Here is a 57153-nt window from a genome sequence, read left to right as displayed (position 1 = left end):
GGGCTACGAAGGTACGCAATACACTACTCCAACTACTACCTATAAATACGTAAGGACCAGTGACGGTGGCATCTGTCTCGACCGTCCAATTGAGTCTTTTATTCCGAGCAATATTACCGGGCACATTTACCTTCCAATGACGGCAGTCTATTGCACTGATGGATCTGCATTCGACTGGAAAACCTGGTCTACGGTTACACGCTATCTGGCAATCGCCAAAGCTGGTAACAGTGGCTTTAGCTGGAAAGTAGTGACAGTATCCACACCGTATCTTGGCAACGGCCAACAAGGTACGCCCGTCGTATCTACCCCCGCAACCGGCAACGGCACGATCACCTACGGTGATCAATACGCGACGGCCGCCCGCATCGAAGGCGATCTGGGCCGTTTGAACAGCTATCTGCCCAATGCGAAGACCGTGCTGAGCTATCAAATTGGCAGCGACCAAAAGTCGCTGACATTCGCCGGTTCGATCAGCACCAATTACCAGTTCGACACTAACAACACGACCGACCCGCGCTTGCTGGCGCTTAATGGAAAAGCGATCAACCTGGCCATTTCGGAAGCCAGCCTGAAGCTTGATTCGGTGCCTGCGCTCGATAATAGCGAAACCTTCGCCCCCACCGAGGTGAAGCTCAAGGCCAGCCTCGACCTGGCCGGCGTCAAGTTCAGCGGTGACCTGCTGATCGACGAGCGCAAGGCCGACAAGCAAAAGGGCTACGACCTCAGCCACGCCAGGTTTATCGGCGACTTCGTCGTTGACGGCAACAAGGTGTTCTCGGGCACGCTGGAAGGCCGCGTCGACCAGAGTCAGTACGACCCGGGCGTCGTCACCAGCGCAGAAAACTACGAGAAGCGCAGCGTCTCGTTCGACGGCCTGCTATACAACGCAACTCGGCCGCTCAAGCTGTCGCTGACCGCGCAGGACACTGGCTACCTGAGCCAGGCCTTCACGCTGGGCTACAGCTACACCAGCGCAGCAGGCAAGACGCTGTTGATCGCGGGCAGCGGCACGCGCGACACCAATGGTGCCGTTGGCCTGACGCTGACGAGTCCGGCGGGCATCCGCTTCGAACTGGCTCAGGCGCTGGGCGATGCTCGTATCGGAGTGATAAGGAACAGCTCGGGCACCGTAATCGGCACCATCTACAAGAGCAAGGTCGTCTTCTCCGACGGCTCGTCCGTCTCACTGCTGTAAGGCAATCCAAGCACCTGCCGGCCCTGAGCCGGCAGGTTTTTTTATGCCTGGCCGTATAACACCAAGATGAAAAAAATACTCCTACCTATCCTGCTCCCCCTGCCCGCGCTGGCGTCCCCGCTCGCGCTGGTCAACCCAGCCGCCGTCCCGCAGGCACTGACCCTCTCCAGCAGCGTGGCCGCCTATGCCGCCAACGACGCGCTGCCGCTCAAACAACTGGACGGTGACTGGACCACGCTACCGAATACCCGTAACGGCGTCGCCAAGGCAGTCGGCACCGCGCGCGCCGAACTTGCCCTCGCCCACCACGGCTGGCAAGTCTCTACCTTCTACCGTGCCGAAGCGTGGGCCAGCGCCAGCAAGGACGCGCTGGATCTGGTGTACCAGGACAAGAACAACCTCAAGCCCACCCCGGGGCGGCGCTACGACGCCGACTACCTGCTGGACAGCTTCAGCGCGCGTGGCATCGGGCTTGCCCACAGCTTCGAGCTACCTGCCAGTGGCGCGTGGCGCTGGCAGGCCGGCGTCGGCGCCAGCCTGCTGGATGGGCTGGCCATGCGCGAAGACAACGTCGCCGGCAGTGCACTTGCCCTGACCGAGCAGCAGTACCAGTTGCAAGCCATGCGCACCCTGCGTTACACCGGGCTGGATACTGACAGCGGCTTCAACCCCTTCCTGGGCGACGCCTCGCCATCCGCCCGCGGCTACGCGCTCGATCTGGCGCTGGCCTGGCAATGGCAAGACGCCTGGCAAGGTCGCCTGTTGATCAACGATGCACTGGGAGAACTGCGCTGGCGCGACCTGCCGACCAGCACACTGCAAGCGAACAGCGATGTTGCGCTAGACACCAACGGCAACCGTGAACCGCTGGCCAGCGGACAAGATAGCCGCGCCAACTACACGCAAAAACTGCACAGCAAGATCGAATTGGCTGCCAGCTACCGGCAGCAAGCGTGGGAGGCCGAAGCGTCACTAACCCGTTACCGCGACGTCACCCTGCCGCAACTGCGGGTCAGCTATCACGGCTTCACCGACTGGCAGTTCGGACTCGCTTACGAGAGCCGCTTCAAAACCGCCTGCGCAGAAATCCGCCACCGTTACTTCCGGCTTGGCGTGCAAAGTGACGGCCGTTCGCCGTCGAACAGTCGAGCGATGGGCCTCAAAGCGGGAGTGTACTTGCCTTTGTAAGTCCACAGTTGGCAGAGGCACTCACGGCCAGAGCGCACTCTGCCGAGCCCGTCAAAAAACTGCAACCAAATGGTCACCCGCCGTTCATCGGGTCGTCACGGCATGACATGAGAATCCACAGGTCATCCCCCGACCTCACGGAGTCTCCCCCGATGCAACCGTCCTCTCCCGACCGCCGCCGCCTGCTGCAACTGCTCGCCAGCGGCCCCCTGCTTCCCCTGTCCGTCGGCGCCGGCAGCAGCGCGCTGCTTGCCGGCTGCCTGGGCGGTGGCGGTGGCAGCAGCAATGCCACGCAGCCAACATCACCTGCGGCACCCAGCCTGAGCCGAGTCAGCTTCTCATCCATGCCCGCTCCGACGCTGGCCGAGCCCGCTAAGATGGCGAGCCCCCACGTCGCCAGCGCGATGACCGTCCAGTTTAGCGACGGCAGCCAGCTGGTCCACCAACTCGCCTACCAGCCCTTCTTCGTCACCGGCGACCAGATCCCGGACGGTCAGGGCGGCCAACTGCTCGCCGGTGGTTACTACGACATCAACAACCAGCCCATCCTCGACAATACGGTCACGGGACAAACCCGTCAGTTCTTTTCCGATTCACCTGACGGCACCTCGCTGTTGGCTGTACCCGGTGCCAGGGTCCCGGGCGTGAAAGGCACGCCGGTGTTCGCGGTGGTGCAGTTCGAGTACACCACATGGGCGCAGGACGGCAAGACCGACATGTACGGCAAGCTGCCCTCGCCGATCGCCGTGCTGACGCTGGACCAGGATCCGAAGACCGGCAAGCTCACGCTGATGAAGTACCACAACGTCGACACCCGCGCCGTGCAGGGACTGTGGATCACCTGTGGCGCCAGCCTGTCTCCGTGGGGCACCCATTTGTCGAGCGAGGAGTACGAACCGGACGCGTTCGGCGCAGCTTCCAGCAGCCAGTTCAAGGCGTTCTCCAAGAACCTGTACGGCGACGAAACCCGGGCCAAGCCCTACCACTACGGCCACCTGCCGGAGGTGACGGTCAACCCGGACGGCACTGGCAGCATCAAGAAGCACTATTGCATGGGGCGCATCTCGCACGAGCTGGTACAAGTGATGCCGGATCAACGCACCGCGCTGATGGGCGACGATGCGACCAACGGCGGCCTGTTCTGCTTTGTCGCCGACAAGGAAAAAGACCTGTCCGCCGGTACCCTTTATGTCGCGAAGATCGAAGGCACCGGCCTGAGCACGCTGGACCCGCAGGCGCCGGCCTTCAAGCTCGCCTGGATCCGTCTGGGCCGAGCGAACAGTGCCGAGATCAAGACGCTGGCCGACACCCTGCAGGCAACCGACATCTTCGAGCGCGCCACTACCGACCCGAGCGACACCACCTTCCGCAAGGTATTCGTCGGCGGCAAGGCCGAGTGGCTGAAGCTGAAGCCGGGCATGGAAAAGGCTGCGGCCTTCCTGGAGACCCACCGCTACGCGGCCTACGTCTGCGGCAGCCTGGGCTTCACCAAGATGGAAGGCACCACCGTCAATGTCCGGGACAAGCTGGCGTATTCGGCGCTGCAGAATTGCCAAGATTCGATGGTGGTCGGCAGCAGCAAGGGCTACCAGGCGGGCATCGGCATCAACCTGCCGGCCCAACTCAAGGCGGGCGCGATCCTGCAACACCAGCTCTCCGGCAACCTCAGGGATAGCGACGGTGCATCCATCAACAGCGAATGGATGCCTTCGAACAGCAAGGTGCTGCTCTGCGGAGAAGACTTGTCGGCAGCCGACGCGCTGGGCAACACCGCCAACCCCGACAAGGTCGCCAACCCGGACAACCTCAAGTTCTCCGAGAAAATGCGTACGCTATTTATCGGTGAGGACAGCGGCCAGCATGTGAACAACTTCCTGTGGGCGTACGACGTCGACAACAAGACGCTCGCGCGCATCCTTTCGGTACCGGCGGGGGGCGAATCGACCGGGCTGCACGCAGTCGACGAGCTGAACGGCTGGACCTATATCATGAGCAATTTCCAGCACGCCGGCGATTGGGGATCCATCCACAACACGGTGAAGGGCACGCTCGACCCATTGATCAACCAGAACTACAAAAACAAGTTCGGTGCAGCAGTCGGCTACCTGACCACAGCCGATACCCAACTGCGTTTGGCCAGATAAGGGCGCCTGCCAGCAAAAACGCCACGGCAAGCCGTGGCGTTTTTCATTGTGCCCGCACAACGCTCAGAACAGGTGTTCCGGCATCTCCAGCACGCTGCCGGCGCCGTCCACCACGGCGGTGGCAAGACCGGACACTTGCGGCAGGTAGTGCTCGCCGTAGAAGCGGCAGGTTGCGAGCTTGGCGGTGTAGAAGTCGGTGTCGGCACCGTCTTCACCCTGCTTTTCCTTGGCGATCAGCGCGGCGCGGCCCATCTGCCAGCCGCCGAGCACGATGCCCATCAGCTTGAGGAAGGGCACCGAACCGGCGGCCGCCAGTTGCGGCTGCTCCTTGAAGGTTTCTAGGATGAAGTCGACACAGCGGCCGGCGTCGGCCACGGCAGCTTCCAGGTTGGCCGCGAACGAGGCGAAGCCGGCGGCGGCGAGCTTGCCGGCGGTCAATTTGGCCTCTTCCAAGAGAGCGCGCGCGGTGGCACCGCCCTCGGAGAAGGTCTTGCGGCCGATCAAATCGAGGCCGTGGATGCCGGTGGTGCCTTCGTAGATCGCAGTGATGCGCGCGTCGCGGTAGTACTGGGCGACGCCGGTCTCCTCGATGAAGCCCATGCCGCCGTGCACCTGCACCGCGAGGCTGGTCAGGATGTTGGCTTCTTCGGTGTTCCAGCCCTTGACGATCGGGATCAGGAAGTTGACCAGCGCCTGGTTGCTGGCGGCTTCCGACGCCACCGGGTGGCGGCTCGCACGGTCGAGCGCGGCGGCGGCGACACAGGCGAGCGCGCGCTGCGCCTCGACGCCGGCGCGGATGGTCATCAGCATGCGGCGCACGTCCGGGTGCTGGATGATGGCGACGCCGGATGCGTCAGGCGAGCCGACGGCGCGGCTTTGCACGCGGTCGCGCGCGTACTCGACCGCCTTCTGGTAGGCGCGCTCGGACACGGCCATGCCCTCGACGCCGACGCCCAAACGCGCGTGGTTCATCATGGTGAACATGTAGGCGAGACCCTTGTTGGCTTCGCCGACCAGATAACCGATGGCGCCGCCTTCGTCGCCGAAGCTCATCACCGCGGTCGGGCTGCCGTGGATGCCCAGCTTGTGCTCGAGCGACACGCAGCGCACGTCGTTGCGCGCGCCGAGGCTGCCGTCTTCGTTCACCAGGAACTTCGGCACGATGAACAGCGAGATCCCCTTCACGCCGGCCGGCGCGTCCGGCAGGCGCGCCAGCACCAGGTGGACGATGTTGTCCGCCATGTCGTGCTCGCCCCAGGTGATGAAGATCTTCTGGCCGCTGACCTTGTAGCTGCCGTCGCCGACCGGCACCGCCTTCGAGCGCACCTGCGCGAGGTCGGAGCCCGCCTGCGGCTCGGTCAGGTTCATGGTGCCGGTCCACTCGCCGCTCGACATCTTGGGCAGGTAGACGGCCTTCAGTTCTTCACTGGCGTGGTGGTTGATCGCCTCGACCGCGCCCAGCGTCAACAGCGGCGCCAGCGAGAACGAGAGGTTGGCCGAGCACCACATCTCTTCGGCGGCGAGCGCGACCAGCGCCGGCATGCCCTGCCCGCCGAAATCGGCCGGCGCGCGCAGGCCGGGCCAGCCGGCTTCGACGTACTGCAGCCACGCGTCCTTGAAACCCGGCGCCGAGCTCACGCTGAAATCGCTGTGCCACTTGGCGCCTTGGTCGCCCTGCTTGTTGATCGGCGCGAGCACGCCTTCGGCGAACTTGGCGGCTTCCTCTAGGATGGCGTCGACCAGGTCGACCGAGCAGTCCTCGTAACCCGGCAGCGAGCAGATCGCCGGCAGTTCAGCCAGTTCGTTCAGCGCGAAACGGATTTCCTTGACCGGAGCGTTGTAGATCATGATTTCTCCTTGCAGTCTCGATATGTACAAAAACCGGCCGCGTCCTCGCCCGGCGCCGCATGCGCGGCGCTGTCTCCCGGGCGAACCGTCGGCCGGTTCGTTCTTGTTTGCGGGCCGGCGTCTGTGGCCGGCCTCGTTTTGTGGTGACGCTTACTTCGACAGTTCGGCGATCAGTTCCGGCACGACGGTGAACAGGTCACCGACGATGCCGTAGTCGGCCACCTGGAAGATCGGCGCTTCTTCGTCCTTGTTGATCGCGACGATCACCTTGGAGTCCTTCATACCCGCCAGGTGCTGGATCGCGCCGGAGATGCCGACCGCGACGTAGAGCTGCGGCGCGACGACCTTGCCGGTCTGGCCGACCTGATAGTCGTTCGGCGCGTAGCCGGCGTCGACCGCCGCGCGCGACGCGCCGACGGCGGCGCCGAGCTTGTCGGCCAGAGGCTCGATCACGGACTTGAACTGCGCGTCAGAACCCAGCGCACGGCCACCGGAGACGACGATCTTGGCCGCGCCCAGTTCCGGACGGTCGGACTTGGTCAGCTCGGCGCCGACAAAGGCCGACACGCCGGCGTCCGCGCCCGCGGCGATGTTTTCCAGCGCGGCCGAACCGCCATTAGCCGCCGCTTCGAACGCGGTGGTACGCACGGTGATCACCTTGATCGGGTCGGCCGACTGAACGGTGGCCAGCACGTTGCCCGCGTAGATCGGGCGCACGAAGGTGTCGGCCGACTCGATGGCGGAGATCTCGGAGATCTGCGCGACGTCGAGCAAGGCGGCGACGCGCGGCAGCAGGTTCTTGCCGAACGAGGACGCCGGCGCGAGCACGTGGCTGTAACCCTTGGCGAGGTCAACCGCCAGCGGGGCGACGTTCTCGGCGAGGCCGTGCGCGTATTGCGGCGCGTCGGCGATGAGCACCTTGGCGACGCCGGCGACGGCGCGGGCGGCCTCGGCGGCGGCGGCGCAGCCGCTGCCGGCGACCAGCACATGGATGTCGCCGCCGAGCTTGGCCGCGGCGGTCACGGTGTTCAGGGTGCCTGTCTTCAGGCTCTGGTTGTCGTGTTCAGCGATAACGAGGATGGCCATGGCTTACAGCACCTTTGCTTCCGTTTTGAGTTTGGCGACGAGTTCGGCGGCGTTGGCGACCTTGATGCCGGCGCTGCGCTTGGCCGGCTCGGCGACTTTCAGCGTGGTCAGGCGCGGGGTGACGTCGACGCCCAGGTCAGCCGGCGTGGTCTTGTCCAGCGGCTTCTTCTTGGCGGCCATGATGTTCGGCAGCTTGACGTAGCGCGGCTCGTTCAGGCGCAGGTCGGTGGTGACCACCGCCGGCAGCGCGAGCTTGACGGTCTCGAGGCCGCCGTCGATTTCGCGGGTGACATTCACGGTCTCGGCGGCGAGGTCGACCTTGGACGCGAAGGTGCCCTGACTCCAGCCCAGCAAGGCGGCTGCCATCTGGCCGGTCTGGTTGGCGTCGTCGTCGATCGCCTGCTTGCCGAGGATCATCAGCTGCGGCGCTTCCTTGGCGGCGATTTCCTTGAGCAGCTTGGCGACGGCCAGGGGCTGCAGCTCGGCTTCGGTCTCGACCAGGATGGCGCGGTCGGCGCCCATCGCCAGCGCGGTGCGCAGGGTCTCTTCGCACTGCTTGACGCCCATCGACACCACCACGATCTCGCTCGCCTTGCCGGCTTCCTTCAGGCGGACCGCCTCTTCCACAGCGATCTCGTCGAACGGGTTCATCGACATCTTGGCGTTGGCGATGTCGACACCGGTACCGTCGGCCTTGGCCCGGACCTTCACGTTGTAATCCACAACGCGTTTCACAGCGACTAGAACTTTCATATTCCTCCAGCTCTAAAGAGCCCGAAACAGATTGATCAAACCCTGGTGAAGAGGCATGTTGCCGCCTGCGCAGGGGCGGGCCGGCGTCGACGATCGTTCAAACGATCGTTTGACCGATTATGACGTCGCAAAAATGCAAATGTCCAGACCCGCGTGCACGGACGCTCCCCTGACACACGTCAGCTGCGTGTACAATGCACCGCAACATTTCAACTGCATAATACGGGAGCAAGCGCATGACCGTCTACTTTGAAGACATCAAGATCGGCGACTCTGCCGAGTACGCCAAGACCATCACCGAAGCCGACATCCTGATGTTCGCGGCCGTCTCCGGCGACGATAACCCCGTGCACATCAATCAGGAATACGCTGAACAGACGATGTTCGGCGGCCGCATCGCGCACGGCATGCTCAGCGCCAGCCTGATCTCCTGCGTGCTCGGCACCCGCTTGCCGGGCCCCGGCACCATTTACCTGTCGCAGTCGACCCGCTTCAAGGCGCCGGTCAAGATCGGCGAGACGGTGACCGCGCGCGCGACCGTCACCGAGCTCGACCCGGCCAAGCGCCGCGTCAAGCTGCTCACCGAATGCTTCGTCAGCGGCAAGCTGATCCTCGAGGGCGAGTCGCTGGTGATCGCACCGGCCAAGCCCGAGTAAGCCTCACCGGGCGCTGGCGGCGTGACGCGCCAGCGCCCACGCCACATGCTCGCGCACCAGTGCCGACGCGTCTTCCCTGCGCGACGCAAGCGCGGACAATACCGCCGGCGTCGTCGGCGCGTTCCCCAAGCCAACCGCCAGGTTGCGCAGCCAGCGCTGGTAGCCGATCCGCCAGATCGGGCTGCCGGCGGTGCGTTCGCGAAAGTCCGCCTCGCTCCACGCAAAAAGCTCGGCGAGGCTCGCCGCGTCGAGCCCATGCCGCACCGCAAAATCCCCCTCGCCAGACAGCCTGGCAAAGCGGTTCCACGGGCACGAGAGCTGGCAGTCGTCGCACCCGTACACGCGGTTGCCCAGGAGCGGCCGCAACGGCTCGGGGATGGCGCCATCCAGTTCGATGGTCAGGTAGGAGATGCACAGGCGGGCGTCGACCCGGTACGGCGCGACGATGGCGCCGGTCGGGCACGCGTCGATGCAGCGGGTGCAGCGGCCGCAGTGCCCGTCCTCGGCCGCGTCTTCCGGCAGCGGCAGGTCGGTGACGATCTCGCCGAGGAAAAACAGCGAGCCCGCGTCGCGGTTGAGCAGCAAGGTGTGCTTGCCGCGCCAGCCCAGGCCCGCCTGCGCGGCGAACGATACCTCGGCCAGCGGCGCGCTGTCGGTGAACACCCGGTAGCCGTAGGCGCCGACTTCCCCTTCGATCCGGCTGGCGAGCGCCTGCAGACGCTTGCGCAGCACCTTGTGGTAGTCGCGACCGAGCGCATAACGCGACACATACGCAGCCTCGCCGTCGTCGAGTACCGCGTGCGCGTCGCGCGCGTCGGGCCAGTAGTCCATCCTGAGCGAAACCACCGACAAGGCACCGGGCACCAGGCCCGCCGGGTCAAGCCTGAGCGTGCCGTGCCGCGCCATGTAGTCCATCTGCCCGTGGCAGCCATCGGCAAGCCAGGCCTCAAGCGCCGCCCTCGCCTCATCTGGCAGGCTCGCGCGGCTGATGCGCGCGCCGGCAAAGCCCGCCTCAAGCGCCCACGCTTTGATTTGGCGGGCCAATTCTGGATAATCCACGTTTTGCAATCCACACTCGATCATGGCCATGGATGATAGCAGCAGCACAAGCGGCCTTCTGGCCGACGAAGCCGCCACCCTCGCGCTGGGCGGTGCACTCGCCGGAAGCCTGACGCCGGGCATGGTCGTCTACCTCGACGGCGACCTGGGCGCCGGCAAGACTACGCTGACGCGCGGCCTCTTGCGCGCCCTGGGTCACACCGGCCGCGTGAAGAGTCCGACGTACGCGCTGGTCGAGAGCTACGCCTTCGACGGTCTGGATGTCCACCACTTCGACCTGTACCGCTTCAACGACCCGCAGGAGTGGGACGACTCGGGACTGGCCGAACTTTTCGGTGAACACAGCCTCTGTTTGGTGGAATGGCCGGACAAGGCGCAGGGCCTGTTACCGCCGGCGGATTTGACCGTCGCGCTGGAAGTGGATGGCGGGCAGCGCCGCTACCGGCTGACCGCCCACGACGACACGGGAAGACAATGCCTGACAAGACTCTCAAGCTGAGCCGCCGCCGCCTGGTCGGTGCCGCCGCGGCGACCTGGCTGCTCGCGGTGAGCAGAGTGGGCTTTGCCGCAGTGCCGCAAATCGTCGCGCTGCGAATCTGGCCCTCGTCCACCTACACGCGGGTGACACTCGAATCGAGCAGTCCGCTCAAGTACAAGCAGTTCACGCTCGCCGGCCCCGACCGGCTGGTGATCGACCTCGAAGGGGTCGAGCTGAACGCGACCTTGCAGGGCATCGGCACCCTGATCAACGGCGGCGACCCCTTCGTGAAGAGTGCCCGCGCCGCGCAGTTCTCGGCGGACACCGTGCGCCTGGTGCTGGAACTGAAGACCGAGATCGCGCCGCAGGTGTTCACGCTGAACCCGGTCGCCGAATTTCGCGACCGGCTGGTGGTCGACCTCTACCCGGCCAAGCCGCAGGACGACCCGCTGCTCGCGCTGTTGCAGGATTACAACCGCGGCAAGCTCGACGAGCGCCCGCAGCTGAAGCCGCAGCCTGGCAAGGCGGGTGTCGACCGCCCGGTCACCATCGTGCTCGACCCCGGCCACGGCGGCGAAGACCCGGGCGCGATCGGCCCGTCCGGCGTGCGCGAGAAGGACGTGGTGCTGAGGATCGCGCGCGAGCTGCGCCAGCTGATCAACAGCCAGCGCAATATGCGCGCGCACCTGACCCGCGACGAAGACGTGTTCATCCCGCTGGGCGTGCGCGTGGCTAAGGCGCGCAAGCTCGGCGCCGACCTCTTTATCTCGATCCACGCCGACGCGTTCACCACGCCGACCGCACGCGGCTCGTCGGTGTTCGCGCTGTCGGAGAAGGGCGCAACCTCGACCGCGGCGCGCTTCCTCGCCAAGACGCAGAACGACGCCGACCTGATCGGCGGCGTGCGCATCGGCGGCAAGGACAAGTACCTCGCGCACACCCTGCTCGACCTCACGCAGACGGCGACCATCAACGACAGCCTGAAGCTCGGCAAGGCGGTGCTCGGCCATATGGGCAACCTGAACACTCTGCACAAGTCGCGCGTCGAGCAGGCGGGCTTCGCGGTGCTCAAGGCGCCGGACATCCCGTCGATCTTGGTGGAGACGGCCTTCATCAGCAACCCGGAAGAAGAGAAGAAGCTGGTCGACCCGGCCTTCCAGCGCAAGATGGCCGAATCGCTGCTCGCCGGCATCAAGGGCTACTTCGGCCAGAGCACGCTGTACGCGCGAGGCTGAGCGCCCCGCGCAATAAAAAAGCGGAACCGCCAGGTTCCGCTTTTTTATTGCGCGCCTTACTGCGGCGCGTCCTCGCCGTCCGGCGGCGACGCGGGTACCCGGTAGCTTTCGTCGGCCCACTGGCCCAGGTCGATCAGGCGGCAGCGCTCGGAACAGAACGGCCGGTAGCGGCTCGCGGCCTCCCAGCGCACCGGGGCGCCGCATTGCGGGCAGGCGACCACGCGGATGGTTTCTGGCTTTTCGCTCATCGCGGGTTCCTCAAAACTTGCAGAAGGTCATCGAGAAGTCGACGTCCTGGGCGAGCGTGCGCGGCCGCGCGCCCTCCGCGTACGCCTGCACGAAGCGCAGGTTGATCGCGTACTTGTTGGCGGACAATTCGGGCAGTGCGTCCAGTCCCGCCGGGTAGTCGACCCGGATCAGCTGGACCACGCGCCCGCCGGACATCTGCTGGAACGCGCCGTTGCGGGCGACGAAGTGGAAGGTCTTGCCGCTGTCGCGCAACAGACGCAACAGCAGGGTCGCCGCCTCGGACGTCGGCATCAGCGGCGCCGCCCAGCGGCGGATGTCGGCGCGGCGCTCGTCGGCGTCGCGCGCCTGCCACAAGGCGTACGACGGCAGGTCGAACGAGCAGGTGCCGCCGGCGATCACCGAGCGCTGTTTGATCGCCATCAGCCACTCGTTCTCGCGCAGGTGCTGGCCGAACTTGCTGGTCAGTCCCAGCAGCTGCTGCGCGACGCGCTCGATCCGGTCTATCGTCTCGTCGAGCATCGCCTGGTCGATCGCCGGGTTGTCGTGCCAGGCGTCGAGCAGCTGCTTTTGCCGCTCGAGCTCCTGCAAGAGGTCGGACTTGAGCTCGGCGCGCGAGGCGACCTCGAGGATCTCGAACAGCACCAGCAAGGCCGAATGGTGTTCGTACGGGTGATCGCGCTCGACGAAGAAAGACAGCCGCTGATAGAGCTGCTCCAGCCTGAGCAGGCTGCGGGTTCGTTCGGTGACCGGAAACTCGAAACTAATCACTGCGCGGGGTCCGTGGGTGCGGTGGTTGACGGCGGACAGTCCGCGCGTGCAAGACAGGCCAGATAATAACGGTGTTTGGCGGCAACTTGAAGCGCCAGCTTATCGAGCCCGCCGCTATTGTCGATCACGTCGTCCGCGCGGGCGGTGCGCTCGCTGCGCGGCAACTGCGCAGCCATGATCGCGCGCACCGCCTCTGCGGACAGCGCACTGCGCGCCATCACCCGCGTAAGCTGCGTCTCTTCCGGGCAGTCGATCACCAGCGTGCGGTCGACCAGTTCGAGGTAGCCGCCCTTCTCGAACAGCAAGGGCACGGCGAGCAGCGCGTACGCGCCCTGCCCACTTTCCAACTGGCGCAGCGCCTCCTCGCGGATCAGCGGGTGCAGGATGGCTTCCAGACGCGCGCGGGCGGCGGCGTCGCTAAATACCCGCTCGCGCATCGCCGCGCGGTCGAGCCGGCCGTCCGCCGCGACCACGCCGGCGCCGAACGCCTCGGCAATCGCCGGCATCGCCGCGCCACCCGGCCCGGTCAAGACGTGCGCGATCGCGTCAGTGTCGACGATGTCGGCGCCTAGTTCGGCAAAGCGCTCGGCGACCGCGCTCTTGCCCGAGCCGATGCCGCCGGTCAGGCCGACCACGAAACGCTTACAGCCGGCCAAGGTACCACCCCACGATGTCGTGCCCCCACAACAGCGCGACATAGCCCGCTGCGGCGAGGTAAGGCCCGAACGGCAAGGGCTGGCCGCGGCCCATGCGCGAGAGCGCGATCTGCAGGATGCCCCACAGCGCGCCGACCAGGCTAGACAAGAGGATGATCAAGGGCAGCATCTGCCATCCGAGCCATGCGCCGAGCGCGGCCAGCAGCTTGAAGTCGCCGTAGCCCATGCCCTCCTTGCCGGTGACGAGCTTGAACAACCAGTACACGCTCCACAGCACGAGGTAGCCGGCCATCGCGCCCACCACCGCGTCGGCGAGCGGCAGCACGCCGTACACCAAGTGAAAGGCGATGCCCGCCCACACCAGCGGCAGCGTAATGTCGTCCGGCAACAGCTGGGTGGCGGCGTCGATCATGGTCAGCGCGACCAGCGCGGCGGTCAACAGCAGCGCGCCAGCCAGCCACACGCCAGGCCCCAGCAGCCACGCGTTCAGCGCGAACAGCACGCCGGTGGCAAGCTCGATCAGCGGGTAGCGCGGCGAGATCGGCGCACGGCAGTCGGCGCAGCGCCCGCCCAGCAGCAGGTAGCCCGCGAGCGGCACGTTGTGCCACGGCCGTACGCCCGCGCCGCAATGCGGGCAGCGCGAGCCCGGCCGCAGCAGGTTGAACGGCGGATGTTCGGGCACCGGCTGGCCGCTCAGCTCGGCGCACTCGGCGGCCCAGCGCCGCTCGAGCATCACCGGCAAGCGGGCGATCACCACGTTGAGGAAACTGCCGACAAACAGGCCAAACACGCCGACCAGGGCGGCGAACGCCGGCGCCGGCAGCGCAAGCAAAGCGTTGAATGCGTCCATCAGCCGACCACCTGGCCCATCTTGAAGATCGGCAGGTACATGGCGACGACCAGGCCGCCGATCAGCACGCCGAGCACCACCATGATCAGCGGTTCAAGCAGGCTGGACAGCGCAGCCACCGCGTTGTCGACCTCTTCCTCGTAAAAGTCGGCGACCTTCTCGAGCATCGAGTCGAGCGAGCCCGACTCCTCGCCGATCGCCGTCATCTGCATCACCATGTTCGGGAACAGTTCGCTCTTGCCCATCGCGAAAGTCAGGCTGGAGCCGGTGCTCACCTCGGTGCGGATCTTCTGCGTCGCGTCGCTGTAGACCTGGTTGCCCGACGCGCCGCCGACCGAGTCGAGCGCCTCGACCAGCGGCACGCCGGCGGTGAACAGCGTCGCCAGCGTGCGCGTCCAGCGCGCGATGGTCGCCTTCCTGACGATCTCGCCGATCACCGGCACCTTGAGGATGAAGCGGTCCATCGCGCGGTGCGCGGCGGGTGAACGCTTGAACGCGAACATGCCGCCGAAGATCCCGCCGATCAGGCCGCCGAAGATCAGCCACCACCATTCGACGAAGAAGTCGGACAGCCAGATCACGAACAGCGTCGGCGCCGGCAGGTCCGCGCCGAAGCTGGAGAACAGGTCCTTGAACGCCGGGATCACGTAGATCATGATCACCGCGGTGATGATGAAGGCGGTGCCGATGATCGCCGTCGGGTAGATCAGCGCCGACTTGATCTTGCCCTTGATCGCCAGCGTCTTTTCCTTGTAGGTCGCCAGCTTGTCGAGCAGCGCGTCGAGCACGCCGCCGGTCTCGCCGGCCGCGATCAGGTTGCAGAACAGCGCGTCGAAGTACAGCGGGTGCTTGCGGAACGCCGCCGACAAGGCGGTGCCCGACTCGACGTCGGCGCGGATGTCGAGCAGCAGCTTGACCATGCGCGGGTTGTTGTGGCCGCGCGCGGTGATGTCGAACGCCTGCAGGAGCGGCACGCCGGCCTTCATCATCGTCGAGAGCTGGCGGGTGAACAGCGCGACGTCCTTCTCGCTGATGCTGCGGCCGAGCTTCGCCCGCTGGCGGGCGATCTTGTGCACCAGCACGCCCTGGCGGCGCAGCTGCATCTTGGCGACGGCCTCGCTCTCGGCGCGGATCTCGCCGCGCACCACCTTGCCATCCCGGCCCTTCCCTTCCCACGCCCAGTTGTACTGGGGGGGCTGTTTCATCGCTTGAGCGTTCGCCATGCGTGCGTCCGTCTTGTCTGGGTTGTCATTCGTTGGTTACCGCCTCGATCTCGGTCAGCGAGGTCAGCCCCTGCCGCACTTTCTTCAGGCCCGCGTGGCGCAAGTCGACCATGCCCTCGGCGCGGGCGAGGTCGGCGATCTCGGCGGCGTTACCGCCCTTGAGGATCAGCCTCACCATCGCGTCGGTCATCGGCATCAGCTCGTAGATGCCGACCCGCCCCTTGTAGCCGGTGTCGCGGCAGTGCTCGCAGCCGACCGGCCCCATCGGCTGCCAGCTGCCGTCAAGGTCGGCCTCGGCGAAGCCCGAGCGCAGCAAGGCCTCGCGCGGGATGTCGACCGGCGCCTTGCACTGCGGGCACAAGCGGCGCGCCAGACGCTGCGCCATGATCAGGAGCACCGAGCTTGCCACGTTGAACGGCGCGACGCCCATATTGAGCAGACGGGTCAGCGTCGCCGGCGCGTTGTTGGTGTGCAGCGTCGAGAACACCATGTGGCCGGTCTGCGCGGCCTTGATCGCGATGTCCGCCGTCTCGAAGTCGCGGATCTCGCCGATCATCACGATGTCCGGGTCCTGGCGCAGGAAGGCGCGCAGCGCCGACGCGAAAGTCAGCCCGGCCTTCTCGTTAACGTTGACCTGGTTGATCCCCGGCAGGTTGATTTCGACCGGGTCTTCGGCGGTCGAGATATTGCTGTCCGGCTTGTTGAGGATGTTCAGGCAGGAGTACAGCGACACCGTCTTGCCCGAGCCGGTCGGCCCGGTCACCAGCACCATGCCGTACGGCCGCCGGATCGCGTCCATCAGCAGACTTTTCTGCTCGGGCTCGAAGCCCAGCTGGTCGATGTTCAGCGACGCGGCCGACGCGTCGAGGATACGCATCACGATCTTCTCGCCGTACAGCGTCGGCAGCGTGCTGACCCGGAAGTCGACCGCGCGGTGCTTGTCGAGGCGGATCTTCAGGCGGCCGTCCTGCGGCACGCGCTTCTCGGAAATGTCGAGCCGCGAGATCACCTTGATGCGCGACGCGATCTTGTCGCGGATCGCCAGCGGTGGGCGCGCGACTTCGCGCAGCGCGCCGTCGACCCGGTAACGGATGCGGTAATACTTCTCGTACGGCTCGAAGTGGATGTCGGAGGCGCCCAGCGCGATCGCGTCGACCAGCACCTTGTGGATAAACTTCACCACCGGCGCGTCTTCCACGTCCGGCAGCTTGTCGCCACTTGGCGCGTCCGGGTCGACCAGTTCGAGCGAGCCCAGGTCGTCGTCGATCATCGCGTTGAGCGCGGCGCCGGGGTCGGCCTCGCGCTGGCGCGCGATCAGCGCGCCCAGCTTGTCGTCCTCGACCACCACCACGTCGACGGTCAAGCCGGTCTTGAAGGTGATCGCGTGCAAGGCCTGCGACAGCGTCGGGTCGGAACAGCCGACAAACAGGCGGCTGCCGCGCTTGAACAGCGGCAACAGCCGCCGCTCGACGATCAGCGCGTCGTCGACCACTCCGCGCGGCACGCTGGAGGCGGACAAGGCGGAAACGTCGAACAGCGGCAGCCCGAACGAATGCGACGCGAACACGGCGACTTCGGCTGCACTCAAACGCTTGCTGGCGACCAGCGCCTCGACAAACGAGCGCCCGTCGACCTGCGCCTTGTGCGCGATCTCGTCGGCCTCCCCCTGCGACAGCCGCCCGTGCTGCACCAGCGCGCGCCCCATCCCCGACAGCGCTGTATTCTGATCCATCCGCCCCCTCCAATTGTTCTTGTTGTCCTGACCCGGTCTACTTCGCCCGCCTGGGCAGCGGCGTGAGCCTTACCCGCCGCACCGCACGCTCGCCGACCTGGACGATTTCGACCACGCAACCGTGCATCTTCCAGCAGGTGCCGACTTCCGGAATGTCGCCGAAATGCTCGGCCAACAGGCCGTTCAGCGTCTTCGGCCCGTCGGTCGGCAAGGCGAGCCCCAGCTCGCGGTTCAGTTCGCGCAGGCTCTGGCTCGCGTCGACCATGAAGCTACCGTCGGCGTCGCGCCTGGCGTGCGCCTCCTGGTCCGGCGCCTGCGTGGTGAAGTCGCCGACCACCACCTCGAGGATGTCCTCCAGCGTCACCAGCCCCATCAGCTCGCCGTACTCGTCGACCACCACGCCGACCCGCCGCCGGTTTTCCTGGAAGTTCTGCAGCTGGGTGAACAGCGGTGTGGTCGCCGGCACGAAATACGGCTCGCGTACCACCTCGCGCAGGCGAACCGCGTCCAGCGGCTCGCGCAGCAGATGCAACACTTTGCGCACATGCAAAATGCCAATAAGATTTTCCAACCCATTTTCGCATACCAGAATACGTGAATGGTGGCAGGTATGCAGCTTGTCGAGCAAATCCGGCCACGGCTCGGCCAGATCCACCGCCTCGATGTGGCGCCTTGGCACCATCACGTCCTCGACGGTAAAGCCTTCGAGCTCGAACAGGTTGACCAGCATGCTGCGGTGCTTGGCCTGGTCAAAACGGGTCGACTCCAGCGCCAGCAGGCGCAACTCCTGTGCCGAGAGCTGGCCGCTGTCTTGCCTTTCTCTCGCGCGGAGCAACTTCAGCAAGGCCGACACGAACAGGTTGACGAACCACACTGCCGGGTAGAACAGCTTGAGCAGCAGCACAAGCGGCAGGCTGACCCGCTCGGCGACCTTCAGTGCGTGGTTGGCGGCGAGTACCTTGGGCGTCGCCTCGGAAAACACCAGGATCGCGAAAGTCACCGCCAGCGTGGCGATGCCGAGCGCGAGCTCGTTCTGCCCGAACAGGCGGAACACGATGACGGTCGACAGCGACGCGGCGGCCGAGTTGACGAAGTTGTTGCCGAGCAGGATCACGCCGAGCAGCTTGTCGGTCTGCCCGAGCAGGGAGAGCGCGCGCGCCGCGCCGCGACTGCCGGCGGCCGCCTTCGATTTGAGGCGAAAGCGGTTGGCCGCCATCATGCCGGTTTCCGACATCGAGAAGAACGCGGAGATCGCCAGCAGCAGGGCTAACGAGAGGAACAGCAGAGACAGCGGGATGTCGTTCAAGTCGGTCGTACCGTGGGATCGTTACGACAATTGTATTAGCGTCCGGCAAATGAAAAAAGGCCGCGCGAGGCGGCCTTTAGACTGAGCAGCCTAAGCTGCGATCAGAACAGGTGGGTCAGACCTACCGAGTAGGTATTGCCCTTCAGCCAAGTCTTGCCGTCCAAACCATTTTCGTTCGGAGCATCGCCAGACTTGATGTAAGCAGCACTTACATGCGCCTTGGTGCGCTTGGACAGCAAGTAGTCGAGACCCAATACGTACTGGTTGTAGTCAGAACCGTCTACCTTATCACCGTCCACCTTAACCTCCCAACCATGAGCATACTGGAAGCGCGGCACAAACTGGCCCATGGTGTAGGCAACGTTCAAACCAAGCTGTTTGGTCTTGGTTTCACCCAGGAATTCGAAAGCGTCACCATCTTGCTGCAACTTGGTGTCCACATACGCAATGGCCGCCGACAGCCCGTTAGCGTCATAGCCGACTTCGAAGTAGTTCATGCGGGACTTCGAGTCAGCAAAAGACGCCTCAACGCCATCGTAAAACTCTACCGAACCAGCACCCAACAGGCTAGCTTCCTTGCTTGCGGTGTAAGAGTACTGAGCGTAGAAAGCGTCAAAGGCATAACGCAGACCGATTTCCCAAGCGTACGGGTTCGAGCCTTCAACTTTTTTCTCAGATGCAGCGGAGTACATCGCACGCGCGCTAAAACCAGACCACTCGGGCGTGGTGTACGCGATCGCGTTGTTCATACGAGACTGATAGTTGGCAACACCGCCCAAGTTGAATGCGGCAACATCAGGAACAATGCCACTTTCCAGAACATTCGCATCCCAAGCCAAACCATTCCAGCCCGCCTCGTACTTCCACGGATCGATGTTCGAATAGATGTTCTGGAAGGTGCTCAGACGGCCAAGCTGCACGGTACCGAAATCGCCGGACAGACCGACAAAGCTGTCGCGGGTCGCCCAAGTGTTGCCACCAGTACCGTCGATGCCGATCTTCTGCTCGACCTGCCAAACCGCCTTCAGGCCGTTGCCGAGGTCTTCGCTACCCTTGAAGCCGATCTTCGAGTTGTAGTTCTCAACTTTGGTCACAGTGCCGTCGGTACCGCTGGAGCCATACGCAGTAGTGGTCTTGGTACCTTCCAGCGCAGCACCCGCTTCGCCGTAGATCACGACATCAGCCATGGCAGCAGCCGGCAACATTGCGACAGCCAGCGCGATGATTTTCTTGTTCATGCGTCTTTCCTTTCGAGGTCGGTTGTACCCGGCAGCCATGCTATCCGGGCATCTCTACGCCATCCCTGTACCGGAACGGTCATGCACGCATACTATTGCTGCCTGCACACAAAGACAAAACCGCCGATTATTCGCTGACAAAAAAACCACAATATAAGCAGATATCAACGCTACAAGCCTTATAAAACAAGGCTTTCAAGCTGTAGTAAATTAACAACACCACTGGATCAGTTACCATGCACACACCCCGCACCGCCCTGTGCTGGCTGCGCCGCGACCTGCGCCTGGCCGACCACGCAGCGCTCGCGCACGCACAGGGCGCCGGCCGCGTCCTCGCCGCCTTCGTGTTCGACCCCGCGCAGCTCTCAGGCCTTGCCCGCGACGACGCGCGTGTCGCCTTGATCTGGCACTCGCTCCTGGATATCCGCCAGCGCCTGCGCGCGCTGGGTAGCGACCTCGCCATCCTCCACGGCGACCCGGCGGATGAAATACCGCTTCTCGCCGCGCGCGCCGGCGCGCACGCGGTGTTCGCCGCGCGCGACTACGAGCCGGCCGCGCGCGCGCGCGATGCGCGCGTCGCCGCAGCGCTTGCCACAGACGGCCGAGCATTGGAGCTGGTGAAGGACCAGGTGGTGTTCGACACCGGCGAAGTACTCACCCGCGAGAGCAAGCCGTACACGGTGTTCACGCCGTATGCCAGAGCCTGGCGCGCGAAGCTCGCCCCCGCCGACGCCGGAAGCTTAGCGGTGCGCCTCGCCGCCGACGCCTTCCTGCCCTGGCGTGAAGACGGCGCGGTGACCCTCGCCACGCTCGGTTTCACCGACAACCCGATCGGCCGCGCAGAGGCTGGCGAAGCCGCCGCCGCCCAGCGTCTCGCCGCCTTTGAAGCGAAGATCGACGACTACCACGCGGCGCGCGACTACCCGGCGCGCGACGCCACCTCGCAGCTGTCGGCCGCGCTGCGCTTCGGCACGGTGTCGATCCGTACGCTCACGCGCACCGCGCTCGCACACGATGGCGCGGGTGCACAGGCGTGGCTGAACGAGCTCGTCTGGCGCGACTTTTACCAACAACTGCTGTGGCACTTCCCGCACGCGGCAACAGAGAGCTTCAAGCCCGCGTTCCGCGACCTGCCCTGGCCGGGTGAAGACAGCCATTTCGACGCGTGGCGCGCGGGGCAGACCGGCTACCCGCTGATCGACGCGGCGATGCGCGAACTCTTGCAGACCGGCTGGATGCACAACCGGCTGCGCATGGTGGTGGCGAGCTTCCTCGTGAAAGACCTGCTGATCGACTGGCGGCGCGGCGAGGCGCACTTCGCGCACCACCTGCTCGACTACGACCTCGCTGCCAACAACGGCGGCTGGCAGTGGGCGGCGTCGACCGGCTGCGATGCGCAGCCTTGGTTCCGCATCTTCAACCCTGTGACCCAATCGCAGAAGTTCGACCCGGACGGCGCGTATATCCGCCGCTGGGTGCCGGGGCTCGCTGCACTCGACGCGCGCTCGGTGCACGCGCCGTGGCAAGCCAAGGCCTTGCCGGCGGGCTTTGCGCTCGGCCGCGACTACCCTGTACCGATTGTCGACCATGCCGCGCAGCGCGAACGCGCGCTCGCGCTGTACGGCAAACAGCCGTGAAAAAGGCCGCCCGGTCGGGCGGCCTGCAAAAACACGAAAGCGGATGCGCCTAGCGGCCGAGCACCCACTCGAGCACGATCTTGGTACCGATAAAGCCGAGCAGCAGCAGGCCGAAGCCGCTGAGCGCCCAGCGCACGGCGACCTTGCCACGCCAGCCGTAGCGGGCACGGCCGACAAGCAGCCCGCCGAACACGCACCACGCGGCGAACGCGAACACCGTCTTGTGGTTGACGGTGAGCGCCGTGCCGAACATCTGCTCGGAGAACAGCACGCCGGTCACCAGCGACACCGTCAGCAAGGCGAAGCCGACGCCGATCACCTGGAACATCATGGTTTCCAAGCTAAGCAAGGGTGGCAACTGGCGGGTCAGCGCGGTCGCGCGGCGCGCGTGCAGCGCGCGCTCGAGCAGCAGCATCAGCACCGCGAGCAAGGCGGCGATCGCGAACAGGCTGTACGCGAGCATGGATACCAACAGGTGCACGGAGAAGAGCGGGTTGCGCAGCGCGTAACCCGGATGGTGGCCCGGCCACAAAAGCTCCACCGCCAGCGCGAGCACCGCCAGCGGCAGCATGAAGAGCTGTAAGCCCTCGACGCGGTAGAAGAAACCGCAGGTCCAGTAGATCAGCAGCATCAGCCAGACCACGGCGGACAGCGCGCGGCCGACGCCAAGGTCGGGGTAGCCGCCGGCGAGCATCGGCGTGAGCACCAGGAAGGCGTGTGCGAGCAGCACGAGGCCCAGCGCACTGTGCTCGACACGGCGCGAGCGCGGCAGCAGCACCGCGCAGCCACTGAAGTGGCCGATGTGGTGCCAGGTCAGCGCGAGGTAGGCCAACAGCAGGCCAAGGGTCAGGGCGAACGGGACGGCGCTCATTCTGTCGGTGCCTTTCGACGCCGGGCGCGAGGGCCGGCGGCTTCGTGTAAAATGGTCGGCTTGAAAGTCTACACCAAGCGGTCCTGCCGTTGGCAGGCATGAAGGACGACCATGCTCGACAACCTGACCACCCGCCTCTCGGGCGTGATCAAGACGCTGCGCGGCAACGCGCGCCTTACCGAATCCAACATCCAGGACGCGATGCGCGAAGTGCGCATGGCGCTCCTGGAAGCAGACGTGGCACTGCCCGTCGTCAAGGCCTTTGTCGCGCAGGTGAAGGAGCGCGCGCTGGGGCAGGAAGTGATGGGCAGCCTGACCCCCGGCCAGGCGCTGGTCGGTGTCGTCAACGACGAGCTGACCCGCCTGATGGGCGAGAAGAACGACGCGCTCAACCTCGCCGCGCAACCGCCGGCCGTGGTGCTGATGGCCGGCCTGCAGGGCGCGGGCAAGACCACCACCGTCGGCAAGCTCGCCAAGCTCCTCAAGGAAAAGAACAAGAAGAAGGTGCTGGTGGTCTCCGCCGACGTGTACCGCCCGGCGGCGATCGAACAGCTGAAACTGCTGGCCGAGCAGGTCGGCGTCGAGTGGTTCCCGTCGGACGGCGCACAGAAGCCGGTCGACATCGCGCTTGCCGCGATCGACCACGCGCGCCGCTACCACTTCGACGTACTGATGGTCGACACCGCCGGCCGCCTGGCGATCGACGAGGCGATGATGGCCGAGATCAAGGCGCTGCACGCCGCGGTCAAGCCGGTGGAAACCTTGTTCGTGGTCGACGCGATGCAGGGCCAGGACGCGGTCAACACCGCGCAAGCCTTCAACGAGGCACTGCCGCTGACCGGCGTGGTGCTCACCAAGATGGACGGCGACTCGCGCGGCGGCGCCGCGCTGTCGGTGCGCCACGTCACCGGCAAGCCGATCAAGTTCATCGGCGTCGGCGAGAAACTGACCGGCCTCGAGCCCTTCCACCCTGACCGCATCGCCAACCGCATCCTCGGCATGGGCGACGTGCTCAGCCTGATCGAGGACGTGCAAAAGGGCATCGACCAGGAGGAAGCGGCCAAGATCGCCAAGAAGCTCAAGTCGGGCAAGGGCTTCGACCTCGAGGACTTCCTGGGCCAGATGCAGCAGATGAAGAAGATGGGCGGCGTCGCTGGCATGCTCGAGAAGATGCCCGGCCAGATGGGACAGATGGCCAAGGGCATCCAGGGTGCCGAGGCCGAAAAGCAGCTCAAGCGCATCGAGGGCATCATCCACTCGATGACGCCGCTGGAGCGGCGCAAGCCCGAGCTCCTGAAAGCCAGCCGCAAGCGCCGCATCGCCGCCGGCGCCGGCGTGCAGGTGCAGGACGTCAACCGCCTGCTCAAGCAGTTCGAAGAAATGCAGAAGATGATGAAGCAGTTCTCCAAGGGCGGCCTCTCCAAGATGATGCGCGGCATGAAGGGCATGTTGCCCGGCATGTAAGCCGCCGACACGGGCCGCCCGGCGGGCGGCCCGCTCCCGGACTCACCACACCAAAACCGCCGGCAAACCCGGCAACAGCACTGGAAGCCTTTGCAATGACGCTGAACGCACTGACCGCCCTCTCCCCGCTCGACGGCCGCTACGCCGGCCAGGTCGAGGCGCTGCGCACCCTGTTCTCCGAATACGGCCTGATGAAGTTCCGCATCCAGGTCGAACTCGAATGGCTGAAGATGCTCGCCGCCGAGCCCGGCATCGAGGAAGTCAAGCCGTTCAGCGCGGCGACCGTCCGCGAGATCGACGACGTGATCGCCGGCTTCTCGGTCGAGCACGCCGAGCAGGTGAAGGCGATCGAGGCGCGCACCAACCACGACGTCAAGGCGATCGAGTACTGGCTGAAGGAGCGCCTGTCGGGCAACCCCGAAGTGATGGCCGCCAGCGAGTTCATCCACTTCGCGTGCACTTCCGAGGACATCAACAACCTCAGCCACGCGCTGATGCTGAAGACCGCGCGCAACACGGTGATCCTGCCGGCGCTCGACGAATTGACCGCCCGCCTCTCCAAGCTCGCGCACGAGCTGGCCGCCGTGCCGATGATGTGCCGCACCCACGGCCAGCCGGCGACGCCGTCGACGCTGGGCAAGGAGCTGGCCAACGTCGTCTACCGCCTCAAGCGCCAGCACGACCAGCTGGTTCGCCAGGAAATCCTCGGCAAGATCAACGGCGCGGTCGGCAACTACAACGCCCACCTCGTCGCGTACCCGAACGTCGATTGGGAAAGCCTGGCCGGCCGCTTCGTCGCCGGCCTCGGCCTCACCTTCAACCCGTACACCATCCAGATCGAGCCGCACGACTACATGGCCGAGCTCTACCAGAACCTCAGCCGCGTCAACACCATCCTGGTCGACCTGAACCGCGACGTATGGGGCTACATCTCGCTCGGCTACTTCAAGCAGAAGGTCAAGGCCGGCGAAGTCGGCAGCTCGACCATGCCGCACAAGGTCAACCCGATCGACTTCGAGAACTCCGAAGGCAACCTCGGCCTCGCCAACGCGATCCTCGGCCACCTTGCCGACAAGCTGCCGGTCAGCCGCTGGCAGCGCGACCTGACCGACTCGACCGTGTTGCGCAATATGGGCGTCGCCTTCGGCTACACCCTGCTCGGCTTCAAGTCCTGCCTGAAGGGGCTGAACAAGCTGGAAGTGAACCCGCTGGCGATCGCCACCGACCTCGACGCGACCTGGGAGTTGTTGGCCGAGCCGATCCAGACCGTGATGCGCCGCTACGGTGTGCCCAACCCGTACGAGCAACTGAAGGATCTGACCCGCGGCAAGGGCGGCATCACCCGCGACACACTGGCCGCCTTCATCGGCACGCTGGACATCCCCGAGCACGAGAAGACCCGCCTGCTCGAACTCTCGCCGGCCAGCTACCTTGGCAAGGCCGAGGAACTCGCGCGCCGCATCTGAGCCTGCCCAGCTCCGCAAAAACGCCACCTTAGGGTGGCGTTTTTCTTGTGTGCCATCCCAGTGCGGCCAAGGCAAAACGCAAAAACCCGATGCCTAGGCATCGGGTTTTATTGGTTGCGGGGGCAGGATTCGAACCTACGACCTTCGGGTTATGAGCCCGACGAGCTACCAGACTGCTCCACCCCGCGTCAGAGGTGTTCGGCATTGCTGCCACGGACATGTCCGCTTGAAACTGGTTGCGGGAGCAGGATTCGAACCTACGACCTTCGGGTTATGAGCCCGACGAGCTACCAGACTGCTCCATCCCGCGACTGTACTGCGCTGGCACCGGCGTTTGCCGATACTTTAAAACTGGTTGCGGGGGCAGGATTCGAACCTACGACCTTCGGGTTATGAGCCCGACGAGCTACCAGACTGCTCCACCCCGCGTCTGAGGAAGTGGATATTATCCAATTCACCGGAGCGTGTCAATTGAAAAAGCCAATTTATCCTCCCGGGACGCGATCACATGCTCCAGCTGACCCAGCCGAACTGCCAGGTGGCGAGAATGATCAGGCCGAACGCGATGCGGTACCAGGCGAACGCGTTGAAGGTGTGGCCGGACACGAAGCGGACCAGCCAGCGCACCACCACGAAGGCGCTGACGAAGGCCGACACCAGCCCGACGGCAAACACCGGGATGTCTGCAGCCGAGAACAGCGCCCAGTTCTTGTACACGTCGTAGAAGGTCGCCGCGAACATGGTCGGCACCGCGAGGAAGAACGAGAACTCGGTCGCCACCTTGCGGTCGAGACCGAACAGCATGCCGCCGATGATGGTCGCCCCCGAACGCGAGGTGCCCGGCACCATCGCGAACACCTGCGCGACACCGACCTTCAGCGCGTCGAGCGCGCCCATCTGGTCGACGTCGTGCACGCGAGGCGGCACGTCGCGCTGCCGCTTCTCGGCCCACAGGATGATCAGGCCGCCGACGATCAGCGCCAGCGCGACGCACACCGGGTTGAACAGGTAGAACTTGATCGCCTTGATCGCGAAGAAGCCGACCACTGCCGAGGGCAGGAAGGCGATCAACAGCTTGCCGACGAAGTTCACCGCCGCCGGGTCGCGCCCGAGCAGCCCGCAGCCGATGCGCGTGAAACGCACGCGGTACTCCCACACCACCGCGAGGATCGCGCCCAGCTGGATCACCACCTCGAAGACCTGGCCGGTGCTGCCGTCAAAATTGATCAGGTCGCCGACCACGATCAGATGGCCGGTGCTCGACACCGGCAGGAACTCGGTCAACCCTTCGACAATCCCCAGCAACAGGGCCTTGCCCAGCAACAGCCAATCCACGCTACTTCCCCTTCAATCCTGCCCGTTCAATAAAGAAAAGTCCGGCGACAACGCCGGACCTGTTGATGCCTGCCTGCGCTTACTTCTTGCCGCGCGCCTTGGCGACCAGTTCGTTGACCACCTCGACCACGCGCTGCGGCTCGGCCGGGTTCACCGCGTACTTGCCGGCCACCACGACCAGCGGTGTGCCCTCGACCTGGTAGTCGCGGGTCAGTTTGGACGCGCGGTTGACCGCGGCCTGCATGCCGAAAGACTTGAAGGTCGCCATGAATTGCTTGGCGTCGACGCCCGGCTGCTTGGCGATCCAGCCGGCGAGCACCGTCTCGTCGCCGAGGTTGACACGCTGCTTCATCACCGCCTCGAACGCGGCGCGGTGCAGTTTCTCTTCGGTACCGGTCGCCTTCATGGTGGCGAGCAGCTTGGCGAAGCCCTCGGTATTGCGGCCCCACATCACCTGTTCGCGGCTGACCACCACGTCGGCCGGTTGCGCCTTCTTCCACGCGGCCATCACCGGCTCGAGGTTGTAGCAGTGGATGCAGCTATACGAGAAGAACTCGACCACGTTCACCTTGCCCGGCTGCGTCGGCTGCGGGTTAGTCAGCACGCGATAGTCCTTGCCTTCGACGACAGCTGCCTGCGCGAGCGAACCCAGCAACATCAGGCCAATGGCCAGCCATTTCTTCATTGTTCCATCCTCTTCAGTGGGAAAACGGTTCAGGGTTTGATCAGGTCGGACGGCACGCCGCCGGCCTTCAATTCGCTGCGCACGCGCTCGGCGTCCGTCTGGCGAGCGAACGGGCCGACCCGCACCCGGTGCATCAGGCCGTTCGCGGTCTCGACGGTCTGGATATTCGCCTCGACACCCATCAGCGCGAGCTTGGCCTTCAGGTTGTCGGCCTCCGCCTCGTTGGCGAAGGCGCCGGCCTGCAGGCTGAAGCCCTGCGCGCGCTTGGGCTGCCCCGCCTGCGCCGGGGTGTCAGGCGTCGCCGGCACCGCGTCGAGCTTGCCCGGCAGGATCTTGTAGAAGTCAAAGCGGTTGCCTTCGTCCGCGGCCGCGTCCGGCGCAGCCGCCGGCGCCTGGGCTGGCGGCGCGGCGTCGGGAGTGGGTGACACCGGTGCGCTCGGCACGGCGGGCGCCGGTGTCGCCGGTGCGACTTCCTGCAGGGTACCCGGCTCGAGCAGCGTCACGTCGGCGCCGGCCTCGCTCGCGCCTTGCTGGCGCGCCTCCTGCTTTTGCAGGTTGCTGAACGGGGTCGACGAACGGTTGAGGTACATGGTGGTGCCGACCACCGCGCCGACCCCGACGATCAAGCCGATCAGCAGGCCGGCCATCAGCCCGCCGCCCTTCTTGCCCCCCTGGGCACTACCCCGCCCCCCGCGGGGGCTTGCCTTGTAATCCCGGCTCATGCGTATTTGCTCTTCTATTTCCGGCCCTCAGGCCAATAAGCGGCGCATTTGCAGCGCCTGCATCAAAAATGTTTCGTCCAGTTCAGTGGCGCCGGCCAGATCCGCCAGCGTGCGCGCGACGCGCAGCACGCGGTGGTAGCCGCGCGCCGACAAGCCCAGCTTCTGCATCGCCTGCGCAAGCAGCGCGACACCGGCCGGCGCCAGCGCCGCGTGGCAAGCAAGCTGCGCCTCGTCGAGCCGCGCGTTGCTCACGCCCTGGCGCGCCAACTGTACGGCCAGCGCCGCGGCGACCCGCGAAGCGACTGCCGCGCTGCCCTCCGCCGGCGCCGCCGCGAGCGAGGCTGCGTCCAGCGCGCCCATCTCGACCACCAGGTCGACGCGGTCGAGCAGCGGGCCGGAGATTTTACCCCGATAGCGCGCGATTTGCTCGGGCGTACACCGGCAATCCCGCTCGGGGTGGCCGTAATAGCCACACGGGCAGGGGTTCATCGCGCCGATCAGCTGGAACGCGGCCGGGAAGCTCACCCGCCGCACGGCGCGCGCGATGGTGACCGAGCACGTCTCCAGCGGTTCGCGCAGCATCTCGAGCGCGCGCCGGTCGAACTCCGGCAACTCGTCGAGGAACAGCACGCCGTGGTGCGCGAGGCTGACTTCGCCCGGGAGCGGGTCGCTGCCGCCGCCGATCAGCGCGGCCGCCGACGCCGAGTGGTGCGGCGCCCGGAACGGCCGGCGCCGCCAGAATCGTGTATCGAACCCCGACAGCAGCGAGTGCACCGCGGCAACTTCCAGCGCCTCGTCCAGCCCGAGCGCGGGCAGGATGCCGGGCAGGCGCCGTGCGAGCATGCTCTTGCCGCAGCCCGGCGGCCCGCACAGCAACAGGTGGTGGCCGCCGGCCGCGGCGACTTCCAGCGCGAGCCGGGCGGCATGCTGGCCGCGCACGTCGGCAAGGTCCGGCAAGGCCTCGTTGGGTGCCGGCACGGCCGCGGGCGGTACGGGCAAAGGCTCGCCGCCGGCGAGCGCCTGGGCCAGTTCACCGAGCGACCCCGCGAGGCAGGTGTCCGCGCCGCCTGCCAGCGCGGCTTCGGCGGCGTTGGCCGCCGGCACCACCAGCACCCGGCCGCCCTTCGCCGCCGCCAGCGCCATCGGCAGCACGCCGCGCACGGCCCGCAGCTCGCCGGTCAGCCCCAGTTCGCCCGCGAACTCTCGCCCTTCCAGCACCTGCGGCGGCAGCTGGCCGGAGGCAACCAGCAGCGCCATCGCCAGCGGCAGGTCGAATGCACCGGACCCCTTGGGCAAGTCGGCCGGCGCAAGGTTCACCGTGATGCGCCGCGCGGGAAAAACAAAACCCGACACCAAAAGGGCCGAGCGCACGCGTTCGCGGCTCTCGCGCACCTCGGTGTCGGGCAGGCCGACCAGCGTGAACGCCGGCAGGCCGTTGGAGAGGTGGACTTCGACGTCGACCGCGACGGCGTCGACCCCGTTCAGGGCCCTACCGTGCGCGACCGCCAGCGTCATCGCTCAGGACAGGCCGAGGTTGGCCTGCTCCTCGGGCGAGCCCGGCGCCGGCGCACTGGCCGCCTCCAGCGCGGACAGCCGCGCTTCCAGACCCGCGAGCTGCTCGCGGGTGCGCGCGAGCACTTCCTGCTGCACGTCGAATTCCTCGCGGGTGACCAGATCCATCCTGGCGAAAGTCGCCGCCATCATCGCCTTGACGTTCTTCTCGATGTCCTTGGCCGGGCTGGCGGCGATGGTCTCGCTGATCTTCGCGCTGATCTCGTCAAACAGTTTCTGGCTCAGCATCGTTGGCTCCTAGGTATGTCATCAGATTGATGCGTGCAGTTTAGCAAAGGCGCGGGCGCTCTGGGCGGGCGCATCTACCGCCCGCACCACGCACCACACTGGTGCCCCGCCCTTCCCGCTGCCGGTGCATGCCGGATGGATTGCGGGTATGCCGCCCGCCAGACAAGGCTTCCGGCACTCTGGCACGCTTTGTGCATTTGTCCTGCCAAGCGCTAACGGCGCCCCAGCGGCCAGACCCAAACCACAGAGGACAGGAGCGAACCATGAAACTGATCACCGCCATCATCAAGCCGTTCAAGCTGGACGAAGTCCGCGAGGCGCTCTCCGCCATCGGCGTGCAGGGCATCACCGTCACCGAGGTCAAGGGTTTCGGCCGCCAGAAGGGCCACACCGAGCTGTACCGCGGCGCCGAATACGTCGTCGACTTCCTGCCCAAGGTCAAGCTGGAGATCGCGATCCAGGACGACATCCTCGAACAGGTGATCGAGGCGATCGAGAACACCGCGCGCACCGGCAAGATCGGCGACGGCAAGATTTTTGTCAGCGACCTGCTGCAGGTCGTGCGCATCCGCACCGGCGAGACCGGCACCGACGCGGTCTGATAGGCACAAGTGTTAAAGGGGAGAACCAACATGAAAAGAATCGCTAGTTGTGCCGCCCTCGCGGCGGCCGCCATGCCGGCCTTCGCCGGTGCCGCGCCCGAACTCGTCGAGGCGTCCAAGATCAGCGCCGGCGACACCGCGTGGATGATGACGTCGACCGCGCTGGTGCTGTTCATGACCATCCCGGGCCTTGCGCTCTTTTACGCCGGCATGGTGCGCAAGAAGAACGTGCTCTCGACGCTGATGCAGAGCTTCTCGATCACCGCGCTGATCACCGTGCTGTGGGTAGTGATCGGCTACAGCCTCGCCTTCATGCCGGGCAACAGCCTGATCGGCGGCTTCGACCGCGTGCTGCTGGACGGCCTCACCTTCCTCAAGGACGAGGGCAAGCTGACCGTCCACCCGCTGGCCGCGACCATTCCCGAGCCGGTATTCATGATGTTCCAGCTGACCTTCGCGATCATCACGCCGGCGCTGATCACCGGTGCGTTCGCCGAACGCATGAAGTTCTCTGCGATGCTGGTCTTCATGGCGCTGTGGTCGCTGGCGGTCTACGTGCCGGTCGCGCACTGGGTATGGGCGCCGGGCGGCTGGATGTTCGACCACGGCGTGCTCGACTTCGCCGGCGGCACCGTCGTCCACATCAACGCGGGCATCGCCGGCCTGGTGTGCTGCCTGGTACTGGGCAAGCGCGTCGGTTACGGCAAGGAGCCGATGGCGCCGCACAACCTGGTGCTGACGCTGGTTGGCGCCTCCATGCTGTGGGTGGGCTGGTTCGGCTTTAACGCCGGCTCCGCTGTCGCCGCCGACGGCCGCGCCGCCATGGCAATGATGACCACGCAGATCGCCACCGGCGTCGCCGCGCTGGCGTGGATGTTTGCCGAATGGGCGCTCAAGGGCAAACCGTCGGTACTGGGCATCGCCTCGGGCGCCGTCGCCGGCCTGGTCGCCATCACCCCGGCCGCAGGTTTTGTCGACGCCAAGGGCGCGATGGTCATCGGCGCAGTGTCCGGCCTGGTCTGCTACTGGGGCGCCACCGGCCTCAAGCACATGATGAAGTACGACGACTCGCTCGACGCGTTCGGCGTGCACGGCATCGGCGGCATCGTCGGCGCGCTGTTGACCGGCCCGCTGGCGGTCAAGGCAATCGGCGGCGTCGAAGGCGACTTGCTCACCCAGGCCATCGGCGCCGGCGTCACCATCGTGTACTGCGCGATCGTCACCTTCGTACTGCTGAAGATCATCGACCTGACCATGGGCCTGCGCGTCACCGAAGAAGAAGAGCGCGAGGGGCTGGACGTACGCCTGCACGGCGAACGGGTCGAATAAGGGCAAGCTGTGTTGTTGTGGTAAGGGACTTGGGGCGCCGCTAGGCGCCCCCTTTTTATGCCTGCCTTAGCCGGCCGCCGGGAACACCCGCCGGCGTACTTCGTCCGGCACCCGCTCGTAGTGGCTGAACGCGAGGCAGAAGTCGCACTCGCCGGCGAGCAGGCCGCGCAGCCGCGCCTCGAAGCCGTCCATCTCGGCCAGCGGCACCCACGCGCGCAGCTCGGTCACGCCGGGCGCAGGCGCCTCGCTGCCCTGCAAGCGGCCACGGCGCTGGGTCAGCTCGGCGGACACCGGGCCGAAGTCGGCATCCATCATCCGCACCGTTACCTCGCCGATCGGCTCGAGCAGCAGGGGCGCCGCCCCGCGCAGCGCGTCGGTCGTCGCGTGGCGCGCAGCGGTCACGAACGACACCTCGTTGGAGTCGACCGCGTGGTGCTTGCCGTCGAGCACGCACACCCGCACGTCCTCGACCGGGAAGCCGGCCAGCACGCCGTCGGCCAGGGCCTGGCGCACCCCCTTCTCGACCGCCGGCATGAAGGTGCCCGGGATGGTGCCGCCCTTGACCTGATCGACAAACTGGAAACCCTCGCCGCGCGCGAGCGGCTCGACCTTCAGCTCGACCTCGCCGAACTGGCCGGCGCCGCCGCTCTGCTTCTTGTGGCGGTAACGCGCCTGCGCGCTCGCGCTGACCGTCTCGCGGTAGGCGACCGTCGGCGGCGCTGTCTGGGGCTTGAGCCCCCAGCGCGCGGCCAGTTGCGACAGCAACAGCTTCAGGTGTGCCTCGCCCTGCGCACGCAACACCAGTTGTTTGCCTTGCGCATCGCGCTCGACGCGGATGCCCGCATCCTCCTCGCACAGCATGGCGAGCGCGTCGGCGAGCTTCTGCTCGTCGCCGAGCTTGGCCGCGGAAAGGGCGACACCTGCGACCGGTTGCGCAAAGGGCGGCGGCAGCAGATGGAAGCCATCCTCGTCGTGGCTGTCGTGCAGCACCGCGTCGCGCTGCAATTCGTCGACACGGGCCAGCGCCAGGATCTCGCCCGGCCCGCCGGCGGCCACCTCGACCTGCTGCTTGCCCTGCACCCTCAAGAGGTGGCTGACCCGCAGCGGCTTCTTCGCGTCACCAATAAAAAGCTGTGCGCCACTCTGGAGCGTGCCCTGATGGATGCGAAACAGCGCAAGCTTGCCGCGATACGGGTCGTTGTGCACCTGGAACACATGCGCGAGCACATGCGCAGCTGCGTCTGGCAGCACCTGAACCGGACGGGCATCTGCCCCCTCGCCGCGTGCGAAGGCCGGCGCCTTGCCTTCGCTGGGGTCGGGCGCGAGGCGGGCAAACACGTCGAGCAGCGCGTCGACGCCGGCACCGCTGCGCGCCGACACGAAGCACACCGGCACCAGATGCCCCGCGCGCAGCGCGGCCTCGAACGGCGTGTGCAGTTGCGCGGGCTCCAGCGTTTCGCCCTGCTCGAGATAGCGCGCCATCAGCGCTTCATCCAGCTCGACCACCTGGTCGACCAGCGCGTCGTGCGCGGCGCGTACCGAGGTGCCGGCGGTGGCCGCGTCGTAATCGGGCGAAAAATAGCAATCGGCGACGCCGTTGCCGTCGGCCGTCGGCAGGTTGAGCGGCAGGCAACCCGCGCCAAACGCGTCGCGCAGGCTTGTCAGCAAGGCCGCGTAGTCGACACCCGGGGCGTCGATCTTGTTGACGACGACCATCCTGCACGCACCCGCCGCACCGGCGAACAAGCGCCGCGCTTGCGCGTCGACGCCGCTAATCGCCGGAATGCACAGCACCGCAGTCTCGACCGCCTCGACCGCACACAGCGCACGGGCAGCGAGCGCCGGCAAGCCGGGGGTGTCGATCAGTTGCAGGCGGATGCCCTCGCGCTCGCACGCGGCGAGCGCCGGGAACACCGAGTGGCCGAGCGCATGCTCCTGCGGGTCGAAGTCGCTAACGGTGTCGCCGCGCTCGACGCTGCCGCGGCTGGGAATCGCGCCGGCGGCGAACAGCAGCGCCTCGGTAAGGGACGTCTTGCCGCTGCCGGCGGGGCCGACGAGGGCGAGGTTGCGCAAGGCATGGACGGATGGGCTGGGCATGGCTCTGCTCCCGAACTGGATGTCGAAGGCGGTCGCCGTAGCCACCTCGGCCGGCGGCCGATGACATCATTCTGGAATGAAAGCGCCCGCCAAGCCAATGCGCCAGATCAAAAAACATCCGCCCGGCTTCTTGCGAAGCCGGGCGGATGTCAGGTGCAGCCCTTTACTTGACGATGCGCAGCGACGGCGGCCCGGACGGGCGCGGCGGTGGCTCGTCGTCGGGCGCGCCCGCGTCGGCAGGCGACACCGGCGGCATCTCGTCCGGCGTTTCTTCGGCCTCGACCTCGAAGCCCATACCCTCGCCGCTTTCGCGCGCGAAGATCGACATCACGTTGCCGACCGGGATCCAGATCTCGCGGGCGACGCCGCCAAAGCGCGCCGAGAACGAGATCCAGTCGTTGTCGATCTTCAGCGCACGGCACGCGGACGGGCCAACGTTGAGCACGATCTCGTTGTTCTTCACGAATTCGAGCGGCACCTGGGTGCGTGCGTCGACCCACACCAGAAGGTGCGGCGTCTGGCCGTTGTCGCAGCACCACTCGTAGAGCGCGCGCAGCAGGTAGGGCTTGGTGCTGGTGCCCATTACTTGCGCATCGCCTTCTCGGACGGCGTCAGCGAGTCGATGAAGGACTGGCGCTGGAACAGGCGCTCGGCGTACTTGAGGATGGGTGCGGCGCTCTTGCCCAGGTCGATGCCGTAGTGCTCGAGACGCCACAACAGCGGGGCGATCGCCACGTCGATCATCGAGAACTCGTCACCGAGCACGAACTTCTGCTTGGCGAAGATCGGCGCGATGGTGGTCAGCCCGTCGCGGATCGCCTCGCGCGCCTTGGAGGCTTCCTTGCCGGTGGCGCCGCCTTCCAGCGTCTTCACGTGGCGGAACAGCTCGGTCTCGAAGCGGAACAGGAACAGGCGGGCACGCGCGCGCATCACCGGGTCGGCCGGCATCAGCTGCGGGTGCGGGAAGCGCTCGTCGATGTACTCGTTGATGATGTTCGATTCGTGCAGGATCAGATCGCGCTCGACCAGCACCGGCACCTCGTTGTACGGGTTCATCACCGCCAGGTCTTCCGGCTTGTTGTGCAGGTCCACGTCGATGATTTCGAAATCCATCCCCTTCTCGTGCAACACGATGCGGCAACGCTGGCTGAACGGGCAGGTGGTACCGGAATACAGAGTCATCATGGTTAACGTGTGTCCTTGTTGCGTCTATGCGAATCAGGCATTTTAACCGATGTCAAGCAGCATCGCCAGCCGGATGCGGCAAGCATCTGATCGCAAAAAGAAAAACGGGGGCTTGCGCCCCCGTTTTCACTGCCTGGTTTTGCCTCAGTGGACGTCGCGCCAGTATTCCTTCTTCAGCAGATACGCCAAGGGCAGCATCACCACGATCAGGAACAGCAGCACGATGTAGCCGAGCTGGTGGCGCTTGACCTGCGAAGGCTCGCCCATGAACACCATGAAGTTGGTCAGGTCGGCCATCCGCTTGTCGTACTCGGCGGTGTTGGCCTTGCCGTTTTCCAGCTTGGTCAGCGTGCCGGCCTTCACCAGTTCGAGCTTGGCGACCTCGTGGCCGTCTGCGCCCTTCTCGTGCTTGAGCACCTGCTCGCCCTGCCACTCGAAGAAGACGTGCGGCATCGCGGCCTTGTCGAACACCAGGTTGTTCCAGCCGGTCTCGCGGGTCGGGTCCTTGTAGAAGCTGCGCAGATAGCTGTAGATGTAATCCGCGCCACGTGCACGCGCCATCACCGACAGGTCGGGCGGCATCGCGCCAAACCACGCCTTGGCGTCCGCCGGCGTCATCGCGATCTTCATCGGGTCGCCGATCTTGGCGCCCGGTGGCAGGATGTTGTCCTTGATCTGCTGCTCGGACAAGCCGATATCCTGCAGGCGGTTCCAGCGCATCGCGTTGGCCGAGTGGCACGACAGGCAGTAGTTGGTGAACATCTGCGCGCCGCGCTGCAGGCTCTCGGTGTCCTTGATGTCGATCGGAGCCTTGTCGTAGTTGCCGCCGCCGGCGGCCAAGGCACCTGCCATCGGCAGGGCAAGGACGGCGGCCGCGATCAGTTGTCGAATCGTCTTGGTCATTTGAAGCGTCCCCCGTTTACACGTACATCGCGAACAGCGCCGCGCCGATGATGGTCACCGCCCACAGGATCGCGAAACGGATCTGGCGAGCCGGCGTCGACATCGTCACCCGGGTCGGAACCGGCGTACTGCCGACGTCGTTCTTGGTGTAGAACGGCATCGCGAGGAAGAACGCGAAGTAGACGAAGCTCATCACCTGCGCAATCACGGTACGCACGTCGGTCGACGGGATCGCGCCCAGGATACCCAGGCCGATGAAGGAGATGATGAACAGGGTCAGCATCACCTTGAACTTCGGGCCGCGGTAGCGGATCGACTTGACCGGGCTCTTGTCCAGCCACGGCAACAGGCCGATCAGCACGACGGCTGCGCCCATCGCCAGCACGCCCCACACCTGGGTGCCGAAGAACGACGGCACCGCGCGCAGGATCGCGTAGAACGGGGTGAAGTACCACACCGGCGCGATATGCAGCGGAGTCTTCAGCGGATCCGCCGGGTCGAAGTTCGGCTTCTCGAGGAAGTAGCCGCCGCCTTCCGGCGCGAAGAACAGGATCGCGGAGAACACGATCAGGAACACCACCACGCCCAGCACGTCCTTCACCGTGTAGTACGGGTGGAACGGGATACCGTCCAGCGGGATGCCGTTTTCGTCCTTCAGCTTCTTGATCTCGACGCCGTCCGGGTTGTTGGAGCCGACTTCGTGCAGCGCAACCAGGTGGGCCACCACCAGCGCGAGCAGCACCAGCGGCACCGCGATCACGTGCAGCGCGAAGAAGCGGTTCAGCGTCGCGTCGGACACCACGAAGTCGCCGCGGATCCACACAGACAGGTCAGGGCCGATCACCGGCAGCGAGCCGAACAGGTTGACGATCACCTGAGCGCCCCAGAACGACATCTGGCCCCACGGCAAGAGGTAGCCCATGAACGCCTCGGCCATCAGCGCGAGGAAGATCAGCGTGCCGAACACCCACACCAGCTCGCGCGGCTGCTTGTACGAGCCGTAGATCAGGCCGCGGAACATGTGCAGGTAGACGACGACGAAGAACATCGAAGCGCCGGTCGAGTGCATGTAGCGAATGATCCAGCCGCCCGACACGTCGCGCATGATGTACTCGACGGACATGAACGCCAGCGCCGCATCCGGCTTGTAGTTCATGGTCAGGAAGATACCGGTGACGATCTGGATCACCAGCACCAGCATCGCCAGCGAACCGAAGAAGTACCAGAAGTTGAAGTTCTTCGGTGCGTAATACTCGGTGACGTGCGCCTTCAGCGACGACGACAGCGGAAAGCGCGCGTCGATCCACTCGAGCACCTTGCCGCCAGCCCCCGGGCGAGCCGCGTCGGCCGCGCGCTCGCTCGCGTTTTCCACAATGGTTTGTCCTTTGCTCATATCAGGCCTTCCCTTGCTTATTTGTCGTCACCGACCAGCAACCTGGTCTCGGTGAGGTATTTGTGCGGAGGAATCTCGAGGTTGGACGGCGCCGGTACACCCTTGTAGACGCGGGCGGCCAGGTCGAACTTGGAGCCATGGCACGGACAGTAGAAGCCGCCCTTCCAGTTCGGGCCGAGGTCGGCCGGCGCGAGGTCCGGACGGTAGGTTGGCGAGCAACCGAGGTGGGTACAGATGCCGACGGCAACCAGGATTTCCGGCTTGATCGAACGGAACTCGTTCTGGCAGTACGCCGGCTGCTGCGGCATTTCGGAGTTGGGGTCCAGCACGTCGCCGTTGACCCCCGGTAGCGCCTTGAGCTGCTCGGGCGTGCGCGAGAGCACCCACACCGGCTTGCCGCGCCATTCGACGTTGATCTTCTGGCCGGGCTCGAGCTTGCTGATATCCACCTCGACCGGGGCACCGGCGGCCTTGGCCCGCTCCGACGGAAAGAAACTCATCAGGAACGGCGTGGCGACCCCAGCCGCGGCCACCCCGCCTGCGGCGGTGGTGGCGACGGTCAGGAAACGGCGACGCCCCGCATCGACTTTCTGCTCACTCATTTTAAAGTCATCCTCAAACATGGAATCGAGCTTGTATACCGCGCAAGTTTACCCGATTACGCCTAGGGACTTGAAGTGAATATGCAAATAAATTGTGCGGTGCTTCCCTAACTTTCATTCAAATCGGGTTGCCGACTTCGACGTAGTCGACGGAAAGACCGGTCTCTCCTGCAAGCCGCGCACCCAGTGCCTGGATGCCGTAGCGCTCGGTCGCGTGGTGTCCGGCGGCGATGAACGCCACCCCGCTCTCCCTTGCCTCGTGCGCATTGCGCTCGGACGCTTCGCCCGTTACGAAGGCGTCCACCCCCAGTGCGATCGCGTCGGCGAACATGCCCTGCGCACCGCCGGTGCACCACGCGATACGGTTGAGCAGCCGCCCCTCGTCGCCGACCAGCAGCGCGTCCCGCCCGAGCGTCATCGACAGCCTTTTGGCAAAATCAGCCGCGCGCTCAGGCTCGGCCAGCGTGCCGTGCCACAGAAGGCCCTGCTCGCCCGCCTGCCCCGCCACCTCGGCGCCGAGCAGCGCGCCCAGGCGCGCGTTGTTGCCCAACTCCGGGTGCGCGTCCAGCGGCAGGTGGTAGGCGATGAGGTTGATGTCGTGCGCAAGCAGCTTGGCCAAGCGCGCGCGCTTCATGCCGACCACCCGTGCGTCCTCTCCCTTCCAGAAGTAGCCGTGGTGGACCAGCACGGTGTCGGCGCCGCGCTCGATGGCGGCGTCGATCAGCGCCTGCGACGCGGTCACCCCGCACACCACGCGGCTCACCTCGGCCCGCCCCTCGACCTGCAGCCCGTTCGGGCTGTAGTCGCGGTAGCGCCACGGCTCGAGCCAGCTGTCGATCAGCGCGATGAGATCGTCCCTTTGCATTGTCCTGTCCTTTGCGTGCGATGAATGAGCGCATTGTAAAACGCGCGGGCATAAAAAAACCCCGCGAGTAGCTCGCGGGGTTTTCGTGTCGGACGGTGTCCGGCAGCTTACATCATGCCGCCCATGCCGCCCATGCCACCCATGGCGCTCATGTCCGGGGCAGCCGGCTTGTCTTCCGGCAGCTCAGCGACCATGCAGTCGGTGGTCAGCATCAGGCCGGCGACCGAAGCAGCGTGTTGCAGCGCGGTGCGGGTCACCTTGGCCGGATCCAGCACGCCCATCTCGATCATGTCGCCGTACTCGCTGGAGCCAGCGTTGTAACCAAAGTTGCCCTTGCCTTCCAGCACCTTGGCAACCACCACGGACGGCTCGTCACCGGCGTTCTGCACGATCTGGCGCAGCGGCGCTTCGATGGCGCGCAGCACGATCTTCACACCGGCTTCCTGGTCGGTGTTGCTGGTGGCAACGCTGGCCAGGGTTGCGCGGGCACGCAGCAGCGCAACGCCACCACCCGGCACCACGCCTTCTTCGACGGCGGCGCGGGTCGCGTGCAGCGCGTCTTCGACACGGGCCTTCTTCTCTTTCATTTCGACTTCGGTGGCTGCGCCAACCTTGATCACGGCCACGCCACCGGCCAGCTTGGCCAGGCGTTCCTGCAGCTTCTCGCGGTCGTAGTCGGAGGTTGCTTCTTCCACCTGCTTGCGGATCTCGCCGACTCGCGCCTGGATCGCAGCCACTTCACCGATACCGTCGATGATGGTGGTGTTTTCCTTGGCCACTTCGATACGCTTGGCCTGGCCCAGCATGTCGATGGTCGCCTTTTCCAGCGTCAGGCCGACTTCTTCGGCGATCACGGTGCCGCCGGTCAGGATCGCGATGTCCTGCAGCATGGCCTTGCGGCGGTCGCCGAAGCCCGGTGCCTTCACGGCCACGACCTTCAGGATGCCGCGGATGGTGTTGACCACCAGCGTCGCCAGCGCTTCGCCTTCGACGTCTTCGGCGATGATCAAGAGCGGACGGCCGCTCTTCGCCACTTGCTCCAACACCGGCAGCAGGTCGCGGATGTTGCTGATCTTCTTGTCGAACAGCAGCACGAACGGATTCTCGAGGATCGCGGCCTGCTTGTCCGGGTTGTTGATGAAGTACGGCGACAGGTAGCCGCGGTCGAACTGCATGCCCTCGACCACGTCCAGCTCGTTGTTCAGGCTCTTGCCGTCTTCGACGGTGATCACGCCTTCCTTGCCGACCTTCTCCATCGCGGTGGCGATGATTTCACCGATGTCGGTGTCGGAGTTGGCGGAGATGGAACCGACCTGCGCGATTTCCTTGGTGGTCGCGCACGGCTTGGCGATCTTGGCGATCTCGTCGACCAGGGCGATCACGGCCTTGTCGATGCCGCGCTTCAGGTCCATCGGGTTCATGCCGGCGGTCACGTACTTCATGCCTTCCTGCACGATCGCCTGTGCCAGCACGGTGGCGGTGGTGGTGCCGTCACCGGCCACGTCGGAAGTCTTGGAGGCAACTTCCTTCACCATCTGCGCGCCCATGTTCTCGAACTTGTCCTTCAGTTCGATTTCCTTGGCGACCGACACGCCGTCCTTGGTGATGGTCGGCGCGCCGAACGAGCGGTCCAGCACCACGTTGCGGCCCTTCGGGCCCAGGGTCACCTTGACGGCGTCAGCCAGGATGTTGACACCGACAACCATTTTCGCGCGAGCGGAATCGCCGAAGCGTACGTCTTTAGCAGCCATTGCTGATCTCCAGAATTCTGTAAGTTTAAGTTGCGTGCGGGTCGGATTACTCGACGATGCCCATCACGTCTTCTTCACGCATCACCAGTACTTCTTCGCCGTCGATCTTGACGGACTGGCCGGCGTACTTGCCGAACAGCACCTTGTCGCCGACCTTCAGCTCCAGCGCACGGCGCTCGCCGTTCTCGAGGATCTTGCCGTTGCCGACGGCGATAACCTCGCCCATGTCCGGCTTCTCGGCGGCAGCACCCGGCAGAACGATGCCGGAAGCGGTTTTTTCTTCAGCCTCAAGACGCTTGATGACGACGCGGTCGTGCAGGGGACGGATTGCCATTGTTCACTCCTGATAGCAGTGGCGTTGAAAAGGGATGTTTCAAGCAACAAACGGGTGGCAGTTAGCACTCACCACCAACGAGTGCTAATGGTAGGGACGGGGCAAGCTGTTTTCAAGGGGGAAGTGGCAAACTTTTGACCGTGGCCAAGGCCACGCATCACACTCGACCTTGGTACAATCAGAAAATTCGACATACAACTTGAATATCGGATTGCATCAATCAACCATGACTCAGCAAGTTATTGAATCTACTACCGACGACGAAATCGATCTAACCGAACTGCTTGCCAAGCTGTGGCACGGGCGCTGGCTGGTCGCCGGCGTGACGACCGCCGGCATCGGGCTTGCCGCAGCTTACGCCTTCACGGCCAAGGAAGAATGGACGTCGCGCGCGACCATCGTCCAGCCCCAGGCAGAGGAACTCGGGGATTACTACCAGGCCCAGCAGCAACTGTGGCGCATCCAGAACGACGGCAGCGAACAACTGCTGGACGAGAAGGGCAACCCGATCCAGCAGAAGCCGCGCCTAACGCTCGATGAAGTTAGTAAAAAAGTCTTCGATACGACGCAAACCCAACTGGCTTCAGCCGACGCCCGCCGGCACTTCTGGCAGGGAACAGCCTACTATCGCCAGCAGGCGGCCGAACTGTCTCCGCAAGCACAGGCTAGGCTACTGGAGCGACTTAGCCAGGACGACATCACCGTCAGCGCGCCGGACGGCAAGAAGCAGCTCTACCATCAGGTCCAACTGACGGCAGACTCTCCCGACGCGGCACGCAAGCTCCTGCAGGACTATCTAGGCAGCGTGAACGCCGGGGTATGGAAAGACAAAGCCCGCGAATATCAGGTCGCCAGCAACACGCTCAAGCTTGACTTGCAGGACGAGAAACAGAACCTCGCCCTGCAGCAGCAGGCACGCAACCGCAGCCTGCTAGATGCCACTCAACGGGCACGCGACACGGCCGCCAGAGGCGGTATCGATACATTCAAGGGCAGCAGTTACCAGACGGTGGAAAAGCCCGAAATGCTGTTTTTGCTTGGTACCCGCTCGCTACAAGCTAGAATAGACACCCTCAAACAAGGGCAGCCCGTCTACCCCGCACGCTACTACCAACTGGAAAACCGCCTGCAGCAGATCAACCTGTTGCCCGCACTGAAGGGCAGCAAGCAGAGCTTCCACTATCTGGAAGCACCGACACTGCCGGTGCAGCGCGACAAACCAAAACGCGCGCTGATCCTTGCGCTCGGCGCGATCGGCGGCCTGCTGCTGGGCAGCCTCTGGGTACTTGGACGCGATGCGCTCGCCGGGCTGCGCGACAAACTGAAAGCTTGAGGATATCGACATGATCCTGATCACCGGCGGCGCCGGCTATATCGGCAGCCATACCTGCGTGCAACTGCTGGAAGCCGGCCACGATGTGGTGGTGCTCGACAATTTCAGCAACAGCAAGCCCGAGGCGCTGCGCCGCATCGAGAAGATCACCGGCCGCGCGCCGCTCTTGGTCGAGGGCGACATCCTCGACCGCGAGAAGCTCGACCTGGTGCTGCGCTACCCGATCAAGGCGGTAATTCACTTCGCCGGCCTGAAGGCGGTCGGCGAATCGGTCGAGCAACCGCTTGCCTATTACAACAACAACGTCGCCGGCACCCTGAAGCTCTTGCAGGCGATGCAGCGCCACGGCGTGAAGAACCTGGTGTTCTCGTCGAGCGCCACCGTGTACGGCGACCCAGCCAGCGTGCCGATCCGCGAGGACTTCCCGCTGTCGGCAACCAACCCGTACGGGCGCAGCAAGCTGATGGTTGAGGACATGCTGCGCGACCTTGCCCGCGCCGAACCGGGCTGGAACATCGCCATCCTGCGCTACTTCAACCCGGTCGGCGCGCACCCGTCCGGCCTGATCGGCGAAGACCCGAACGGCATCCCGAACAACCTGATGCCCTTCATCTGCCAGGTCGCCGTCGGCAAGCGCGAAGCGTTGAGCGTTTTCGGCGACGACTACCCGACCGTCGACGGCACCGGCGTACGCGACTACATCCACGTGGTGGACCTGGCGCGCGGGCACCTGGCGGCACTCGACGCGCTCAGGCACACCGGCGGGCTGATCACCACCAACCTCGGCACCGGCCGCGGCTACTCGGTGCTCGAAGTGCTACACGCCTTCGAGGCCGCCTGCGGCAAGACGCTGCCCTACCGCATCGCGCCGCGCCGCTCCGGCGACGTCGCCGCCTGCTGGGCCGATCCGGCCGCCGCGCGCGAACTCTTGGGTTGGCAGGCGGAGAAAGATATAGAAGAAATGAGCGCGGACAGCTGGCGTTGGCAGCGCACCAACCCGGACGGTTACGCCTGAGCTTAAAATCTGGCGCCAGTACGTAGTTCTACGGATACCGCCCGCGCGTGCCCGCCCGTAAAATGGCTGCAAATTCTTGGAGAGGCAGCACCGGGTCGGCGACGGCCCAACATTTCGGGCGGTACCGCGGGCAGGGTGTTCTGGCGACAGGGTGCCTTGCCCGCTTCACTTTGTGCGCAGACCTCAAGCGACCATAGCAACAACCCGACTTCAGGAAATAACAGATGATTCTCGTCACCGGCGGCGCCGGCTTTATCGGCGCCAACTTCGTGCTCGACTGGCTGGCTCAATGCGACGAGCCCGTCGTCAACCTCGACAAGCTCACCTACGCCGGCAACCTGCAGACGCTCGCATCGCTCGAAGGCGACACGCGCCACATCTTTGTGCGCGGCGACATCGGCGACCGCGAACTGGTGTCGCGCCTGCTCGCCGAGCACCGTCCGCGCGCGGTCATCAACTTTGCCGCCGAGAGCCACGTCGACCGCAGCATCCACGGCCCGGGCGACTTCATCCACACCAACGTGGTCGGCACCTTCAACCTTCTGGAGAGCGTGCGCGGCTACTGGAGCGGCCTGCCAGCGGAAGAAAAAGCCGCTTTCCGCTTCCTGCACGTGTCGACCGACGAGGTGTACGGCTCTCTCGCACCGGATGATGCGCCATTCAGCGAGACCCACCGTTACGAGCCGAACAGCCCGTACTCGGCGTCCAAGGCCGCATCCGACCACCTGGTGCGCGCGTGGCACCACACCTACGGCCTGCCGGTGCTGACCACCAACTGCAGCAACAACTACGGGCCTTACCACTTCCCGGAAAAGCTGATCCCGCTGGTAATCCTCAACGCACTCGCCGGCAAGGAACTCCCCATCTACGGCGACGGCATGCAGGTGCGTGACTGGCTGTACGTGAAGGACCACTGCAGCGCGATCCGCCGCGTGCTGGCCGCCGGCCGCCTGGGCGAGACCTACAACGTCGGCGGCTGGAACGAGAAGCCGAATATCGAAGTGGTGCGCCCCCTGTGCTCTATCCTCGACGAGCTTGCCCCGCGTGCGGACGGCGCCTCGTACGCCACGCAGATCCGCTTCGTCACCGACCGCCCCGGCCACGACCGCCGCTACGCGATCGACGCACGCAAGCTGGAGCAGGAACTGGGCTGGAAACCGGCCGAAACCTTCGAGACCGGCATCCGCAAAACGGTTAAGTGGTATCTCGCCAACCAAGAGTGGGTCGCGAATGTCAGCAGCGGCGCGTACCGCGACTGGGTGGAGAAGCAGTACGGCTGAGCCCGCCTGCGAGCGACCGGGCACCCGCCTCTGCCGGAGGGTGCCTGCCCGGCACTAAACCGCACCTGAAGCAACACCATGCCGCAAACCCCAGCACCGCAACTCGCCTGGTATCTGGTCCACACCAAGCCCCGCCAGGAAACCAAGGCACTCCTGAACCTCGAGCAGCAGGGCTACACCTGCTACCTGCCGCTGACCAGCGTGGAGAAGCTGCGCCGCGGCAAGGCGCAACAGGTGAGCGAAGCGCTGTTCCCGCGCTACCTGTTCATCCACCTGGACAGCAGCGAGGGCGGTCGCAGTTGGGCGCCGATCCGCTCCACCCTCGGCGTCAGTACCCTGGTGCAGTTCGGCAGGCTACCGGCCAGGGTCGACGATGCGCTGATCGCACAGCTGCGCGCGCACGAAGCGGCACTGCCGGCCGGCAGCCTGTTTGCGCCCGGCGAAACCGTGCGCATCACCGAGGGCCCGTTCGCCGGACTGGAGGCCATCTACCAGTGCAGCGACGCCGAACAACGCTCGCTGGTGCTGCTGGAACTCCTGCACAAGCAGGTACGCATGCGGATCGACACCGCCCATCTGGGCAAGCCGGTTTAGGACGCCACCACTGAGGGTAAATCGCGACACAGGCAATCCATCACTGATGGCCTACCCTATTGGTTTGCTTGGACGTAGCGCCCTGAAGGGATAGAATCGTTCAATCTTGAACAGTAGCCAGCAACGGCCACTGCCCGTTTATAGCAATCCGCGCTTGCCGAACGTGACACGGCAAGGCGGTAGCGTGCCCGAAACCGCCCTTCCCGACCCGCCACCGCATGAGCAGCCGCCAAAGCCGACTGCAGGAAGACACCTACTACCGGGTGCTGCGCCTGCTGCAGGACAACCCCGACCTTACCCAGCGCGAACTGGCCAGCCAGTTGGGCATCAGCGTCGGCGGGCTCAACTACTGCCTGAAGGCGTTGATGGAAAAGGGCTGGGTCAAGATGCAGAACTTCGCGCGCGCCAAGAACAAGTTCGGCTACGTCTACGTGCTCACGCCCAGCGGGGTCGCAGAGAAAGCGCTGCTTACCAAGAGCTTCCTGCAGCGCAAGCTGGAAGAATACGAAGCGCTCAGCCACGAGATCGAAGTGCTGCGCGCGGAAGTGAAGGCGCAGCACGGCACCCCGCCGGATCCGGGCAGCCAAACGTAGGGTGGGATAGCCACCGTAGGGTGGGTTAGCCTCTGACAGCGGCGTAACCCACCAGAGCAGCAATCCTTCTCCTCTGGGAGAGGCTGGCGCGCAGCGCCAGATGAGGGCGGCCCACATAAACACGCAAGCAACACCCAAATCTTGGAATGCAAAACATGACACAAGCCCGCAAAGGCATCATCCTCGCCGGCGGCTCCGGCACCCGTCTCTACCCGGCCACCCTCGCCGTCAGCAAGCAACTGCTGCCGATCTACGACAAGCCGATGATCTACTACCCGCTGAGCACGCTGCTGCTCGCCGGCATCCGCGACATCCTGATCATTTCCACCCCGCAGGACACCCCGCGCTTCGAACAACTGCTGGGCGACGGCAACCAGTGGGGCTTGCTGTTGAGCTACGCCGTACAGCCCAGCCCGGATGGCCTCGCCCAGGCCTTCCTGATCGGCGAAGCCTTCCTTAACGGCGCGCCCTCCGCGCTGGTGCTCGGCGACAACATCTACTACGGCCACGACTTCAGCAAACTACTGCAAGACGCCAACAGTAAAACCAGCGGCGCCAGCGTGTTTGCCTACCACGTGAACGACCCGGAGCGTTACGGCGTGGTCGAGTTCGACGCCAGCGGCAAGGCGCTGTCGATCGAAGAAAAGCCCAAGCAACCGAAAAGCAATTACGCCGTCACCGGCCTGTATTTCTACGACGAGCAGGTGGTCGACATCGCCAAGACCATCCGGCCCTCGCACCGCGGCGAACTGGAAATCACCGACGTCAACAACGTCTACCTGCAGCAAGGCCAGCTCGACGTGCAGACCATGGGCCGCGGCTACGCGTGGCTGGATACCGGCACCCACGAATCGATGCTGGAAGCCAGCCAGTTCATCGCCACCATTGAAAGCCGGCAGGGGCTGAAGGTGGCGTGTCCGGAAGAAATTGCTTTTCTTAGCGGCTGGATCGACGCGGCGCAGGTGGAAAAACTGGCCACCCCGCTCAAGAAAAACGCCTACGGCCAATACCTACTGCAGCTGATTGCGCAGCACTAAGCCCACCAGACGGAAAGCACGAATGAGCCGCATCCTGATTACCGGTGCCAACGGCCAGCTCGGCTTCGAACTGCGCCGCGCACTGGCACCGCTGGGCGAAGTCTTCGCCTTGAACCGCGAACAGTTTGATCTGGCCGACGAGGCCGCCATGTTGGCCACTCTGGACGAGCTGAGCCCGCAGATCGTCGTCAACCCAGCTGCCTATACCGCCGTCGACCGCGCAGAAAGCGAATGCGCGCAGGCCCACGCCATCAACGCGCACGCGCCCGGCGTGCTGGCACGCTGGTGCGCCGCCAACGACGCCCTGCTGATCCACTACAGCACCGACTACATCTTTGGCGGTGCGGGCGATCGCGCATGGACCGAAGACGACACCCCGTATCCGCAGTCGGTTTACGCCCACAGCAAATGGCTGGGCGAACAGGCGGTGCGCGCGCGCACCGGCCACCACCTGATCCTGCGCACCAGCTGGGTCTACGCAGCCCACGGCAACAACTTCCTCAAGACCATGCTGCGCCTCGCCAGCGAACGCGACAGCCTGAGCGTGGTGGCCGACCAGATTGGCGCGCCCACCAGCGCCGCGCTGATCGCCGACGTGACCGCCCAGCTGATCACCCACTACCGCCGCCCCACCCACCGTTTCGACTACGGCACCTACCATCTGGCTGCGCAAGGCGAAACCAGCTGGCACGGCTACGCCTGCCACACCATCGCCCATGCCCGCAGCCTGGGCTATCCGCTGCAACTGGGCCCGGCCGCCATCCGCGCCATCGGGACCGCAGACTACCCGCTGCCCGCCCGACGTCCGGCCAACTCGCGGCTGGACTGCAGCAAACTGCAACGCGCCTTCGGCCTCACCCTGCCACCGTGGCAAGCCGGCGTAGAGCATGTAGTCGAACGGCTGTTTCATAGCCAGCAAAGTGCCCGCGCCAGCAACACCCAGCACTGCCCGCTGTAAAACCAGCATCGTGGGATAGCTGCTGCCAAGCGGCGTGTTCCACCACCGAGAAAAAAACTGGCGGAAAGCGCCGAATAATGAACCGGCCCAAATCCTTCTCCCTCAGGGAGACGCTCCGCAGAGCCTTTCTCCACATTCCTTCTCCCTCTGGGAGAAGGTGGCGCGCAGCGCCGGATGAGGGAGCCGCCAGATGAAAGATTCGCCAACTGACGGCGACAATCAAACAAGCAAAGACAAGCCACCATGAACGTCATCGACACCGCCATCCCCGACGTCAAGATCATCGAACCCCGCGTCTTCGAAGACGAACGCGGCTTCTTCTTCGAAAGCTTCAACCAGCAACGCTTCAACCAGGCCATCGGCCGTGAAGTTACTTTCGTTCAAGACAACCACAGCAAATCCAGCAAAGGCGTCCTGCGCGGCCTGCACTACCAGCGCCCGCCGCACGCGCAAGGCAAGCTAGTGCGCTGCGCGGCAGGCGAAGTGTTCGACGTCGCCGTCGATATCCGCGCAGGCTCGCCGACTTTTTGTCACTGGGTTGGCGTGAATCTGTCAGCCGACAACAAGCGGCAGCTGTGGATCCCGGAAGGTTTCGCCCACGGCTTTGTGACGCTCAGCGAAACGGCAGAGTTGCTGTACAAGGCAAGCGATTACTACGCGCCGCAGGGGGAGGCATGTATCCGTTGGGACGACCCGGCCATCGCCATCCGCTGGCCGCTTAGCCAGCCGCCGATCGTATCTGCCAAGGACGAACAAGGCGTTTCGTTCACACAGGCCGAAAAGTTCAACTAGCAAAGGTTCTACATGGAAATCAAGCTGATCCAGCTACAAAAACACGGTGACGAACGCGGCTCGCTGGTCGCGCTGGAAGACCAGAAGAACGTTCCCTTCACCATCCGCCGCGTCTACTACCTGTTCGGCACCAAGGAAGGTGTACGGCGCGGTTTTCACGCCCACAAGAACCTGACCCAACTTGTCATTGCCGTACGCGGTTCGTGCCGTTTTCATCTGGATAACGGCCAAGAGCAAATCGAACTACTGCTGGACAACCCGGCACAGGGCCTGCTGATCGAGTCAATGATGTGGCGGGAAATGTACGATTTCTCAGAAGACTGCGTGCTGATGGTGTTGGCGGATTCGCATTACGATGAGTCTGATTACATCCGAAGTCATGAAGAATTTATCGGGCGATCAAAAAATGATTCATCCACTCAGTGATGTCCAGTCTAGCCAAATAGGCACAAACACCAATGTTTGGCAGTTTGTAGTCATTTTGCCCAAAGCAAGGATTGGAGATGACTGCAACATCTGTTCCCACTGTTTTTTTGAGAACGACGTAGATATCGGCCATCGAGTAACCGTCAAATGTGGCGTTCAGCTATGGGATGGAACCACCGTTGAAGACGATGTCTTCATTGGTCCGAATGTTACCTTCTCAAACGACAAGTACCCGCGATCCAAGAATTATCCTGACGAATTTTCAAGAACACTGATCAAGCAGTCGGCTTCGATTGGTGCGAACGCAACTATTCTTCCAGGCATCACCATCGGAACAGGCGCAATGGTAGGTGCTGGTAGTGTCGTTACCAAAGATGTACCCGACTATGCACTCGTAATCGGCAATCCTGCAAAAATTATCCGCTACTTAAAATGAACATTACCTTTCTCGACCTCAAGGCCATAAACCTCGCCCACCGTGACGAATTGAAAGCAGCCTTTGAACGCGTGCTGGATTCCGGCTGGTATATCCTCGGCCAAGAGGTCAAGGCCTTCGAACAGGAATTTGCCGACTATTGCGGCACGCCGCACGCCGTGGGTGTCAGCAACGGCCTGGACGCGCTGCACCTGATCCTGCGTGCGTGGGGGATCGGTGAGGGGGACGAGGTGATCGTCCCGTCCAACACCTATATTGCCACCTGGCTGGCCGCCACCTACGCCGGCGCGACGCCGGTGCCGGTCGAGCCGGACGAAGCCACATGCAATATCGACCCTGCCCGCATCGAGGCGGCGATCACCCCGCGCACCCGCGCCATCATCGCCGTCCACCTGTACGGCCAACCGGCGGATATGGACGCGATCATGGCCATCGCCGACAGGCACGGCCTGAAAGTGATCGAAGATGCGGCGCAGGCACATGGTGCGCTGTACAAGGGGCGCAAGGTTGGCAGCCTCGGCCACGCCGCCGGCTTCAGTTTCTACCCTGGCAAGAATCTTGGGGCCTTGGGCGACGCCGGCGCGGTCACCACCCACGATGCAGCACTCGCCGACAAGGTACGCGTCCTCGCCAACTACGGCTCCCAGCAGAAGTACCACAACGAACTACAGGGCTTCAATTGCCGGCTGGACGAATTGCAGGCGGCGCTGTTGCGCGTCAAGTTGCCGCATCTCGATGCCGAAACCCGCCGTCGCCAGGAGATCGCCGCACAGTACCAGCAAGGCCTGCAGGATTGCAGCCTGACCCTGCCCACGGTATTGGCGGACACCACCCCTGTGTGGCACTTGTACGTTGTGCGCAGCGCCAAGCGGGACGAGTTGCAGCAGCAATTGGCCGCGCATGGCATCGGCACCATGATCCACTACCCGATCCCGCCGCACCTGCAGCCGGCCTACGCCGGGCTCGCTTACCGGCAAGGTGACTTCCCGATCGCCGAACGCATCCATCAGCAGGTGCTCAGCCTGCCAATGGGACCAACCATGAATGACGAACAAGTTTCCATAGCGATTGCCGCGGCACGGGCTTGCTCGGTGTAATCTTGCGCAGAACAGCTCAATGTCGCGAAATTAAGCCATGATTTGCCTGTTTCACGGCAAAACATCATCATTGACTCAATAGCTAAGGACATGCTGATTTAATCCGGACAGAGATGTGTCGGACGCATGATGCAATGCGAAAATCTGTGCAGTGAGAACGAATGTGGATGGGTCGGACCGATGCAGAAGAGTTTTGCTGATCTGGAGTATGCCGCGAAGCGCAAGACAACGCGGCGTGAGCGTTTCCTGGCAGAGCTGGAACGAATCACCCCGTGGTCCGAGCTGCTTGCGGCGCTGACGCCGTTCTACCCGAAAGGTGGCGGGCGCCGCCGATCCGTCTGAAAAAGATGCTGCGCATGTACATCGTGCAGCAGAGCCCGGGGCTGTCCGACGAGGGTATAGAAGATGCGCTCTACGACAGTAAGGGCCATCCGTCAGTTTGTCGGTCTCGACCTAGGGCGTGAGTCGGCGCCCGATGCGACCACCCTGCTCAAGTTCCGCCGCCTGCTCGAAACGCATCAGTTGACCGAAACCATCTTCGCCACGATCAAAGCACATCTGGCCAGCCAAGGCCTGATGTTGCGCGAAGGCACCATAGTTGACGCCACGATCATCGCGGCACCGTCCTCAACCAAGAACGCGAAGGGCGAGCGCGACCCCAAGATGCATCAGACCAAGAAGGGCAACAGTGGCACTTCGGCATGAAGGCACACATCGGGGTGGATGCCGCCTCTGGCTTGGTGCACACGGTCATCGGCACGACGGCGAACGTGAATGACGTCACCCAGGCACAAGCACTGCTACATGGCGACGAGCAGGAGGGCTACGGGGATGCCGGCTATCAAGGTGCTGGCAAACGGCCGGAAGCCCAGGGCAAGGTACGCTGGAATATCGCGATGCGGCCCGGCAAGCGGCGCGCACTGGACATGGGCAAGGAAATCGACCGGTTGCGTGATCAGCTTGAAATCATCAAGGTCCGCATCCGTGCCAAGGTTGAGCATCCCTTCCATATCATCAAGAACCGGTTTGGCTTGAAGAAAGTCCGTTACCGGGGGCTGGCCAAGAAAGCCGCGCAGTTGATGACGCTGTGCCGCGCTGGAGCGTATTTTTTCAGCGCGTCCCCATGATAAAAAATATCGCAAATGAATAAAATTATAACGCACCCATTTATTATATTTTTCATTGTTTGGTCTACCGTAATAGCCCTCTACTCCGGAAAATGGTCAAACATTTTAATATTTAACCCAGAAGAATATATAAGCTTTTATATAATATATCTTATAACACCATTTCTTTTCGGCTCCATTGTTGGAACTCAAGCAGGACTGTTAAAAACAAAAAATAAAAAGCTCACACCACCACCAAAAAAATCAATAACAACACAAACCATAAGTAATAAAAAAATCAAAATACTGTTAACCACACTAATAATTGGAAGTACATTTGAAGCCATTACCTTGCAAGGAGTCCCACTTACATGGGCCATAACCGGTGACAGTAGGGGTTATGCAGATTATGGCTATTCTGGACTACATGGAATACTTAACTCCATAAACCTATATCTTTTGATGGTTTATTTCATAAAATATATTGAAGAAAAAAAGGACCTTAATAAAATAATTTTTCTATTCATATGGATGCTATGTATGTTTAGTAGATTTTTAGTAATGGTATCTATCGTACAATTGTTTTTTGTATATCTATATAAAACAAATAATTTAAAAGTAATCACCTTTGTTAAATTAACGATGGCAGCAATAACTATTTCATTTATATTCGGAACTCTTGGAAACATAAGATCCTTTAATGAAGGAACAAGTAATTCTTTTATGGAGCTTGCTGAAATAAATGAAAATTACCCCGCATGGATTCCGAACGAATTTACTTGGTCGTACATGTACCTAACAACACCTTTTAATAACTTATTAAACATAGCAAACACTAGCCACATAAACTATTCATTGACAAATACATTATCAGGCTTGGTGCCAAATGTTTTAAAAAAATTTATTTTTGCAGAATCCGATTTGGCCACTGACATATTGGTACATGAATCATTTAATATGAGCACAGGCTACGCACCAATTGTAAATGACCTAGGGACACATGGAATAATAATTTTCAACATACTACTTGGACTGATCTCCTCATACAAGTGGTGCAGGATAAAAAACAATAGAGACTGCATGGAATATGCAATCATTGCACAATCTGTATTTTATTTAATCTTCTTCAACCCGCTGCTTTCCCTTCCAATAATATTTCAATTTTTATTAATTTGGTACAGCAAAAAACATCCTGCAAAGAATAACAATTAATGACAAAGCATCACATAGTTAACATTGCCTGGGCTCTAATAGACAAGCTTGTCCAACTTACACTATCCATGATTACCGTAGGGTGGATTGCTAAATACTTTGGCGTCAGTAGTTTTGGATCATACCAATACGCTCTATCTGTCTTAATAGTAGCTACCAGCTTAACTTGGCTTTTTCCAGGTGAAATATTCTACAGATTACTAAACAGCAAGGGCGACGTAAATAAAAGATACATAACATCTTCTATAATTTTACGGGCAGCTATATCATTCACCGTATACATAACATTATTAATTTACACATATCTGCAATCAAATAACAGCGAAAGCTTTTCTTTTATATTCATATTATTAATAACAATACTATATTCAGAGCCCCTAGGCATTTTCAGATTCCTTTCAGATACCACTGGAAATACACACAAAGCATCTTTATTTAGGATATCTGCATCACTAGCGAAAACAGCATTTATATATACAGCCATAAAATTGGAACTCAACCACAATGCCATTGTCTTGGCATCCCTGGTAGAGCCTGCAATCACATCAACTGCCTGCGTTTATATTTACAAAAAACTCAATACCCTATACAGGTTTAACTTAACGGACTACAAAAAAACAATAGCCACAAAACTATTAATTGATGGAATCAAATTTTGGCCAGGACTAATATTCATGTATGCATTCATGAGAATGGATAGGCTAATGCTAAAAGACAAAATACAAAGTGAAATATACGGGCATTATACTGCCGCAATGAGCATTTTTGATTTGATACCAACACTAGCAACACTTTTCATAGCGATCCTAGCGCCAAGCATGGTTTACAACAATAAAAATTCAGCATTAAAAAACATAACTAAGCTAACGCTCGTACTACTGATTGCATCCCTTGTGATAGTACTATTGTCGCAGCTAATATCTACCAAATTAATAAATTTAATATTCGGCCTTTCCTTTAATCAGGCATCCGAAATCCTAAACATTGCAATACTAATTACACCCATAATATTCGTTGACTTCTCACTTTCAACATTCATTATCAAAAATGGCAAAGGCATTGCATACTCACTTAAATGGACTGCCTCAGCCTTGGTTTGCTTTTTAACAATAAAGTTAAACACCGGATGGGAGTCTGGCATATACGGCCAAGCTATTGGCTGGGCCACTAGCGCCTCCATATCTATACTATACATAATACATACCCGAGAAAAAAAGTAATGCTACAGCAAATAATCGAAATGTTAAAAAAACAACAAACTTTTGTGACAATCTATGAAAGAATTTTTCAGCGCCCCATATTGAACATATTCAATAAAAAACACAACAAATCTGCACTTATTTCATATAGCACTTATCATTTCAAAAAGAAAAATTATACGCCTCACTCCAACTATCAAGAATCTGTATTCATGGCCAATGCCCTTGATGAACTAGGTTATAACGTTGACATCGAAAACAATAACAGATTTAGCAAACTAGACTTATCCAAGTACGATCTTATAATAGGAGAAGGAATTCCTTTATTTCAAGCAGCCGCAACATTCAGCCCTGCTATTCGTGTATTTTATGCCACTGGATCGCATCCATGGCAGTGCAACAATGCTTCCCTAGGAAGATTAACTGATTATTTTAATAAATATAAAAAACTACCACTCGAATCTTTGCGCATAAATGACTATCGATGGGGCATTGCGGCAAACGCTGCCGATGCGATTATATGCATTGGGAATGACTACACAATATCAACTTTCATAGATTATGGCTGTAAAAACATATATCGCATAAACCCCACCTATCATACAAATAATGATTTCACAAACAAATCACTTGAGCAAATTGAAAAAAGTAGAAAAACCGCCTTATGGTTTGGCAGCTATGGTCTTCTTCACAAAGGCTTAGACATAACTATCGAGGCATTTTCCAAAAGACCAGATTGGACATTACACGTATGCGGACACACATCTAAAGAAGCTTATTTTTTAAACAACTTGCCGATAGGCAAAAACATTTACATCCATGGGTTTGTCAATATAGAGTCTTCAAAATTCAAATCCATTATCAATGATTCATGCTTTGTCATTCTGCCTTCTTGCTCAGAAGGGATCGCGACATCCGTAATAACGGCAATGGGCCGCGGAGGATTAATTCCAATCGTAAGTAAACAATGCGGCATAGACATAGGTGATTTTGGCATTGAAATAGAAGAGTTGACGTGCTCCTCCATTATACAAACACTCGACTACTGCGATTCCATTGAAACAAACACCCTATTAAACAACACAGAAAAAAGCCACCATGAAGCCACAATAAAATACAGCGAATATCAATATAGAGAAAAAATGAAAGAATACATACATGAAATCACAAAAAAATCAACCATTAGTTAGCATACTTGTACCTTGCTACAATCATCAAAAATATATAAAAACTTGCTTGGAATCATTAAAAAATCAAGATTATGGCCGCATTGAATTAATAATCATTGATGATGGATCAACAGATAGCTCATATGAAATCATAAAAACCTGGTCTATCAATAATAAAAATTATTTTGAGAATTTATCTCACAAAAAAACTATAAACAATGGAATCACAAAAACGCTTTCGACTCTTGTCAACGAATCGAATGGTGAATATATTGCATTTTGTGCTAGCGATGACAAGCTAGACAAAGCAAGTATAACTTCACGTTTAAAAGGGTTTACGAGCGATAATACGGCTGCTGTTTTTGGTAAGGCAAAACTTATTAATGGCGAAGATAAAATATTAAGTGATGATGCAGCCAAGAAGTTGTATGGCGCGAACTTTAAAAACAAATCGGGCGAACAAGTAGTAAAAGAATTATTTTTCCGTTGGTCTCTCGTTGGCCCTGTAACGATGTATAGGCGTTCTGCGATAATGAAAGCGGGCGGGATAGACACTCGATACATAGCAGAAGATAGGAGCCTATTCCTAAGAATAATTAAACAAGGTGACTATAGCTATATAGATGAACACGTGGCCGAATACAGAATCCATAATAAATCGATAACTAGGAATATTTCTGGTCGACTAATAATACCAAAAGATATAGCAACTCTACACGTCGAACAACAATTTAAATTTACCGGAATCCGGCATTTACACCTTAAATCCAACCGCATTGACTTGACTTTAATGTGCAAAATTGAAAACGGGAACTATTTGTGTTTAATTCCACTGCTATTATTTCGCGTAACTCGTAAGCTATTGGTCGCCCTATATTTAAAAACATCAAAATAGATTGAACATGAACAAGACAATTAACATTGGAGTTATAATCGCCTCGTTCAATGGCGAAAAGCATATAATACAGCAGATAACATCCATAACAAAACAAAGCCTACCGGATGATCATGTCATTAATATTTTTATTGGTGATGATATGTCCACCGATAAAACCATTGAGAAAATTTTTGAATTCAAAAAATCAAATCCCAAGATAACATTTTTGCAAAACATAAAATCAAGTGGATCTGCTGGGCAAAACTTCTTCCGACTGTTGGCTAGTGTAAATTTAGAAAATTTTGATTATATTTCTTTGTCTGACCAAGACGACATATGGTCAGCAGATAAAATATTTACTGCCATTTCGAAAATTGAAGAGCACAACGTAGATTGCTACTCTTCGAATGTAACTGCATTTTGGCCTAGTGGCAGGCAGGAACTAATCAACAAAGCACAACCCCAGACAAAATGGGACTATATGTTTGAAGCAGCGGGTCCTGGCTGCACCTATGTAATAACAAAAAAATTCGCATTGGAATTACAAAATACATTGCGAGACAAAAAAAATGATTCTTCTCTTATAGATTTGCATGATTGGACTATCTACTCATGGGCACGTAGCAAAGGATATTCATGGTATATTGATCCAATGCCATCAATGCTCTATAGGCAGCATGCGAGCAATGTTATCGGTGTTAATAGCGGCTTTAAAGCCGCCTTATCAAGAATTAGAAAAATCCGCTCGGGAAATTACAGATCTCAGATATTAATTACAGCTACATTCTGTGAAAGCAGTGCAGCTGCGCCAATTAAGAAACTGGAAAGGTTTAATTTTGCAGATCGATTATGGTTAATTTTCCATGCACGACACATGAGACGACGACTACGGGATAAGTTTGCAATAGCAATTTCATTTTTAATTATGAAATAACTGTCGTATCCCCAACGACCATCTGCGCAAGCGCATCTGGAGCCGGATTCAAAAAGTAAGTGCAACTCCCTGCAAGCCCTTCAATTCAAGGGCTTGCTTCCGTGGAAGACCTTGGCTGGCGAATGCCAGCCAAGCCGTTTTCTCGGTCGATGATTCAACTTTCGCTCGACCTCGTCCAGGTCCGTCTGCGTCACTTTCGTGAAATCTGTCTTCCCTTTCGGGAAGTATTGCCGCACCAGGCCGTTCAAATGCTCGTTGCAGCCCCGCTGCCAAGAGCTGTACGGATGCTTCTAGAAACCTGCTGCCAAGTGAGCAGCAAGCCCTCTTGTTGAGCAAATCCTCAGCCATCTGGCGCAGTTATCGTCTTTGAACCGGCTTTGTTGCACA

General features: G+C 61.8%; 54 protein-coding genes, 3 tRNA genes and 2 pseudogenes (1 of these 59 running past the window's edge). 28 read left to right on the top strand and 31 right to left on the bottom strand.

Going from position 1 to position 57153, the window contains the following annotated elements:
- The 3 genes from GZH52_RS11165 to GZH52_RS11155 all read left to right on the top strand — a co-directional run.
- Positions 1–1198, top strand: partial view of a hypothetical protein gene (locus tag GZH52_RS11165; protein WP_163316537.1) — the 3' portion only. It extends 1100 nt beyond the left edge of the window; the window shows 1198 of its 2298 coding nt (coding positions 1101–2298); its start codon lies beyond the left edge, outside the window; the stop codon is at positions 1196–1198.
- Between the two features lie 66 nt (positions 1199–1264).
- Positions 1265–2386: a DUF5723 family protein gene (locus tag GZH52_RS11160; RefSeq protein WP_163316536.1), complete on the top strand. Its 1122-nt coding sequence runs from the start codon at positions 1265–1267 to the stop codon at positions 2384–2386.
- 152 nt (positions 2387–2538) lie between these two features.
- Positions 2539–4530, top strand: coding sequence for a PhoX family protein (locus GZH52_RS11155; RefSeq protein ID WP_163316535.1), 1992 nt, complete (start codon positions 2539–2541; stop codon positions 4528–4530).
- Positions 4531–4593: 63 nt separating this feature from the next.
- Here GZH52_RS11155 and GZH52_RS11150 read toward each other — a convergent pair whose 3' ends face one another.
- The 3 genes from GZH52_RS11150 to GZH52_RS11140 all read right to left on the bottom strand — a co-directional run bounded on the left by GZH52_RS11150 (position 4594) and on the right by GZH52_RS11140 (position 8217).
- A complete protein-coding gene (locus GZH52_RS11150; protein WP_163316534.1) occupies positions 4594–6378 on the bottom strand; it encodes an acyl-CoA dehydrogenase in 1785 nt (594 codons plus the stop codon).
- Between the two features lie 150 nt (positions 6379–6528).
- Complete coding sequence (locus tag GZH52_RS11145) at positions 6529–7464, bottom strand: electron transfer flavoprotein subunit alpha/FixB family protein (RefSeq protein ID WP_163316533.1); 936 nt, start codon at positions 7462–7464, stop codon at positions 6529–6531.
- A gap of 3 nt (positions 7465–7467) precedes the next feature.
- A complete protein-coding gene (locus tag GZH52_RS11140; protein ID WP_163316532.1) occupies positions 7468–8217 on the bottom strand; it encodes an electron transfer flavoprotein subunit beta/FixA family protein in 750 nt (249 codons plus the stop codon).
- A 236-nt stretch (positions 8218–8453) separates the two neighbouring features.
- On the opposite strand from GZH52_RS11140, the gene GZH52_RS11135 reads away from it, so the two are divergent.
- Positions 8454–8873 carry a MaoC family dehydratase gene (locus tag GZH52_RS11135; protein ID WP_163316531.1) on the top strand — a complete coding sequence of 140 codons (420 nt, stop codon included), beginning with the start codon at positions 8454–8456 and terminating at the stop codon, positions 8871–8873.
- Between the two features lie 3 nt (positions 8874–8876).
- Here the strand turns inward: GZH52_RS11135 and queG are convergent, their stop codons facing one another.
- Positions 8877–9917 (bottom strand): tRNA epoxyqueuosine(34) reductase QueG, encoded by a 1041-nt coding sequence (gene queG, locus GZH52_RS11130; protein ID WP_239058099.1) that lies wholly within the window; start codon positions 9915–9917, stop codon positions 8877–8879.
- Positions 9918–9960: 43 nt separating this feature from the next.
- Here queG and tsaE point away from each other — a divergent pair, with 43 nt between their 5' ends.
- Complete coding sequence (gene tsaE / locus GZH52_RS11125; RefSeq protein WP_163316530.1) at positions 9961–10431, top strand: tRNA (adenosine(37)-N6)-threonylcarbamoyltransferase complex ATPase subunit type 1 TsaE; 471 nt, start codon at positions 9961–9963, stop codon at positions 10429–10431.
- Positions 10407–11645: an N-acetylmuramoyl-L-alanine amidase gene (locus GZH52_RS11120; protein WP_163316529.1), complete on the top strand. Its 1239-nt coding sequence runs from the start codon at positions 10407–10409 to the stop codon at positions 11643–11645. Before tsaE ends, GZH52_RS11120 begins: the two co-directional genes overlap by 25 nt.
- A gap of 56 nt (positions 11646–11701) precedes the next feature.
- Here GZH52_RS11120 and yacG read toward each other — a convergent pair whose 3' ends face one another.
- The 8 genes from yacG to GZH52_RS11080 form a co-directional block, all read right to left on the bottom strand.
- On the bottom strand, positions 11702–11893 hold the full coding sequence (gene yacG, locus GZH52_RS11115; protein ID WP_163316528.1) for a DNA gyrase inhibitor YacG: 192 nt from the start codon (positions 11891–11893) through the stop codon (positions 11702–11704).
- Positions 11894–11903: 10 nt separating this feature from the next.
- Entirely contained in the window at positions 11904–12662 is a 759-nt protein-coding gene (gene zapD / locus GZH52_RS11110; protein WP_163316527.1) for a cell division protein ZapD, read from the bottom strand.
- Positions 12659–13318, bottom strand: a complete 660-nt coding sequence (gene coaE, locus GZH52_RS11105; RefSeq protein WP_239058098.1) for a dephospho-CoA kinase — start codon at positions 13316–13318, stop codon at positions 12659–12661. Before coaE ends, zapD begins: the two co-directional genes overlap by 4 nt.
- Positions 13305–14171 carry a prepilin peptidase gene (locus GZH52_RS11100; RefSeq protein WP_432417436.1) on the bottom strand — a complete coding sequence of 289 codons (867 nt, stop codon included), beginning with the start codon at positions 14169–14171 and terminating at the stop codon, positions 13305–13307. The genes coaE and GZH52_RS11100 overlap by 14 nt, the downstream gene beginning before the upstream one ends.
- Positions 14168–15373 carry a type II secretion system F family protein gene (locus GZH52_RS11095; protein ID WP_239058097.1) on the bottom strand — a complete coding sequence of 402 codons (1206 nt, stop codon included), beginning with the start codon at positions 15371–15373 and terminating at the stop codon, positions 14168–14170. Before GZH52_RS11095 ends, GZH52_RS11100 begins: the two co-directional genes overlap by 4 nt.
- Positions 15374–15416: 43 nt before the next feature.
- The gene (gene pilB, locus GZH52_RS11090; RefSeq protein WP_163316523.1) at positions 15417–17123 is read right to left on the bottom strand and encodes a type IV-A pilus assembly ATPase PilB; all 1707 of its coding nucleotides are present in this window, start codon (positions 17121–17123) and stop codon (positions 15417–15419) included.
- A 37-nt stretch (positions 17124–17160) separates the two neighbouring features.
- Positions 17161–18429 (bottom strand): HlyC/CorC family transporter, encoded by a 1269-nt coding sequence (locus tag GZH52_RS11085; protein WP_163316522.1) that lies wholly within the window; start codon positions 18427–18429, stop codon positions 17161–17163.
- A gap of 101 nt (positions 18430–18530) precedes the next feature.
- Positions 18531–19667, bottom strand: coding sequence for a porin (locus GZH52_RS11080; protein WP_163316521.1), 1137 nt, complete (start codon positions 19665–19667; stop codon positions 18531–18533).
- A 236-nt stretch (positions 19668–19903) separates the two neighbouring features.
- On the opposite strand from GZH52_RS11080, the gene GZH52_RS11075 reads away from it, so the two are divergent.
- Complete coding sequence (locus tag GZH52_RS11075) at positions 19904–21304, top strand: cryptochrome/photolyase family protein (protein ID WP_163316520.1); 1401 nt, start codon at positions 19904–19906, stop codon at positions 21302–21304.
- A gap of 49 nt (positions 21305–21353) precedes the next feature.
- Here the strand turns inward: GZH52_RS11075 and GZH52_RS11070 are convergent, their stop codons facing one another.
- Positions 21354–22175: a cytochrome C assembly family protein gene (locus tag GZH52_RS11070; RefSeq protein WP_163316519.1), complete on the bottom strand. Its 822-nt coding sequence runs from the start codon at positions 22173–22175 to the stop codon at positions 21354–21356.
- 111 nt (positions 22176–22286) lie between these two features.
- Between GZH52_RS11070 and ffh the strand changes: the two genes are divergently transcribed.
- Both ffh and purB read left to right on the top strand, forming a co-directional pair.
- Positions 22287–23639, top strand: coding sequence for a signal recognition particle protein (gene ffh, locus GZH52_RS11065; protein ID WP_163316518.1), 1353 nt, complete (start codon positions 22287–22289; stop codon positions 23637–23639).
- Positions 23640–23734: 95 nt separating this feature from the next.
- Positions 23735–25105, top strand: coding sequence for an adenylosuccinate lyase (gene purB / locus GZH52_RS11060; protein ID WP_163316517.1), 1371 nt, complete (start codon positions 23735–23737; stop codon positions 25103–25105).
- A 111-nt stretch (positions 25106–25216) separates the two neighbouring features.
- Here the strand turns inward: purB and GZH52_RS11055 are convergent.
- The 8 genes from GZH52_RS11055 to GZH52_RS11020 form a co-directional block, all read right to left on the bottom strand.
- Positions 25217–25293, bottom strand: a tRNA-Met gene (locus tag GZH52_RS11055).
- 45 nt (positions 25294–25338) lie between these two features.
- A tRNA-Met gene (locus GZH52_RS11050) sits at positions 25339–25415 on the bottom strand.
- A gap of 42 nt (positions 25416–25457) precedes the next feature.
- A tRNA-Met gene (locus GZH52_RS11045) sits at positions 25458–25534 on the bottom strand.
- 75 nt (positions 25535–25609) lie between these two features.
- A complete protein-coding gene (locus GZH52_RS11040) occupies positions 25610–26440 on the bottom strand; it encodes an undecaprenyl-diphosphate phosphatase (protein WP_163316516.1) in 831 nt (276 codons plus the stop codon).
- Positions 26441–26519: 79 nt separating this feature from the next.
- Positions 26520–27125 carry a thiol:disulfide interchange protein DsbA/DsbL gene (locus tag GZH52_RS11035; protein WP_163316515.1) on the bottom strand — a complete coding sequence of 202 codons (606 nt, stop codon included), beginning with the start codon at positions 27123–27125 and terminating at the stop codon, positions 26520–26522.
- A 29-nt stretch (positions 27126–27154) separates the two neighbouring features.
- The gene (locus tag GZH52_RS11030; RefSeq protein WP_239058096.1) at positions 27155–27847 is read right to left on the bottom strand and encodes an SPOR domain-containing protein; all 693 of its coding nucleotides are present in this window, start codon (positions 27845–27847) and stop codon (positions 27155–27157) included.
- A gap of 27 nt (positions 27848–27874) precedes the next feature.
- On the bottom strand, positions 27875–29362 hold the full coding sequence (locus GZH52_RS11025) for a YifB family Mg chelatase-like AAA ATPase (RefSeq protein ID WP_163316514.1): 1488 nt from the start codon (positions 29360–29362) through the stop codon (positions 27875–27877).
- A gap of 3 nt (positions 29363–29365) precedes the next feature.
- Positions 29366–29647, bottom strand: coding sequence for an accessory factor UbiK family protein (locus tag GZH52_RS11020; RefSeq protein ID WP_136555908.1), 282 nt, complete (start codon positions 29645–29647; stop codon positions 29366–29368).
- Between the two features lie 263 nt (positions 29648–29910).
- Here GZH52_RS11020 and glnK point away from each other — a divergent pair, with 263 nt between their 5' ends.
- Positions 29911–30249: a P-II family nitrogen regulator gene (gene glnK, locus GZH52_RS11015; RefSeq protein ID WP_163316513.1), complete on the top strand. Its 339-nt coding sequence runs from the start codon at positions 29911–29913 to the stop codon at positions 30247–30249.
- Between the two features lie 30 nt (positions 30250–30279).
- Positions 30280–31578, top strand: coding sequence for an ammonium transporter (locus GZH52_RS11010; RefSeq protein ID WP_163316512.1), 1299 nt, complete (start codon positions 30280–30282; stop codon positions 31576–31578).
- Between the two features lie 66 nt (positions 31579–31644).
- Here the strand turns inward: GZH52_RS11010 and fusA are convergent, their stop codons facing one another.
- From fusA to groES, 9 genes are all read right to left on the bottom strand, one after another.
- A complete protein-coding gene (gene fusA, locus GZH52_RS11005; RefSeq protein ID WP_163316511.1) occupies positions 31645–33675 on the bottom strand; it encodes an elongation factor G in 2031 nt (676 codons plus the stop codon).
- A 163-nt stretch (positions 33676–33838) separates the two neighbouring features.
- On the bottom strand, positions 33839–34258 hold the full coding sequence (locus GZH52_RS11000) for a ClpXP protease specificity-enhancing factor (RefSeq protein WP_163316510.1): 420 nt from the start codon (positions 34256–34258) through the stop codon (positions 33839–33841).
- On the bottom strand, positions 34258–34860 hold the full coding sequence (locus GZH52_RS10995) for a glutathione S-transferase N-terminal domain-containing protein (RefSeq protein WP_136555903.1): 603 nt from the start codon (positions 34858–34860) through the stop codon (positions 34258–34260). Before GZH52_RS10995 ends, GZH52_RS11000 begins: the two co-directional genes overlap by 1 nt.
- A 144-nt stretch (positions 34861–35004) precedes the next feature.
- Positions 35005–35763, bottom strand: a complete 759-nt coding sequence (locus GZH52_RS10990; RefSeq protein WP_163316509.1) for a cytochrome c1 — start codon at positions 35761–35763, stop codon at positions 35005–35007.
- Positions 35764–35779: 16 nt separating this feature from the next.
- The gene (locus GZH52_RS10985; RefSeq protein WP_163316508.1) at positions 35780–37156 is read right to left on the bottom strand and encodes a cytochrome b; all 1377 of its coding nucleotides are present in this window, start codon (positions 37154–37156) and stop codon (positions 35780–35782) included.
- A gap of 17 nt (positions 37157–37173) precedes the next feature.
- Complete coding sequence (gene petA, locus GZH52_RS10980; protein WP_163316507.1) at positions 37174–37758, bottom strand: ubiquinol-cytochrome c reductase iron-sulfur subunit; 585 nt, start codon at positions 37756–37758, stop codon at positions 37174–37176.
- A gap of 118 nt (positions 37759–37876) precedes the next feature.
- A complete protein-coding gene (locus tag GZH52_RS10975) occupies positions 37877–38623 on the bottom strand; it encodes a Nif3-like dinuclear metal center hexameric protein (protein WP_163316506.1) in 747 nt (248 codons plus the stop codon).
- A gap of 107 nt (positions 38624–38730) precedes the next feature.
- Positions 38731–40374: a chaperonin GroEL gene (gene groL, locus GZH52_RS10970; protein WP_163316505.1), complete on the bottom strand. Its 1644-nt coding sequence runs from the start codon at positions 40372–40374 to the stop codon at positions 38731–38733.
- Between the two features lie 46 nt (positions 40375–40420).
- Positions 40421–40708, bottom strand: a complete 288-nt coding sequence (gene groES, locus GZH52_RS10965; RefSeq protein ID WP_136555897.1) for a co-chaperone GroES — start codon at positions 40706–40708, stop codon at positions 40421–40423.
- 199 nt (positions 40709–40907) lie between these two features.
- Between groES and GZH52_RS10960 the strand changes: the two genes are divergently transcribed.
- The 17 genes and pseudogenes from GZH52_RS10960 (at position 40908) to GZH52_RS10875 (ending at position 56766) form a co-directional block, all read left to right on the top strand.
- On the top strand, positions 40908–42041 hold the full coding sequence (locus GZH52_RS10960) for an LPS O-antigen chain length determinant protein WzzB (protein WP_163316504.1): 1134 nt from the start codon (positions 40908–40910) through the stop codon (positions 42039–42041).
- A 10-nt stretch (positions 42042–42051) separates the two neighbouring features.
- Entirely contained in the window at positions 42052–43056 is a 1005-nt protein-coding gene (gene galE / locus GZH52_RS10955; protein WP_163316503.1) for a UDP-glucose 4-epimerase GalE, read from the top strand.
- A gap of 224 nt (positions 43057–43280) precedes the next feature.
- Positions 43281–44336, top strand: a complete 1056-nt coding sequence (gene rfbB / locus GZH52_RS10950) for a dTDP-glucose 4,6-dehydratase (protein ID WP_163316502.1) — start codon at positions 43281–43283, stop codon at positions 44334–44336.
- A gap of 78 nt (positions 44337–44414) precedes the next feature.
- Positions 44415–44930, top strand: a complete 516-nt coding sequence (gene rfaH, locus GZH52_RS10945; protein WP_163316501.1) for a transcription/translation regulatory transformer protein RfaH — start codon at positions 44415–44417, stop codon at positions 44928–44930.
- A 218-nt stretch (positions 44931–45148) separates the two neighbouring features.
- The gene (locus GZH52_RS10940; protein ID WP_163316500.1) at positions 45149–45523 is read left to right on the top strand and encodes a MarR family EPS-associated transcriptional regulator; all 375 of its coding nucleotides are present in this window, start codon (positions 45149–45151) and stop codon (positions 45521–45523) included.
- A gap of 155 nt (positions 45524–45678) precedes the next feature.
- Positions 45679–46560 carry a glucose-1-phosphate thymidylyltransferase RfbA gene (rfbA, locus tag GZH52_RS10935; RefSeq protein ID WP_163316499.1) on the top strand — a complete coding sequence of 294 codons (882 nt, stop codon included), beginning with the start codon at positions 45679–45681 and terminating at the stop codon, positions 46558–46560.
- 22 nt (positions 46561–46582) lie between these two features.
- Positions 46583–47518, top strand: a complete 936-nt coding sequence (gene rfbD / locus GZH52_RS10930; RefSeq protein WP_163316498.1) for a dTDP-4-dehydrorhamnose reductase — start codon at positions 46583–46585, stop codon at positions 47516–47518.
- A gap of 243 nt (positions 47519–47761) precedes the next feature.
- Positions 47762–48310, top strand: coding sequence for a dTDP-4-dehydrorhamnose 3,5-epimerase (gene rfbC / locus GZH52_RS10925; RefSeq protein WP_163316497.1), 549 nt, complete (start codon positions 47762–47764; stop codon positions 48308–48310).
- Positions 48311–48322: 12 nt separating this feature from the next.
- A complete protein-coding gene (locus GZH52_RS10920; protein ID WP_163316496.1) occupies positions 48323–48736 on the top strand; it encodes a sugar 3,4-ketoisomerase in 414 nt (137 codons plus the stop codon).
- Positions 48666–49172 carry an acyltransferase gene (locus tag GZH52_RS17010; protein ID WP_275405066.1) on the top strand — a complete coding sequence of 169 codons (507 nt, stop codon included), beginning with the start codon at positions 48666–48668 and terminating at the stop codon, positions 49170–49172. Before GZH52_RS10920 ends, GZH52_RS17010 begins: the two co-directional genes overlap by 71 nt.
- Positions 49169–50269 carry a DegT/DnrJ/EryC1/StrS family aminotransferase gene (locus GZH52_RS10910; RefSeq protein WP_163316495.1) on the top strand — a complete coding sequence of 367 codons (1101 nt, stop codon included), beginning with the start codon at positions 49169–49171 and terminating at the stop codon, positions 50267–50269. The genes GZH52_RS17010 and GZH52_RS10910 overlap by 4 nt, the downstream gene beginning before the upstream one ends.
- Before the next feature lie 180 nt (positions 50270–50449).
- Positions 50450–51396: pseudogene (locus GZH52_RS10900) on the top strand (IS5 family transposase).
- Between the two features lie 15 nt (positions 51397–51411).
- Positions 51412–52587, top strand: coding sequence for an O-antigen polymerase (locus GZH52_RS10895; protein ID WP_163316494.1), 1176 nt, complete (start codon positions 51412–51414; stop codon positions 52585–52587).
- A complete protein-coding gene (locus GZH52_RS10890; RefSeq protein ID WP_163316493.1) occupies positions 52587–53807 on the top strand; it encodes an oligosaccharide flippase family protein in 1221 nt (406 codons plus the stop codon). Before GZH52_RS10895 ends, GZH52_RS10890 begins: the two co-directional genes overlap by 1 nt.
- Positions 53807–54976: a glycosyltransferase gene (locus tag GZH52_RS10885; protein WP_163316492.1), complete on the top strand. Its 1170-nt coding sequence runs from the start codon at positions 53807–53809 to the stop codon at positions 54974–54976. The genes GZH52_RS10890 and GZH52_RS10885 overlap by 1 nt, the downstream gene beginning before the upstream one ends.
- Positions 54945–55850 (top strand): glycosyltransferase family 2 protein, encoded by a 906-nt coding sequence (locus GZH52_RS10880; protein WP_163316491.1) that lies wholly within the window; start codon positions 54945–54947, stop codon positions 55848–55850. The genes GZH52_RS10885 and GZH52_RS10880 overlap by 32 nt, the downstream gene beginning before the upstream one ends.
- 7 nt (positions 55851–55857) lie before the next feature.
- Positions 55858–56766 (top strand): glycosyltransferase, encoded by a 909-nt coding sequence (locus GZH52_RS10875; protein ID WP_163316490.1) that lies wholly within the window; start codon positions 55858–55860, stop codon positions 56764–56766.
- Positions 56767–56846: 80 nt separating this feature from the next.
- Here the strand turns inward: GZH52_RS10875 and GZH52_RS16850 are convergent.
- Positions 56847–57050, bottom strand: a pseudogene (locus GZH52_RS16850) (transposase); the annotation flags it as partial.
- Between the last annotated feature and the right edge of the window lie 103 nt (positions 57051–57153).

This window comes from Crenobacter caeni (genome assembly GCF_010435965.1).
GTDB lineage: Bacteria > Pseudomonadota > Gammaproteobacteria > Burkholderiales > Chromobacteriaceae > Craterilacuibacter > Craterilacuibacter caeni.
This window is presented reverse-complemented; position numbering and strand designations above follow the sequence as displayed.

Coding starts and splice junctions, on each gene's coding strand:
- GZH52_RS11160 (WP_163316536.1), top strand. CDS start 1,265: ATGAAAAAAATACTCCTACCTATCCTGCTCCCCCTGCCCGCGCTGGCG.
- GZH52_RS11155 (WP_163316535.1), top strand. CDS start 2,539: ATGCAACCGTCCTCTCCCGACCGCCGCCGCCTGCTGCAACTGCTCGCC.
- GZH52_RS11150 (WP_163316534.1), bottom strand. CDS start 6,378: ATGATCTACAACGCTCCGGTCAAGGAAATCCGTTTCGCGCTGAACGAA.
- GZH52_RS11145 (WP_163316533.1), bottom strand. CDS start 7,464: ATGGCCATCCTCGTTATCGCTGAACACGACAACCAGAGCCTGAAGACA.
- GZH52_RS11140 (WP_163316532.1), bottom strand. CDS start 8,217: ATGAAAGTTCTAGTCGCTGTGAAACGCGTTGTGGATTACAACGTGAAG.
- GZH52_RS11135 (WP_163316531.1), top strand. CDS start 8,454: ATGACCGTCTACTTTGAAGACATCAAGATCGGCGACTCTGCCGAGTAC.
- tsaE (WP_163316530.1), top strand. CDS start 9,961: ATGGATGATAGCAGCAGCACAAGCGGCCTTCTGGCCGACGAAGCCGCC.
- GZH52_RS11120 (WP_163316529.1), top strand. CDS start 10,407: ATGCCTGACAAGACTCTCAAGCTGAGCCGCCGCCGCCTGGTCGGTGCC.
- yacG (WP_163316528.1), bottom strand. CDS start 11,893: ATGAGCGAAAAGCCAGAAACCATCCGCGTGGTCGCCTGCCCGCAATGC.
- GZH52_RS11095 (WP_239058097.1), bottom strand. CDS start 15,373: ATGAAACAGCCCCCCCAGTACAACTGGGCGTGGGAAGGGAAGGGCCGG.
- pilB (WP_163316523.1), bottom strand. CDS start 17,123: ATGGATCAGAATACAGCGCTGTCGGGGATGGGGCGCGCGCTGGTGCAG.
- GZH52_RS11080 (WP_163316521.1), bottom strand. CDS start 19,667: ATGAACAAGAAAATCATCGCGCTGGCTGTCGCAATGTTGCCGGCTGCT.
- GZH52_RS11075 (WP_163316520.1), top strand. CDS start 19,904: ATGCACACACCCCGCACCGCCCTGTGCTGGCTGCGCCGCGACCTGCGC.
- GZH52_RS11070 (WP_163316519.1), bottom strand. CDS start 22,175: ATGAGCGCCGTCCCGTTCGCCCTGACCCTTGGCCTGCTGTTGGCCTAC.
- ffh (WP_163316518.1), top strand. CDS start 22,287: ATGCTCGACAACCTGACCACCCGCCTCTCGGGCGTGATCAAGACGCTG.
- purB (WP_163316517.1), top strand. CDS start 23,735: ATGACGCTGAACGCACTGACCGCCCTCTCCCCGCTCGACGGCCGCTAC.
- GZH52_RS11035 (WP_163316515.1), bottom strand. CDS start 27,125: ATGAAGAAATGGCTGGCCATTGGCCTGATGTTGCTGGGTTCGCTCGCG.
- GZH52_RS11030 (WP_239058096.1), bottom strand. CDS start 27,847: ATGAGCCGGGATTACAAGGCAAGCCCCCGCGGGGGGCGGGGTAGTGCC.
- GZH52_RS11025 (WP_163316514.1), bottom strand. CDS start 29,362: ATGACGCTGGCGGTCGCGCACGGTAGGGCCCTGAACGGGGTCGACGCC.
- GZH52_RS11020 (WP_136555908.1), bottom strand. CDS start 29,647: ATGCTGAGCCAGAAACTGTTTGACGAGATCAGCGCGAAGATCAGCGAG.
- glnK (WP_163316513.1), top strand. CDS start 29,911: ATGAAACTGATCACCGCCATCATCAAGCCGTTCAAGCTGGACGAAGTC.
- GZH52_RS11010 (WP_163316512.1), top strand. CDS start 30,280: ATGAAAAGAATCGCTAGTTGTGCCGCCCTCGCGGCGGCCGCCATGCCG.
- fusA (WP_163316511.1), bottom strand. CDS start 33,675: ATGCCCAGCCCATCCGTCCATGCCTTGCGCAACCTCGCCCTCGTCGGC.
- GZH52_RS11000 (WP_163316510.1), bottom strand. CDS start 34,258: ATGGGCACCAGCACCAAGCCCTACCTGCTGCGCGCGCTCTACGAGTGG.
- GZH52_RS10995 (WP_136555903.1), bottom strand. CDS start 34,860: ATGATGACTCTGTATTCCGGTACCACCTGCCCGTTCAGCCAGCGTTGC.
- GZH52_RS10990 (WP_163316509.1), bottom strand. CDS start 35,763: ATGACCAAGACGATTCGACAACTGATCGCGGCCGCCGTCCTTGCCCTG.
- GZH52_RS10985 (WP_163316508.1), bottom strand. CDS start 37,156: ATGAGCAAAGGACAAACCATTGTGGAAAACGCGAGCGAGCGCGCGGCC.
- petA (WP_163316507.1), bottom strand. CDS start 37,758: ATGAGTGAGCAGAAAGTCGATGCGGGGCGTCGCCGTTTCCTGACCGTC.
- GZH52_RS10975 (WP_163316506.1), bottom strand. CDS start 38,623: ATGCAAAGGGACGATCTCATCGCGCTGATCGACAGCTGGCTCGAGCCG.
- groL (WP_163316505.1), bottom strand. CDS start 40,374: ATGGCTGCTAAAGACGTACGCTTCGGCGATTCCGCTCGCGCGAAAATG.
- groES (WP_136555897.1), bottom strand. CDS start 40,708: ATGGCAATCCGTCCCCTGCACGACCGCGTCGTCATCAAGCGTCTTGAG.
- galE (WP_163316503.1), top strand. CDS start 42,052: ATGATCCTGATCACCGGCGGCGCCGGCTATATCGGCAGCCATACCTGC.
- rfbB (WP_163316502.1), top strand. CDS start 43,281: ATGATTCTCGTCACCGGCGGCGCCGGCTTTATCGGCGCCAACTTCGTG.
- rfaH (WP_163316501.1), top strand. CDS start 44,415: ATGCCGCAAACCCCAGCACCGCAACTCGCCTGGTATCTGGTCCACACC.
- GZH52_RS10940 (WP_163316500.1), top strand. CDS start 45,149: ATGAGCAGCCGCCAAAGCCGACTGCAGGAAGACACCTACTACCGGGTG.
- rfbA (WP_163316499.1), top strand. CDS start 45,679: ATGACACAAGCCCGCAAAGGCATCATCCTCGCCGGCGGCTCCGGCACC.
- rfbD (WP_163316498.1), top strand. CDS start 46,583: ATGAGCCGCATCCTGATTACCGGTGCCAACGGCCAGCTCGGCTTCGAA.
- rfbC (WP_163316497.1), top strand. CDS start 47,762: ATGAACGTCATCGACACCGCCATCCCCGACGTCAAGATCATCGAACCC.
- GZH52_RS10920 (WP_163316496.1), top strand. CDS start 48,323: ATGGAAATCAAGCTGATCCAGCTACAAAAACACGGTGACGAACGCGGC.
- GZH52_RS17010 (WP_275405066.1), top strand. CDS start 48,666: ATGAGTCTGATTACATCCGAAGTCATGAAGAATTTATCGGGCGATCAA.
- GZH52_RS10910 (WP_163316495.1), top strand. CDS start 49,169: ATGAACATTACCTTTCTCGACCTCAAGGCCATAAACCTCGCCCACCGT.
- GZH52_RS10895 (WP_163316494.1), top strand. CDS start 51,412: ATGAATAAAATTATAACGCACCCATTTATTATATTTTTCATTGTTTGG.
- GZH52_RS10890 (WP_163316493.1), top strand. CDS start 52,587: ATGACAAAGCATCACATAGTTAACATTGCCTGGGCTCTAATAGACAAG.
- GZH52_RS10885 (WP_163316492.1), top strand. CDS start 53,807: ATGCTACAGCAAATAATCGAAATGTTAAAAAAACAACAAACTTTTGTG.
- GZH52_RS10880 (WP_163316491.1), top strand. CDS start 54,945: ATGAAATCACAAAAAAATCAACCATTAGTTAGCATACTTGTACCTTGC.
- GZH52_RS10875 (WP_163316490.1), top strand. CDS start 55,858: ATGAACAAGACAATTAACATTGGAGTTATAATCGCCTCGTTCAATGGC.